Source organism: Cupriavidus sp. AU9028, assembly GCF_019795295.1.
GTDB lineage: Bacteria > Pseudomonadota > Gammaproteobacteria > Burkholderiales > Burkholderiaceae > Cupriavidus.
Genome location: NZ_JAIMCG010000005.1, coordinates 55887 through 113046, shown reverse-complemented (window position 1 = coordinate 113046; position 57160 = coordinate 55887). Strand labels below are relative to the sequence as shown.

General features: G+C 67.3%; 46 protein-coding genes (2 of these 46 only partly in view). 25 read left to right on the top strand and 21 right to left on the bottom strand.

From position 1 onward, the window contains the following. From K6V06_RS07720 to K6V06_RS07690, 7 genes are all read right to left on the bottom strand, one after another. Positions 1–477, bottom strand: the 5' portion of a protein-coding gene (locus K6V06_RS07720; RefSeq protein ID WP_222241765.1) for a mechanosensitive ion channel family protein. 408 nt of this gene lie to the left of the window's left edge; only the first 477 of its 885 coding nucleotides appear in the window; the start codon lies at positions 475–477; its stop codon lies beyond the left edge, outside the window. Positions 478–573: 96 nt separating this feature from the next. Further along, positions 574–1791, bottom strand: coding sequence for an osmoprotectant NAGGN system M42 family peptidase (locus K6V06_RS07715; protein WP_222241763.1), 1218 nt, complete (start codon positions 1789–1791; stop codon positions 574–576). A gap of 31 nt (positions 1792–1822) precedes the next feature. Further along, complete coding sequence (gene ngg / locus K6V06_RS07710; protein ID WP_255581685.1) at positions 1823–3721, bottom strand: N-acetylglutaminylglutamine synthetase; 1899 nt, start codon at positions 3719–3721, stop codon at positions 1823–1825. A gap of 135 nt (positions 3722–3856) precedes the next feature. After that, a complete protein-coding gene (locus K6V06_RS07705) occupies positions 3857–5638 on the bottom strand; it encodes an N-acetylglutaminylglutamine amidotransferase (RefSeq protein WP_222241761.1) in 1782 nt (593 codons plus the stop codon). Between the two features lie 375 nt (positions 5639–6013). Further along, positions 6014–7294, bottom strand: a complete 1281-nt coding sequence (locus K6V06_RS07700) for an MFS transporter (protein WP_255581684.1) — start codon at positions 7292–7294, stop codon at positions 6014–6016. A gap of 128 nt (positions 7295–7422) precedes the next feature. After that, positions 7423–8997, bottom strand: a complete 1575-nt coding sequence (locus tag K6V06_RS07695; protein WP_222241757.1) for a peptide chain release factor 3 — start codon at positions 8995–8997, stop codon at positions 7423–7425. Between the two features lie 141 nt (positions 8998–9138). Beyond that, entirely contained in the window at positions 9139–10197 is a 1059-nt protein-coding gene (locus tag K6V06_RS07690; RefSeq protein ID WP_222241755.1) for a YihY/virulence factor BrkB family protein, read from the bottom strand. Positions 10198–10400: 203 nt separating this feature from the next. Between K6V06_RS07690 and K6V06_RS07685 the strand changes: the two genes are divergently transcribed. Then, the gene (locus K6V06_RS07685) at positions 10401–10598 is read left to right on the top strand and encodes a hypothetical protein (protein ID WP_222241753.1); all 198 of its coding nucleotides are present in this window, start codon (positions 10401–10403) and stop codon (positions 10596–10598) included. Positions 10599–11307: 709 nt separating this feature from the next. Here the strand turns inward: K6V06_RS07685 and K6V06_RS07680 are convergent. After that, entirely contained in the window at positions 11308–12681 is a 1374-nt protein-coding gene (locus tag K6V06_RS07680; protein WP_222242014.1) for a sigma-54 dependent transcriptional regulator, read from the bottom strand. A gap of 788 nt (positions 12682–13469) precedes the next feature. Continuing rightward, positions 13470–14843, bottom strand: coding sequence for an NCS2 family permease (locus K6V06_RS07675; protein ID WP_222241751.1), 1374 nt, complete (start codon positions 14841–14843; stop codon positions 13470–13472). A gap of 384 nt (positions 14844–15227) precedes the next feature. On the opposite strand from K6V06_RS07675, the gene K6V06_RS07670 reads away from it, so the two are divergent. Both K6V06_RS07670 and K6V06_RS07665 read left to right on the top strand, forming a co-directional pair. Continuing rightward, the gene (locus K6V06_RS07670) at positions 15228–15431 is read left to right on the top strand and encodes a cold-shock protein (protein ID WP_035875195.1); all 204 of its coding nucleotides are present in this window, start codon (positions 15228–15230) and stop codon (positions 15429–15431) included. A 1679-nt stretch (positions 15432–17110) separates the two neighbouring features. Then, a complete protein-coding gene (locus K6V06_RS07665; protein ID WP_222241749.1) occupies positions 17111–18205 on the top strand; it encodes a replication protein RepA in 1095 nt (364 codons plus the stop codon). A 159-nt stretch (positions 18206–18364) separates the two neighbouring features. On the opposite strand, the gene K6V06_RS07660 is transcribed toward K6V06_RS07665, so the two are convergent. Next, the gene (locus K6V06_RS07660) at positions 18365–18568 is read right to left on the bottom strand and encodes a cold-shock protein (RefSeq protein ID WP_029045138.1); all 204 of its coding nucleotides are present in this window, start codon (positions 18566–18568) and stop codon (positions 18365–18367) included. Positions 18569–18922: 354 nt separating this feature from the next. On the opposite strand from K6V06_RS07660, the gene K6V06_RS07655 reads away from it, so the two are divergent. After that, entirely contained in the window at positions 18923–19579 is a 657-nt protein-coding gene (locus K6V06_RS07655) for an AAA family ATPase (RefSeq protein WP_222241747.1), read from the top strand. Positions 19580–19582: 3 nt separating this feature from the next. Beyond that, positions 19583–20623 (top strand): ParB/RepB/Spo0J family partition protein, encoded by a 1041-nt coding sequence (locus K6V06_RS07650; RefSeq protein ID WP_222241745.1) that lies wholly within the window; start codon positions 19583–19585, stop codon positions 20621–20623. 25 nt (positions 20624–20648) lie between these two features. On the opposite strand, the gene K6V06_RS07645 is transcribed toward K6V06_RS07650, so the two are convergent. After that, entirely contained in the window at positions 20649–22427 is a 1779-nt protein-coding gene (locus K6V06_RS07645; RefSeq protein ID WP_222241743.1) for a site-specific integrase, read from the bottom strand. 532 nt (positions 22428–22959) lie between these two features. Here K6V06_RS07645 and K6V06_RS07640 point away from each other — a divergent pair. From K6V06_RS07640 to K6V06_RS07600, 9 genes are all read left to right on the top strand, one after another. After that, positions 22960–23784 (top strand): LuxR C-terminal-related transcriptional regulator, encoded by an 825-nt coding sequence (locus tag K6V06_RS07640; protein WP_222241733.1) that lies wholly within the window; start codon positions 22960–22962, stop codon positions 23782–23784. Between the two features lie 157 nt (positions 23785–23941). After that, entirely contained in the window at positions 23942–24412 is a 471-nt protein-coding gene (locus K6V06_RS07635; protein WP_222241731.1) for a DNA-binding response regulator, read from the top strand. 98 nt (positions 24413–24510) lie between these two features. After that, the gene (locus K6V06_RS07630; protein ID WP_222241729.1) at positions 24511–24786 is read left to right on the top strand and encodes a hypothetical protein; all 276 of its coding nucleotides are present in this window, start codon (positions 24511–24513) and stop codon (positions 24784–24786) included. Positions 24787–25176: 390 nt separating this feature from the next. Further along, on the top strand, positions 25177–25932 hold the full coding sequence (locus K6V06_RS07625; protein ID WP_222241719.1) for a phosphatase PAP2 family protein: 756 nt from the start codon (positions 25177–25179) through the stop codon (positions 25930–25932). 107 nt (positions 25933–26039) lie between these two features. After that, positions 26040–27449 (top strand): undecaprenyl-phosphate glucose phosphotransferase, encoded by a 1410-nt coding sequence (locus K6V06_RS07620; RefSeq protein WP_222241717.1) that lies wholly within the window; start codon positions 26040–26042, stop codon positions 27447–27449. 221 nt (positions 27450–27670) lie between these two features. After that, positions 27671–28867, top strand: coding sequence for an acyl-CoA dehydrogenase family protein (locus K6V06_RS07615; protein WP_222241715.1), 1197 nt, complete (start codon positions 27671–27673; stop codon positions 28865–28867). A 128-nt stretch (positions 28868–28995) separates the two neighbouring features. Further along, positions 28996–29988: a DUF1839 family protein gene (locus K6V06_RS07610; protein ID WP_222241713.1), complete on the top strand. Its 993-nt coding sequence runs from the start codon at positions 28996–28998 to the stop codon at positions 29986–29988. A gap of 485 nt (positions 29989–30473) precedes the next feature. Next, positions 30474–31196, top strand: a complete 723-nt coding sequence (locus K6V06_RS07605; protein WP_222242012.1) for a Crp/Fnr family transcriptional regulator — start codon at positions 30474–30476, stop codon at positions 31194–31196. Between the two features lie 40 nt (positions 31197–31236). Next, the gene (locus K6V06_RS07600) at positions 31237–33627 is read left to right on the top strand and encodes a polysaccharide biosynthesis tyrosine autokinase (protein ID WP_222242010.1); all 2391 of its coding nucleotides are present in this window, start codon (positions 31237–31239) and stop codon (positions 33625–33627) included. A gap of 281 nt (positions 33628–33908) precedes the next feature. On the opposite strand, the gene K6V06_RS07595 is transcribed toward K6V06_RS07600, so the two are convergent. From K6V06_RS07595 to K6V06_RS07575, 5 genes are all read right to left on the bottom strand, one after another. Next, entirely contained in the window at positions 33909–34520 is a 612-nt protein-coding gene (locus tag K6V06_RS07595; RefSeq protein WP_222241711.1) for a hypothetical protein, read from the bottom strand. Between the two features lie 308 nt (positions 34521–34828). Beyond that, complete coding sequence (locus K6V06_RS07590) at positions 34829–37075, bottom strand: polysaccharide biosynthesis tyrosine autokinase (protein WP_222241709.1); 2247 nt, start codon at positions 37073–37075, stop codon at positions 34829–34831. Then, the gene (locus tag K6V06_RS07585) at positions 37072–37536 is read right to left on the bottom strand and encodes a low molecular weight protein-tyrosine-phosphatase (protein ID WP_222241707.1); all 465 of its coding nucleotides are present in this window, start codon (positions 37534–37536) and stop codon (positions 37072–37074) included. The genes K6V06_RS07590 and K6V06_RS07585 overlap by 4 nt, the downstream gene beginning before the upstream one ends. Before the next feature lie 9 nt (positions 37537–37545). Further along, positions 37546–38625 (bottom strand): polysaccharide biosynthesis/export family protein, encoded by a 1080-nt coding sequence (locus K6V06_RS07580; protein ID WP_222242008.1) that lies wholly within the window; start codon positions 38623–38625, stop codon positions 37546–37548. A gap of 478 nt (positions 38626–39103) precedes the next feature. Then, positions 39104–40036: a response regulator transcription factor gene (locus K6V06_RS07575; RefSeq protein ID WP_222241705.1), complete on the bottom strand. Its 933-nt coding sequence runs from the start codon at positions 40034–40036 to the stop codon at positions 39104–39106. A gap of 883 nt (positions 40037–40919) precedes the next feature. Here K6V06_RS07575 and K6V06_RS07570 point away from each other — a divergent pair. The 6 genes from K6V06_RS07570 to K6V06_RS07545 all read left to right on the top strand — a co-directional run bounded on the left by K6V06_RS07570 (position 40920) and on the right by K6V06_RS07545 (position 47320). Then, the gene (locus tag K6V06_RS07570) at positions 40920–42131 is read left to right on the top strand and encodes a glycosyltransferase (RefSeq protein WP_222241703.1); all 1212 of its coding nucleotides are present in this window, start codon (positions 40920–40922) and stop codon (positions 42129–42131) included. Positions 42132–42144: 13 nt separating this feature from the next. Beyond that, on the top strand, positions 42145–42909 hold the full coding sequence (locus K6V06_RS07565; RefSeq protein WP_222241701.1) for a ChbG/HpnK family deacetylase: 765 nt from the start codon (positions 42145–42147) through the stop codon (positions 42907–42909). 40 nt (positions 42910–42949) lie between these two features. After that, the gene (locus K6V06_RS07560; protein ID WP_222241699.1) at positions 42950–43780 is read left to right on the top strand and encodes a glycosyltransferase family 2 protein; all 831 of its coding nucleotides are present in this window, start codon (positions 42950–42952) and stop codon (positions 43778–43780) included. Positions 43781–43804: 24 nt separating this feature from the next. Beyond that, the gene (locus K6V06_RS07555; RefSeq protein WP_255581683.1) at positions 43805–44956 is read left to right on the top strand and encodes a glycosyltransferase family 4 protein; all 1152 of its coding nucleotides are present in this window, start codon (positions 43805–43807) and stop codon (positions 44954–44956) included. Positions 44957–45168: 212 nt separating this feature from the next. After that, a complete protein-coding gene (locus K6V06_RS07550; RefSeq protein WP_222241697.1) occupies positions 45169–46128 on the top strand; it encodes an NAD(P)-dependent oxidoreductase in 960 nt (319 codons plus the stop codon). Next, positions 46121–47320, top strand: a complete 1200-nt coding sequence (locus K6V06_RS07545) for a glycosyltransferase family 1 protein (protein WP_222241695.1) — start codon at positions 46121–46123, stop codon at positions 47318–47320. Before K6V06_RS07550 ends, K6V06_RS07545 begins: the two co-directional genes overlap by 8 nt. Before the next feature lie 25 nt (positions 47321–47345). Here the strand turns inward: K6V06_RS07545 and K6V06_RS07540 are convergent, their stop codons facing one another. Further along, positions 47346–47918 (bottom strand): putative colanic acid biosynthesis acetyltransferase, encoded by a 573-nt coding sequence (locus K6V06_RS07540; RefSeq protein ID WP_222241693.1) that lies wholly within the window; start codon positions 47916–47918, stop codon positions 47346–47348. Positions 47919–48092: 174 nt separating this feature from the next. Here K6V06_RS07540 and K6V06_RS07535 point away from each other — a divergent pair, with 174 nt between their 5' ends. Both K6V06_RS07535 and K6V06_RS07530 read left to right on the top strand, forming a co-directional pair. Then, entirely contained in the window at positions 48093–48965 is an 873-nt protein-coding gene (locus K6V06_RS07535) for an MBL fold metallo-hydrolase (protein ID WP_222241691.1), read from the top strand. A gap of 284 nt (positions 48966–49249) precedes the next feature. Further along, entirely contained in the window at positions 49250–49918 is a 669-nt protein-coding gene (locus tag K6V06_RS07530) for a hypothetical protein (protein WP_222241689.1), read from the top strand. A 93-nt stretch (positions 49919–50011) separates the two neighbouring features. Here K6V06_RS07530 and K6V06_RS07525 read toward each other — a convergent pair whose 3' ends face one another. Both K6V06_RS07525 and K6V06_RS07520 read right to left on the bottom strand, forming a co-directional pair. Continuing rightward, the gene (locus K6V06_RS07525) at positions 50012–51337 is read right to left on the bottom strand and encodes a glycosyltransferase WbuB (RefSeq protein WP_222241687.1); all 1326 of its coding nucleotides are present in this window, start codon (positions 51335–51337) and stop codon (positions 50012–50014) included. 39 nt (positions 51338–51376) lie between these two features. Then, entirely contained in the window at positions 51377–52417 is a 1041-nt protein-coding gene (locus K6V06_RS07520; RefSeq protein ID WP_222241685.1) for a GDP-L-fucose synthase, read from the bottom strand. A 475-nt stretch (positions 52418–52892) separates the two neighbouring features. On the opposite strand from K6V06_RS07520, the gene K6V06_RS07515 reads away from it, so the two are divergent. From K6V06_RS07515 to K6V06_RS07505, 3 genes are read left to right on the top strand one after another with little or no spacing between them, the layout of a single operon-like run. Next, entirely contained in the window at positions 52893–54161 is a 1269-nt protein-coding gene (locus K6V06_RS07515; RefSeq protein WP_222241683.1) for a hypothetical protein, read from the top strand. After that, the gene (locus tag K6V06_RS07510; protein WP_222241681.1) at positions 54158–54961 is read left to right on the top strand and encodes a glycosyltransferase family 2 protein; all 804 of its coding nucleotides are present in this window, start codon (positions 54158–54160) and stop codon (positions 54959–54961) included. Before K6V06_RS07515 ends, K6V06_RS07510 begins: the two co-directional genes overlap by 4 nt. Continuing rightward, on the top strand, positions 54958–55632 hold the full coding sequence (locus K6V06_RS07505) for an acyltransferase (protein ID WP_222241679.1): 675 nt from the start codon (positions 54958–54960) through the stop codon (positions 55630–55632). The genes K6V06_RS07510 and K6V06_RS07505 overlap by 4 nt, the downstream gene beginning before the upstream one ends. A gap of 299 nt (positions 55633–55931) precedes the next feature. Here K6V06_RS07505 and gmd read toward each other — a convergent pair whose 3' ends face one another. Further along, on the bottom strand, positions 55932–57158 hold the full coding sequence (gene gmd / locus K6V06_RS07500; protein WP_222241677.1) for a GDP-mannose 4,6-dehydratase: 1227 nt from the start codon (positions 57156–57158) through the stop codon (positions 55932–55934). Further along, positions 57145–57160, bottom strand: the final stretch of a protein-coding gene (locus K6V06_RS07495) for a mannose-1-phosphate guanylyltransferase/mannose-6-phosphate isomerase (RefSeq protein ID WP_222241675.1). It continues 1409 nt past the right edge of the window; 16 of the gene's 1425 nt are visible here — the last part of the coding sequence; its start codon lies off the right edge, out of view — the gene reads right to left on this strand; its stop codon occupies positions 57145–57147. Before K6V06_RS07495 ends, gmd begins: the two co-directional genes overlap by 14 nt.

Here is a 57160-nt window from a genome sequence, read left to right as displayed (position 1 = left end):
AACCCCGTCGAAGGTGGTCAGCTCGGTCATGAAGAGCCCGGTCTCGCGCACGGTGCCGGCGATGCCCTGGGCATCGATGTACTGGCCGACCCGGTAGGGGCGCTGGATCACCAGCATGATGCCCGCGGCGATGTTTTGCAGCGTGCCTTGCAACGCCAGACCGACCGCCAGGCCCGCCGCGCCCAGCATCGCGATGATGCTGGCGGTCTGCACGCCGAACTGCGACAGCACCAGCACGACCGTGACGCCGCGGATAGCCCATTGCGCGGCGCTGGCCAGCATCGGACGCAGGGTCGCATCGACATGCGGGCGATCGAACGCGCTCAGCACCGCATTGCGCGCCCGCGCGCTCAGCCACCAGCCCACGAACAGAATCGCGCAGGCGGCGAGCACGTTCAGGCCCTGCCGCACGGCGAATTGCAGCAGCCAGGCCCAGGTGGCCTCCAGCTTGTCCGGGTCAATAAAAGCAAAATCCATGCGTCGGCTCTCCGTGATTCAAAAAAATGCGCACCGCGATTGCGGTGCGGGGTGATGCGTCGCCGGGGACCGGCGCGAGCCAGGCGCGCGCGGTCGCTAGGACGACGATGAGGGCGGCTTGGTATCGCGCCGCGTGTGGACCAGCTCGCCGGCGTCCGGCAGCGGGGTCTCCTTGCGCACCAGCTGGCGTGGCGCCAGTTGATGCGAGAAGCCGGCCGCGGAGCCCATGCGCCGCTGGCGGTCCTCGGGCATGGTGGGCCCGCTCTGAATATACAACGACAGCAGTTCGGCAAGATTGACCAGCACGTCGAGCCGGGTGCGCTCATAGCCATGCGACGCATCGGCGCCGAAGCATAGCAGCGCGGTGCGCACGTCGTGGCCCGCACTCACCGCCGCGCCGGCATCGGAATGGTAGAAGCGAAAGACGTCGCGGTGGCTCGGAATGCCATACTCCTCGCACAGGCGCAGCAGGCGGCGGGTCAGATGGTAGTCATGCGGCCCGGCCGAATCCATCATCGGAATGGTTACGCCCTGCTCCTTCGCGCCCTGGCCCGGCGCGACCGGACCGATGTCGATGCCGATCACCTCGCTGACATCGTCCTCGATCACCGCGCGCGCGCCAGAGCCCACCTCTTCGGTCAGCGTGAAGACCGCGTGGCAGTCCATCGGCACCGAGACACCGCTCTCGCGCACCGCCTTGAGCGCGGCCAGCACCGCCGCGACACCGGCCTTGTTGTCCAGATGCCGCGAGACGATATAGCCGTTGTCGAGGATTTCCGGATTGGCGTCGAAGGCGACGAAGTCGCCGATCTGGATGCCCAGCCTGGCCACATCCTCGCGCGTGTGTACCGGCTCGTCGATGCGCAATTCCAGCTGGTCCCAGTTGATCGGCTGGGTGTCGATCGCCTCGTTGTAAACATGACCGGAGGCTAGCAGCGGCAACACCGAGCCCCGGTAGCGGCCGCGCTCGGTGAACAGCGTGACGCGACCGCCCTCGGCCCAGCGGCTGGACCAGGTGCCGATCGAGGACAGCGACAGCCGCCCATTTGGCTTGATCTCACGGACCATTGCCCCCAGCGTGTCCAGGTGCGCGACGATCGCGCAGTCCGGGCCCATGCCGCTATGTGCGCTGTCGCCGCGCAGCGTCGCGCGGATGGTGCCGCGGCGGGTCAGCTGATAGGGAATATCGAGGCTTTCCAGCACATGCGCGGTGTAGTGAACGATCTCGTCAGTCAGACCGGCCGGGCTGGGGATCGCCAGCAGCTCCAGCAGGACCGTCTGCAAATAGCGGGCGTCGATGTCCAGCTTCTCCATTCATTTCCTCCTCGGTTGTCGCGGCGCCCTGTCACGCGGTGAAGGGGAACAGCAGGTCGACGAAGCGCTCCGCGGTCGGCTGCGGCTCGTGATTGGCCAGGCCCGGCCGCTCGTTGGCTTCGATGATGACGTACTCCGGCTGGTCCGGCGCCGGCACCAGGAAGTCCAGTCCCACCACCGGGATGCGCAGCGCCTTGGCCGCAGCCTGCGCCGCTTCGCGCAGCACCGGATGCAGCTGGTCGGTGACATCATGCAGCGTGCCGCCCGTATGCAGATTGGCGGTCTTGCGCACCGGCACGCGCTGCCCGGCCTCGGGGACCGAGCTGAAGTCCAGCCCTTGCGCGGCAAGGCAACGCTCGGTCTCGGCGTCCATCGGGATGCGGCTCTCGCCGCCGGTGGCCGCGCTGCGGCGCGCGCTGTGGCGCTCGATCAGGGTCTTCAGGTCGCTCTGGCCATCGCCGACCACTTCGGCCGGCTTGCGCAGCGCGGCGGCGACCACCTCGTAGCCGATCACCACGATGCGCAGATCATGCCCCTGGCAGAACTGTTCCAGCAGCACCGCCCCGCCTTCACGATGCGCGGTCTCGATCGCGCTGCGCATATGGTCCTCGGTGCGCACGTCCACGCTGATGCCCTTGCCTTGCTCGCCGTTGGCGGGCTTGACCACGATGGACCCATGGCGCGCGAGGAACTCGGCGTTCTCCGTGTCGCCCGCGGCCGGCTGTTGCTCCGGCACCTTCAGGCCGACCTGCGCCAGCCGCTTGAGCGTCAGCGCCTTGTCCTGGCACCAGGTCATCGCCACGGCGCCGGTCAGCTCGGACAGCGACTCGCGGCAGACGATTTCCCGTCCGCCGAAGCGCAGCGTAAAGATGCCGCACTCCGCATCGATGATCTCCACGCCGATGCCCCGGCGCCGCGCTTCCTTGACGATCAGCGCGGCGTACGGATTCAGATGGTCGCACTCGCTGGCGCCGGTAAACAGCGGCTCGTTGATGGCGTTCTTGTGCTTGATGACGAAGCCGTCCAGCTGCACGAAGCCGAGCTTGTGGTACAGGGCGATCGCATGCTGGTTGTCGTGCAGCACGGACAGGTCCAGGTGACGTCGTCCGCGCTGCGCGAACAAGCCGATCAGCTCGCGCACGAGCGCCTGACCGACGCCGGCGACATGGGTCTGCGGATCCACCACCAGGCACCACAGGCTGCTGCCACCGCTTTCGTCGCCGAAAGCGAGCACGTGATCGACGCCCATGGCCGAGCCGATGATCTCGCCGCTATGGCTGTCCTCGGCCACCAGATAGACCACGGCGTCATGATTGCGCTGTGCCCAGACCGTCGCCGGATCGAGCGGCACCATGTGACGGGCCGAGTAGAGGCGGTTGATCGCGGCGATATCGGCGCGCGTGCTGAGCCGGCGGATCACGGCCGATACCGGGGGCGCCGCGGGGTCGGTGGCCACCTGCCCGTCCTGCTGCGGGTCCAGGGTGCGCCGGAACAGCAGCGACGGGTCGAGAAAGAGCGTCTGCGGGGCCTCGGCCAGCACCAGTTGCGGCGTCTCGACATACAGCGCGATATCGCGACGGCCCGGCGTTTCGTGCTGCAGTTCCGCGGCGAGCCGTGCCGGGGATTCGAACGAGGGGCCGAACATCAGCCGGCCCCATCCGCAATCGAGCGTCGCATTGGGGCGCGCGGACTGCGGCGCGGGTGCCGGCGCGGCGGTAACCGCGGCGGCAGCGGGCCGGCCTTCCTGCGGATCGCCCAACGTCGGGCCCGCCGCATGATCGGTGGCGGCCGCGAGCGACTCGGGCGACGCCGCGTCCGATGGAGCGCCCGGATCGCCGGCAGGCGGCTCGTCGGACGAAGCGGACATCAGGCTGCGCGAGGCGGCTTCGGAAATGGGGACCACGGTGGCAGTGGCTTCAGCGCTGGGCATGGGGGGTCTTCCTCCTGTGCTATCTGGTTGCGCCGGGCCCGGATGCGGGCCACGGGATCGTAGCGGTATCGGTCGGGCTCTCTGTCGTGGCTGTGGCGCTCATGCGCGGTTCATGCCGGGCTCGGATCCGCGGGCTCAGATCCCGCGCGCCTGCAGCCACGCTTCAAGCAGGGCGATCTGCCATACCTTCGAGCCCTTGAGCGGGGTGATATGGGCGTCCGGGTCCTTCAGCATGGTGTCGACCACGCCGGGCCGGTACAGCCCGCGCTGGCGCGCCGCGTCGCTGTCGATCCAGCCGCGCACGTAGTCGAGGAACGGGCCGCGCAGGTACTTCAGCGCCGGCACCGGGAAATAGCCCTTGGGACGGTCGATCACCTCGGCGGGAATCACCTGGCGCGCCGCTTCCTTCAGCACGTGCTTGCCGCCCTGCGCAATCTTGTGACGCGCCGGCATGCGCGCGGCCAGCTCCACCAGCCGGTGGTCCAGGAACGGCACGCGTGCTTCCAGCGCATGCGCCATGGTCATGTTGTCCACGCGCTTGACCGGATCGTCGACCAGCATCACGGTGGTATCCAGCCGCAGCGCCCGGTCGATGGCGTTGTCGGCGCCCGGCATGGCGAAATGCTCGGCGACGAAGCGGCCAGCGGGATCGTCGGCCAGCCACTGCGGCGCCAGCAGTTCCGCCATCTCCGAGTGGCTGCGGTCGAAGAACACCGAGCGGTAGGCGGCGACGCCGCCGTCCGCATCGCGGTTCTCGGCCAGCGCCGGATACCAGTGGTAGCCGCCGAACACCTCGTCGGCGCCCTGACCGCTCTGCACCACGCGGCTGTGGCGCGCAACCGCGGCGGACAGCAGGTAGAACGCCACGCAGTCGTGGCTGACCATCGGTTCGCTCATTGCGTCGATGGCGGCGGGCAGCGACGCCAGCAGATCGCCCGCGGGAATCATCATCTTCTCGTGCTGGGTGCCGAAATGGCGGGCCACCAGATCCGAGTAATGGAATTCGTCGCCCGCTTCGCCGCCGGCTGCCTCGAAGCCGATCGCATAGGTGCGCAGGTTGGGCGTACCCGTTTCTGCGAGCAATCCGGTAATCAGACTGGAATCGACACCGCCGGACAGCAGCACGCCGACCGGCACGTCGGCCACGGTGCGCAGGCGCACCGCGTCGCGCAGCGAGGCCAGCGTCATGTCGCGCCACTCCTCGAAGCTGCGGGCCTCGTCGGCGGCGTCGTGCGGGAAGGTCAGCTGCCACCAGGTGCGGGTTTCGGTGCGTCCGTCCGGGTGCACGGTCATGTGCGAGGCCGGCGGCAGCTTGCGCACGCCCTTGAGCATCGTGTGCGGCGCCGGCACGACCGCATGCAGGCTCATGTAGAAGTGCAGGGCGACCGGATCCAGCGTCTTGTCGATATCGCCGCCGACCAGCAGCGCCGGCAGCGTCGAGGCAAAGCGCAGGCGCCGCGCGTCCAGGCTGTAGTAGAGCGGCTTGATGCCGAGCCGGTCGCGCACCAGGTGCGTGATGCCGCTGTCGCGCTCCCACAGTGCAAAGGCGAACATGCCCATCAGGCGGTCCAGCGCGGCCGGACCCCAGGCATGCCAGGCCTTGAGTATCACCTCGGTGTCGCCGGTGGACGAGAAGACATAGCCCTTGGCGCTCAGTTCCTCGCGCAACTCGTGGTGGTTGTACACCGCGCCGTTGAAGACGATGCCCAGGCCCAGCACGTTGTCGACGAAGGGCTGGTGGGCCCGCTCGGACAGATCCATGATCCGCAGCCGGCGATGGCCGAAGGCGCGGCGTCCGGACGCGTAGAGTCCTTCGCCGTCCGGGCCCCGGCCCGACTGGGCGCTGGCCATATCGAAAACGGCGTGGACATTGGCCGACGCCTGGTCAAACCGTATTTCTCCTGCAATACCGCACATTGATGTTTTGCTCCTTCCCGCGAGCCGCGGGCATTCCCCGTTATGGCACGCTGGCGTGGCGGGGTCTGCCCGAGAAGCACCGACGTCTTGTCGGAGCCTGGCCTACAGAATCAAATGTCCCAATACATTCAGGACCTGCCATCGAAGCAAAGGTTTCAACGTTTTAGGTGGGGGATGCGAGAAGAAGGTCGCAAAATGATGTGACCTTGGCATGAAATAGCGGAAATCCGGGGGGACAACCAAGGCGTCGCGGATCTCCCCTGGCACGCGGCCGGCACGCAGAAACGGGTACGCCCCCGCCTGGACGGCGCGCGCGACGGCGTTGCCGAGAGCGGCGAGCGATGTCGACACGCTCGCCGCGTTGCCAGCGGGCGCTCAGTGCCGCGGCGTGTCGAGCAGGCGGTCGCGGCCGGCCAGCGCCGGGAACAGGCGCATCCAGGCCAGCACCACCAGCAGCGTGCCGACGCCACCGATCATCACGGCCCCCACGGGCCCGAACCAGGCCGCCGTGACGCCGGACTCGAACTCGCCGAGCTGGTTGGACGCACCGATGAAGACCGAGTTGACGGCGCCCACGCGGCCACGCATGTCATCAGGGGTATCGAGCTGCACCAGCGTCGAGCGCACCACCACGCTGATCATGTCCGAGGCACCGAGCACGACCAGTGCGGCCATCGACAGCGGCAACCACGAGGACAGGCCGAAGGTGATGGTAGCCAGGCCGAACACCGCCACCGCGCCAAACATGACGCGGCCCACCCGCTTGTTCAGCGGGTGTCGCGCCAGCCAGATGGCGGTGGCCAGCGCGCCGATGGCGGGCGAGGAACGCAGCAGGCCGAGTCCCCACGGGCCGGTATGCAGGATGTCGCGGGCATAGATGGGCAGCAGCGCGGTCGCGCCGCCAAGCAGCACGGCGAACAGGTCCAGCGAGATGGCACCGAGCAGCACCGGCCGGCTGCGGATGTAGGCAAACCCGGCGAACAGCGTCTGAACGCTGACCGGCGCGGTCAGGCGCTGCTGCGCCTGGCGCAGCTTCAGCGCCGTGACCAGCGCCGCTGCGGCCAGGAACAGCGTGGCCCCGATGCCATAGACCACGCCCGGACCGGCGACGTAGGCGAAGCCGCCCAGCGCCGGCCCGACAATGATGGCCGCCTGCGTCGCCGAGCTGGACAACGCCACCGCCCGTGCCAATTGGCGTGGCCCGACCACGCCGGGCAGCAGCGCCTGCAGCGTCGGCGTCTCGAAGGCGCGGCTCGCACCGATCAGCGCCACGAAGGCGAAGATCAGCGTGCTGGACACCCAGCCGGCCAGCGTCGCCGCGGCCATCGAGGCCGCGATGATGCCCTCGGCGATCTGGCACAGGCGCACGATGCGGCGGCGATCGAAACGATCCGCCACATGGCCGGACATCAGCAGCAGCACCACCGATGGCAGGAACTGCACCAGCCCCACCAGCCCGAGCATCAGCGGATCGCCGGTCAGGTCGTACATCTGCCAGCCGACCGCCACCGTGATGATCTGGTAGCCGATGGTGGAGCAAAGCCGGGCGCTCCAGAACAGCCGGAAGCCGGTATCGCGAAAGACGGATTCGGAAGCGCTATCCGCGGGCGGGGTGCCGGCGTCGGTGCGGGAGGATGCGTGGGGATCGGAGGACATGAGAAGGGCGGTGGGACGACATGCCGCCCTTGCCATGACGATCGCCATCGAGCGGGCGGCGCGGGCAGCGGAAACGGCTGCACGGGAATGCCGCACCGGCCTGGCACCGGCGCGGCATCGGGGCAGAATCAGACGATCTCCCGCGTTTCCAGGAACTGCAGATCCGGGAAGCGCTCCTGCGTCAGCCGCAGGTTGACCATGCTGGGCGCGAGATAGACATGGTCGCCCGCGCCATCGAGGGCGACATTGTGGCCTGCCTTGGCAATCAGCTTTTCCACTTCCGCCGGGGGTCCCTTGATCCAGCGCGCGGTGGCACACTCGTGCGATTCGAAGATGGCGTCCACCCCGTACTCGTGCTCGAGGCGGTGGGCCACCACGTCGAACTGCAGGATACCGACCGCGCCGAGCACCAGTTCGTTGGAAGCGAGCGGCCGGAACATCTGCGTTGCGCCCTCTTCGGCCAGCTGCTGCAAGCCCTTCTGCAGCTGCTTGACCTTCAGCGGGTTATTCAGGCGCGCGCGCCGGAAGAACTCCGGTGCGAAGGACGGAATGCCGGTGAACTTGAGCGACTCGCCTTCGGTGAATACGTCGCCCAGGCGAATCGTGCCGTGGTTGGGCACGCCGATGATGTCGCCGGCGTAGGCTTCCTCCGTGGTATTGCGGTCCTGCGCCATGAACGTGATGGCGTTGTTGATCGCCACCGTCTTGCCCGCCGCCACGTGCAGCAGCTTCATGCCGCGCTCGAAACGGCCGGAGCACACCCGCACGAACGCGATGCGGTCGCGGTGGCGCGGGTCCATGTTGGCCTGGATCTTGAAGACAAAGCCGGTGAACTTGCCCTCCTGCGGATCCACCAGGCGGCTGTCGGTATTGCGCGGCTGCGGCGGCGGCGACAGGTCGCACAGCGCGTCCAGCAGCGATTGCACGCCGAAGTTGTTGATCGCCGAGCCGAAGTACACCGGCGTCTGCTTGCCCGCCAGGAACGCTTCCTTGTCGAAGGCGTGGGAAGCGCCGCGCACCAGTTCGATCTCGATGCGCAGCTCCTCGGCCTGCGAGCCCAGGATGCGGTCGAGTTCCGGATTGTCCAGGCCGTCCACCATGGCGGCGGTGCCCTTCTCGCCGTGCGGATCGAACAGCTGCACGCGGTCGTCGATCAGGTGATACACGCCCCGGAAGGCCTTGCCCATGCCGATCGGCCAGGTCATCGGCGCGCACTGGATCTGCAGCACGTCCTCGATTTCGTCCAGCAGCTCGATCGGCGAGCGGCCCTCGCGGTCCAGCTTGTTGATGAAGGTCAGGATCGGCGTATCGCGCAGGCGGCAGACATTGAGCAGCTTGATGGTCTGCGCCTCGACGCCATTGACCGAGTCGATCACCATCACCGCCGAGTCGACCGCCGTCAGGGTGCGGTAGGTATCTTCCGAGAAGTCCTCGTGCCCCGGCGTGTCCAGCAGGTTGACGATGTGCTCGCGGTACGGGAACTGCATCACCGACGAAGTCACCGAGATGCCGCGCTGCTTTTCCAGCTCCATCCAGTCGGAGGTCGCGTGGCGGTCCGCCTTGCGGGCGCGCACCTCGCCGGCGACCTGGATGGCGCCGCCGAACCACAGCAGCTTTTCGGTCAGCGTCGTCTTGCCGGCATCGGGGTGGGAAATGATGGCGAAGGTGCGACGGCGCGCAATTTCGGATACGAGCGAACTCACGGTAGGATCGGAACGGCTGGCGGATGACAGGGCCCGCAATGGGCAACACCGCGCTGCCGCGCAAGGCGGGCGGCCGGGGGTCGCCTGAGGGGAATGGGCCGCTATTCTACCGGTTAGCGGCCCGTCGCGTGGTCCGGCCTGTCATTCGGCCTGTCTTTCGCCCTGTCTTTCGCCCTGTCTTTCGCCCTGTCCTTCGACCGGCCTGCCGGCCATGCGATCGCGCAGACTGCCGAACTGCAGCGCGTACTGATGGGTCAGCTCCGCGCCGAAAAAGAAGATCTGGGCCGAGTAGTAGACCCACAGCATCAGCGCCACCACCGAGCCGGCCGCCCCGTAGGACGAGGCAACCGCGCTGTTGCCCAGATAGACGCCGATCAGCCGCTTGCCTACCGAGAACAGTACGGCGGTAATGATGGCGCCCATCGCCACATCCCGCCATGCGACCTTGACCCGCGGCAGCATCTTGAAGACGACGGCGAACAGCGCGGTGACCACGGCAAACGAGAAGACGCTGGACAGGGCCGAGGCAAGCGGGGCAAGCCAGGAATGGTTCCAGACTTCTCCCCAGAAGCGCTCCACCGCCGCCAGCGCCGCGTTGACGACCAGCGAGACCAGCAGCATCAGCGCCAGCACCAGCACCAGGCTGAACGACAGCAGCCGCGTGCGCAGCAGCCGGCGCCAACCTGCGGCTTCGGGCTGGTCCGCTTCCCAGATTTCGTCCAGGCTCGTCTTCAGTTCCGCGAAGGCCGTGGTGGCGCCCACGATCAGGATGCCGGTGGCGATCAGCGCTGCCGTGCCGCTGCCGCCCGCGCGGTGCGTTGCCGCCAGCAGCTGCTGGATGGCATTGGCGCCCTGTGCGCCGACCAGGCCTTCGAGCTGGGCGAAAATCTCGCCGCGCGCCGCTTCCGCGCCGAAAAACAGGCCGGCGATGGCAATCACCAGTACCAGGATCGGCGCAAGCGAAAACAGCATATAGAACGACAGCGCGGCACCCTTGCTCGCGGCGCGGTGGAAGAACCAGCAGCTGAGCGCGGCGGCCAGCACCTTGTAGGTCCGATGCAGCGTGTGGCGGTCGGGCAGCAACCGGGCAAGCCGCGACGGTGCCGCGGACGATGCGGCGGCCGATGCGGCGGCAGAGGAAGAGGCGGGGCCCGGCCTGGCGCGGTCCGCAGGCGAGCCTCCGGGGGATTCTCGGGTCATCGGCATCAGGCGCCGCGCCGGCCGTTGGCTGCATTGCGCCAGGACCGGAAGCAGCGGCGCTACAGTGGCGGAGCGTCAAGCATACCCCGCCAGGGCGCCCGCCCCAAGCCGAACCGGCGCAAAAACGAGGGAACACTGCGCGCGTCGGGCGGCCCAATCAGAACCCGCCGTTGCTCGGCATTCCAACCGCCTCAGGAGGCATCGTGCACTCGACTTCACTATTTCGTCTGGCCGCCCTCGCCTGCAGCGGGGCCATGATGCTGGCCGCCGCCGGCTGCGACCGCAGCCAGCCCGGTCCCAAGCCCATCTCCGGCGATGCCGGCACCAGCAGCGCGGCCCAGCCGGCGCTCTCGGGCGGGGGCGCCACCGCCCCGAACGCCTCGGAAGCGCCGGCGCGGTAGGCGTACCCGTTTCTGCGCCCGGGCGGCAGGCGGCGATCACCGCTGTTTCGCTGCTGTAATCGCCGGGCCGGCATCCGTTCAGGGTGCCAACGCAGCGGTCAGGATGCACCCCGTGATCGGTTGCGTTACGCGCCCCCCGCGTGGCCCTCGACAGGGCGCCGGGTGCACCACACCGCCTGCTGCTGCACGGCCGATTCCCGCGCTTTCCGGCACCGATCGTGCGCAGCCTCGGAGTGCCGCCACCTGTGCGTTACCTGACGCGATCGCGCCGAGGGCCGCCGCGCATTCGCAGCGTTCCGATCGCGCGTAACAACGCTGCGACAGATCCGGGCAGCACAGCAGGCGGAATTGCGAGCCTGCTTCCAGAAGCGGGCGCAACCCGCTCTTTTCAAAGGCGATTTCCGCGCTGGCACGGACTCTGCGGACATGGCTGGACAGCCGTGCGCCGCTCGCGCCCGGCAATCCGTCCGCCAGCGAAGGAGGCATCATGCGTCAACCCGCGGCCCGCATGACGGCGCGCCGGCGCGCCCAGCGTCTGATCCGGCCACCCGGCACCGTCGCCCTGCTGCTATCCCCGCCGTTGCTCGCCATGCAGAAACGGACGGCTCGTGCGCAGACGACGAGCGCCAGGCAGCACTGGTGCGCAACCCTGTTTCAGTGGCTCGCTCCCGCGACCTGCCGGCCGCGGCGCCAGTGAGATCCCCCGCGACTACTTGCTGCGCGCGGGCTGGGCTTCCACGCGGATATTGTGCTTGTGCATCAGCCGGTAGAGGGTGACTCGCGACACGTTCAGCTCGCGCGCGGCCGGCACGACGTGAAAGCCGTGGCTGGCCATCACCGAGCGGATCGCCTCGCGCTCGGCCTCTTCGCGGATGGCATCGAGCGTCTTGCGGGGTCCTTCCACACTCCCGTGCAATTGCAGGTCCTCTGCGGTGATCTTGCGATTGTCCGTCATCACGATCGCCCGCCGCACCCGGTTGATCAACTCGCGGACGTTGCCCGGCCAGGCGTACTGCATCATGGCCTGGGTGGCACAGGAGGAGAAGCCGCGAATGCGCCGATGTGCCTCGTGCGCGTGCTCCCTGAGCACTGCATTGGCCAGCAGCAGAATGTCCTCGCCCCGCTCGCGCAGCGCCGGTATCGACAGCGTCAGCACGCAGAGCCGGTGGTACAGGTCCGAACGGAAGCGGCCCTCGGCCTGGGCGGCGAGCAGATCCACATGGGTCGCCGAGATGATGCGCAGATCCAGCGGAATCGGCTGGTGTCCGCCCAGCCGGGTGATCGAGCCCTGCTGCAGGAAGCGCAGCAGCGCAACCTGGCTCTCCAGCGGCAGGTCACCGATCTCGTCGAGAAACAGCGTGCCGCCTTGTGCCTGCTCGATCCAGCCGATCTTGCGCTGGTGCGCGCCGGTGAACGCCCCCTTCTCGTAGCCGAACAATTCGGACTGGATCAGGTGCGGCGGAATCGCCCCGCAGTTGATCGCGACGAACGGGCCCTTGCCGCGACTGGACGCCTCGTGGATGGCCTGCGCCGCCAGTTCCTTTCCGGTACCCGACTCGCCCGAGATAAAGACCGGCGCATCGTTGGTCGCGACCTTGCCCAGCGATCGGAACATGGCACGCATGGCCTCGCACTCGCCAATCATGGGACCGCGCTCGCGCACCCGCAGGCCCGGCTCGGCGTGCAGGGCGGCCATGCCTCTGGCGTGGGACAGCGTGTACATGAGATCGGACTGGGCGAAGGGAGCGCGCAGGTAGTCGACGCAGTAGTCGCGGATCAGGCGCCGCACGCGCTCGTCATCGCGCAGCCGCGTGGCGCTCGTCACCGCCACCCAGACCATGTGCGGCAACTGCAGCGCCTGCTCCAGCACCGCATATTCCGCGTCCGTGTAGTCGGTCTGCAGGTCCAGTAGCGCCGCTCCGGGGCCGGCGTTGCGCAGCACGCGGGGAAGGTCGCGCAACTGTTGAACGTGGCGCACGTCCCATTCCGGGCCGAGCTGCGCGCAGTCCAGCGCCAGCTGCTGGTGCCGCGCCACGATGGTCACCTGGGCCGCCTGCGGCAGCGGCTTGCTCGGTCGCTCCATCCCGTTCTCCCGGACGTGATGCCCGCTGGGCGGCTTGCTTGCCGCGCGCTCGTGCGCTTCCCGCAGCAAGGTGGGGTCGATCTGTATCGGCTGGGAATCGCCTCCAGGTCGCAGCGCCGGCATCATGGGTGCCTCGCCACTGGAAGGTGGATTGGAGCGGCGGCCACGGGCGCGGCCGGCAGGTCAAACATGCAAAGGGCGCCAGTCTCCGTTGCCGGCATCGCTGCCGGGGCCCGGACTTCTCCTGAGATCATGAGTTTTCCCCGTTGTACAACACCCCCGGCACTACACTTTCGCGCTACGTCTACTGTTCTTTTTCCGCCTGTCGGTGGCACGCCTTGGTGCGTGCTCTTCTTGTCGTCGCTCGCCGCCTGGTGGCGGTCTATGCGGGCGTTCCGGCCAATGCAGGACGGACGCGCTCGTTATCGTTGGGGGACCGTTGTCGGCCCAGAGTCAAGAAAGGGCGCTCTGCAGCGCCCTTGTCCTCTAGTTCAGTGCATTTGACCCGGTTTGTCTACCCCCTGCCTCGGGGATGCGCGCAAATTCATCCTTCTGTATGGCTTCGGGGCAACGTCATAGCGCTGCGGTGGGCCTGAATCTTAGTAAATAAATGCTTACCGCACTCGCAGAAACGGGTACGGCGGAGCGGCTCACGCAGCGGCGCCTTGCCACCGGCCCGATCCCGCTTTTCGCAGAAACGGGTACGCTCGCCGCCAGGGCGAAAAGAAAGAAGGCGGCCAGCAGGCCGCCCCCGTCTCGCCCGGCCTCATGCCGGCTGGATCCGCGCCTCAGTGTCCCGGCAAGTAGTAGAACTTGAAGATGAACACCGCTGCGATGATCCAGACCATCCAGGGCACGTCGCGCGCGCGGCCCGTCAGCAGCTTCAGGCCGGCATAAGTGATGAAGCCAAACGCCACCCCGTTGGCAATCGAGTAGGTGAACGGCATTCCCAGCGCGGTCAGCATGGCCGGCACCACCTCGGTCACGTCGTTCCATTCGATCTCGACCAGCTCGCGCAGCATCAGGCATGAAACATAGAGGAGCGCGGGCGCCGTGGCATAGGCGGGGACCGCTCCGGCCAGCGGTGCGATGAACAGGCAGGCGAGGAACAGCACCGCGACGGTGACCGCGGTCAGGCCGGTGCGGCCTCCGGCCTGCACGCCCGAGGCGCTCTCGATGAAGGCGGTGGTCGAGGACGTGCCCAGGAAAGAGCCGGCCATGATCGCCGTGCTGTCCGCCATCAGCGCCTTGTTCAGGCGGTCCATCTTGCCTTCGCGCAGCAGTCCGGCCCGGTTCGCCACGCCCATCAGGGTGCCGGTGGCGTCGAACAGCTCGACCAGGAAGAACACCAGCACCACGTTGAGAATGCCGACCGACAGGGCGCCGGAGATGTCCAGCTTGAACAGCGTCGGGTCGATCGAGGGCGGCGGAGACACGATGCCCTGGAACGTGTTGCCGCCGACGACGAAACCGAGGGCGGTCACCAGCAGGATGCCGATCAGGATGGCGCCTTTTACCTTGAGCCGATCCAGAGCCACGATGACGAGAAAGCCGACGATGGCCAGCACCGCCGGCGTCTGGTGCAGGTCGCCCAGCGTGACCAGGGTGGCCGGGCTGGCAGCGACGATACCGGCGTTCTTCAGCGCAATGATGGCCAGGAACAGTCCGATCCCGGCCGTGATCGCCACGCGGATGCTGTACGGAATGCCCTTGACGATCAGCTCCCGGATACGGAACAGCGTGACGATCAGGAACAGGCAGCCCGAGACGAAGACAGCGCCCAGCGCGATCTGCCAGGTGTACCCCATGCCCTGCACCACGGTGTAGGCGAAATAGGCGTTCAGCCCCATGCCGGGCGCCATCGCGATCGGATAGTTCGCGTACAGCCCCATGATCAGCGTACCCAGTGCCGCTGCCACGCAGGTGGCGACGAATACCGCGTCCTTCGGCATGCCGGCATCCGCGAGGATGGTCGGGTTGACGAAGATGATGTACGCCATGGTCAGGAACGTCGTCAACCCGGCAAGCAGTTCGGTGCGGACATTGGTCTCGTGTTCACGCAGCCTGAACAGGCGCTCCAGGATACCGCTCTGGGATGCGCTGGCGGCGGCCGGCGAGGAGTTGGGATCGGTGGGGTCGGACATGGGCTCGCGAATTGACATGGTGTCTCCGTATCGTTCTTGTCCCCGATGTGCCGACAGGTGCACGGCAACCGGGCGGCCGCCGGCGTTGCGCCGGGCCAGGCGTAATGTCTAACACTTTTGTTAACGCTTGCGCCGATACGGACAAATAGGCTCTATGCCAAATCGATGATGATCTCACAAGGATCACCGCATGGACCAGCGCGCACTATGGCGCCACGACGCTTGACGCCGGGCCGGAACACCCGTATAAAGCCCACTAGAGTTCAAGCGACGAGGCAACAGCACATTCGTTAGCCACCGTCATGGTACTTCGGTTGTCCATGGTGTCCTTTCCTTGAGTAGCTCTGTCGGGACGCGCGTGCGCGATCCGTTTCTTTTTATTTTTTTAGGAAAAGCAATACCATGCAAACCGGTATCGTCAAATGGTTCAACGACGCCAAAGGTTTCGGCTTCATCAAGCCGGACGCCGGCGGTGATGACCTGTTCGCCCACTTCTCGGAAATCCGCTCCGAGGGTTTCAAGTCGCTGCAGGAAAACCAGCGCGTGTCGTTCGAAGTGAAGAACGGCCCGAAGGGCCTGCAAGCAGCGAACATCACCCCGCTGTAAGCCTTCGCGACGGACGTCGGCAGCACTGCCTGACGTCCGCACCCTGAAAAGGGTGACCGCAAAGCCCCGCCCATGCGGGGCTTTTTGCATTGGCGGCCGGTGATGACCAGCCCGCGCGTGTCCGCAGAAACGGGTACGGATGCCCTTTCCAGTGGGGCGCGCTGGTTGCCGGCTCGGTTGGCCTGACTCGCCCGGCGCTTCCTCGCTGGCTCCCCGCCTCCTCCCCGCCTCCTCCCCGCCTCCTCGCTGGCTCCTTGCTTCCTGGTCGCTTCCTTCCGGCCTCTTCCTCTTCATGCTGTCCGGCGCGGCCGTGGGCCGACCCGGTGGCCGACCCCTTCCCTTCTGCCCGGCCGACCCGACGCGATCTCGCAGAAACGGGTTCGGCTGGCCGAGCTGACCGCCCCTTGCTCCTCGCGGGCCACGCAGAAACGGGTACGCTCACACGGGTTCGGACGTTTCCGTGCCGCAGAAACGGGTACGCATCGCTCCACGGGGCTGGCTATCCCTTGCGACATATGGCCAGCGAGGTCCGCAGAATCGGGTACGCGCTCGATCCGCAGAAACAGGTACACGGTGGAATGCGGGCCGCAGGCGTGCCTTGCTGCGGGCGCAGAAAAGGGTACGGATCTGACAAACTGTCCCGGTTACGCCGGCGCAGAAATGGGTACGGCGCCGGGATGGAGCCGTTGCGGCCCGCTTGCGTGGGTCCCTACTTCGGGCGCGCAGAAACGGGTACGTTCCGTTCGGTTGGTGCATACTAACTTAGCGAGTTGTAAGTGGGTACCCGCTCCTGCTGTAGCTGTTTTACTACGCCAGCCCCGCGCTTCCCTTCTGGTTTTCTGTCCAGATTTTTGCTCGCAGATGTAGGTACGCCCGGCGCGACAGCTCGCATCGGGCAAGCGCAGAAACGGGTACGGCGGGCGCACCCCGAGGTACCGCCGCAGGTTTGACTCGGGACCATCTGTGTACGCAGAAACGGGTACGGTCGTTCAATGATGCACCGCGATGGAAGTGGCCCGCCCGCGGTGACGGGGCGCACGCAGAAACGAGTACGGAGCCAGATTTCAGGGAGCACAAGCAGCTTTAAGCGGCGGCCAAGCTGCGCAGGGGACGGGAAGCTTGCGAGGTGGGCCGGCCCCCGAGCCCCGGATAGGCGCAGAAACGGGTACGCTGCGGCACGGGCCGGGCGGGTTTTGCCTGTGGACAAGTCTGTGCATTGGGAGAGTTGTCCCCGCAGAAAGCGGTTCGGGGTATACGCTGAAACAGGTTCGCTTCACCGCAGATACAGGTACGCAGTTGCGCAGAATCGGGTACGAAGGGGCGCAGAATCGGGTTCGCGAAAGAGAGGTTTTCCCTTTCGGGACAAGCGGTTAGGAGCGCCGTATACGTATACCGGTAGTTAACCGTAGAGGTATCGTTTACTTGTAGCTGATGCACGCGCCGAAGTGGACAACCCTGCAGGTTGCCCACTGCGGCACGGCATGGCGCCAGCAATCGAGAATCCCCGGGGCAACACCCAACGCTCCCCTGGCAGCCGGGGGAGGTCACCGTCAAGCCACACCGCGGATGTCCAGTCGTTGCCCCGAGCGCAGAAGCGAGCAGACGTATACGTACCCGTTTCTGCGTGACAAGCCCGGCTCCATCAAGTAAAAAGGCGGGTAATTCGAAGCACCGCCCTTATGCCCATCAAACGCTCCCAGGCCACCACGGGGGACCGGACCGTCACGGACGTCGAAACCGGCCCTTCGCGCATCATCCTTCCCGGCAACGAAGGATCGCTTGTGCCGTCCGAAAAATTCCAGCGGCTGTTCGACGAAGCGCAGGCGATGGAAAGGGAGGACGCCTGGCAAAGCGGAGAAGTGGGCTTCCTGAGCCGGGCCAGCGTGCAGGTCACGCTCCCCTACCGGGCGCCCAAGGGCGCGCCGCCGGTGTGGACACGTACCAGCGGCAACATCTCGCTGATGATCCAGCCCGGCTACTTCACCCAGCAGCGTTCCGAGCGAGCCAGCAATGGCCGGCAAAAGCTGGTGTCGGAGACGGTGTCGCTCGGATATCCCTATGGCTCGTACCCGCGTCTGATGCTTGCCTGGATTGGCAAGGAGATCATGGCGAAGAAGAAGCGCGGCGAATTCACGGGCACCGTGGAAGACCGGCGCATCTCCCTCGGCAATTCCCTGTCCGAGTTCATGTACAACCTGGGCATCCCCATGGCCACCGGCGGCAAGCGGGGGACTATGACGCTGGTGCGCCAGCAGATGATCCGGCTGTTCTCGGCGACGATTGCCATCGTGCAGAACAAATCCGCGCCGACGCCCAACCAGACCAGCAACCATGAGCCAATGTCGATCGACCGTGTCGGCTATCTGCTGGCCGACCAGCTGTCGACGTGGTGGGATCCGATGCAGCCTGGTCAGGGCTCGATGTTCGAGAGCTTTGTGGTGCTGTCCGAGCCGTTCTTCAACGAGCTGGTCAACCGTCCGGTGCCGGTCGATATGCGGGCGCTGAAAGCGCTCAAGCAGTCGCCCTTTGCGCTCGACGTCTATTCCTGGCTCACCTACCGCTTTTTCACCATCCAGCGCCGCACGGAGATCCCCTGGGAAGCGCTGCAGATGCAGTTCGGTACCGAGACCGAGAGCGAGCGGAAATTCCGCGCACTCTTCCGCAAGGCGCTGAAGGATGTGCTGGTGGTCTATCCGGACGCCAAGGTGGATGCGGATTCGTCCAAGGCGCTGATCCTGCAGCCTTCGCGCACCAGCGTACGCAAGCTGGCCTGAGCCGTCGCATTGCGCGCGTCGGCTGCAGAAGCCGTCGGCTGCGCCGCGCAGTGGCGATGTGAACAAGAAAAAAGGCAAGTGCCATGGACACTTGCCTTTTTCTTTACCGCTTTCCGGCTGTCCGACGTTGCCGGGCAGCCATCGATCTTCAGCCTGAAATCAAGCCGGCTTGATGCCGGAAGCCTGCAGACCCTTCGGGCCCTGCTTGACTTCGAAGGTCACACGCTGACCGTCTTTCAGAGTCTTGAAGCCGGAGCCCTGGATCTCCGAGAAGTGCGCAAACAGATCCGCGCCACCATCGTCCGGAGTAATAAAGCCGAACCCCTTGGTTTCGTTAAACCATTTAACCGTACCGGTTGCCATGTGAGTTTCCTTTCGAAGCAAGTTCCTTGTACAACGCCAACAACCGTTCAAGCACGTTGATTTCTCGCGGGTACCGAACGGACGGTGACGAGGTTGACACGACTTGACTCGACTGTAGAAGGCATCATATCCAGTTTGGTCACGTGTGTCATGTGCGGTGTACAACGCACAACCTCTAATTTAGGCCGATCCCCGCGAAAAATTCAAGCTCCATTTTGGTGGAATTGCGCTTTGTTACAATGGTGTGACCAAGATAATTCTGATTTTGTCCAAATAGGTTGATCACACGTTCTAGTTTGACTACAGTTTCGCCTGACGTCCGAACGCGCTTTCAGCGCTGAAAGAGAGGGTGCAGTGGCAGCTAAGATCATTACAGTGTTCAACCAGAAGGGCGGGTGCGGCAAGACGACGGTCAGCATGCATCTGGCCGGCACACTCGGACTGCGCGGGGCGAGGTCCATGCTCGTGGATATGGACGAACAGGGCACGGCGACTCGATGGGCCGCCCAGGCGACCGATGAGCGCCCCTTCCCAGCCTCGGTGATCGGTCTGGCCCCCTCGGGTGGCGCCATGCACCGGGAGGTGCGCAAGTTCGTGCAGGACTACGACTACATCCTGGTCGACTGTCCGCCCGCGGTCCATTCCGCCGCACCCTCCAGCGCCCTGCTGATTTCGGATCTGGCGATTATTCCCGTCGTGCCTTCCCCACCCGATTTGTGGGCGGCGGTGGCCGCGAAGACGCTGGCACAGCACGCGCAGGTGCAAAACGAGACGCTGCAAATCCGGGTAATGGCCAATATGGTCCAGCGCCGCGTATCGATTGCACGCCAGGCCATCGAAATCCTGGGCGATGACGGCGATGTGCCGTTGCTGCAATCGATGATCGGCTCGCGCTCGGCATTCCGTGAATGCCAGGCGATCGGATGCACGGTGCACGGCGTTCCGGGGGCGCGGGAAGCGGTTCAGGAAGTCGACATGATGGTGGACGAAATCCTGTCCCTGATTGAGTAAGCGATGGCGACGAAACTGAAGAATTTACGTGCTGGCATGCTGGCCGGCATGGCGGCGGAGAAGACCCGCTCCGAAACACTGGACCGCTTCGCTCGGGCGGAAGCGGCGATTGCAAAGCATCCAAACGGCTTGCTGCAACCCAATGCCGCGGCGCCCGGGACCGACGGGGCAGACTCCCGGCGGCCAGCCGCTTTCAGCGCTGAAAGCGGCGAAGGACACGGTGAGGGCAGGGTCCTCAAACGGATCCCCTTGGCGCAACTGCACGACAATCCGCTGAACGCGCGACGGATCTATGACCCGGCGGTCGTGCAAGAGCGCGCGGCATCGATCGCGACGCATGGGCAGAAGACGCCCGGCCTGGCCGCACCGGATCCGACCCGCCCTGGCCACTACATCCTGATCGACGGCCACTACAGGAAGCGCGCCCTCGCGGCGGCCGGCAAGCACGAGATGGAGTGCTTCGTCGAGAGCGACCTGAGCGACCTGGACTTCTACCGGCTGTCGTTCCTGCTCAACGAGCAGCGGTCGGATCAGTCCGCACTGGACAACGCCATCGCCTGGCGCCAGTTGCTCGATGAAGGAAAAGTCCAGAAAGAAGAGGATATTTGCGAACTCACCGGCATGTCGGCCGGCACCGTCAACAAGACGCTGGCTCTGCTGAAACTGCCGGAGTCCGTGCTGATGGTGATGCGTGAGAGGCCCAGCGCAATCGGCATCGCGGCCGGCTATGAATTGACCCTGTACTGCAAGCACGCTGGAGAGGACCGGACTCGGGAGCTGGCGCTGCGCATCATGAACGAGGGCCTGTCCAGCCGCGAGGTGGAGTCGATCCGCAAGCAGGCTCAGGAGGGCAAGCCGCGCAAGGTCAAGGAGATCAGCCGTCAGTACAAGATCCGCACGAGCGGAGGCGAACTGTTGGGCACCATCAAGGAGTGGGATTCCGGACGTGTGGTGCTGGACGTGCAGTTGAGCGATCGGGACACCCGGGAGGCACTGCTTGAATCGCTGAAGAGCCGGTTCGGCCTGGACAAGTCGCTGGTCTGATCGCTGTCCCTGCCGTCGGACGCCGTTACGCTGCGGTCCCCCCGACCGCGCAGCCGTCAGCGTCGGCAGACGCTTCGCGTTCCGCCTGCTGCCCTGCCGGAGGGGCGACGCGCGGTGCGCCGCCAGCTTGCGCCAGCTTGCGCGGTGTGAACCGCCAACCCACCGGCACCGGGTGCTCGGGCTGCGCGGCGAAGGCCTCCCACGCGCGCCGCAGCAGCGCCTCCATCCCGCCGCGCGAGTACCGGGCAAGGCGGGCGTCCCCAAGCTCGGCGAGCTTGGCCTTCGCCCGCGGCGTGGGCGGCAAACGCTCCGGCCCGAGCACGGGATAGTCCGCAGGCAACGCGCCAGCAACGCCACGGTCCTCCCAGTGCATCTGCAGCGCGTGGCGAAGCGCGTCTAGCGCCGTCGCGCCAGAAGGCCCCTCGTCTGCCGCCGGATCCGGTGGCGAAAGCAATGATGGCAGGTCGCTACCGCGCAGCGACACCAGTTCCTCGGCACCGAGGCCGAAACGGGCCGCAAGCTGCACGGCGGCGTTGGCCGCCCGAAGCCGGCCGGCTCGTGCTTCGTGGCGTAGCCAGTCGGCAAAGCGCCCCAGCAACACCGAATCCGCCGCCGCCATCAACGTATCGTGCTGGCCGTCGCCCGGCCCCCCTTGTTGCCCCGAAGGGTGCCGCTGGAGCAGGGCGGATTCGGCCGAGCTGCGGCGGACTCTGCCCAGACAAGGGTTCGAGGCGATCCACCCGCACCGGTGCAGGGCGTTGAACAGCACGTGCAAGACTCGGCGCGCTGCCTGCCGTGAACTCGGGCTCAGGCCGCCCTGGAAGGGGCGCCAGTGCACGCGGTCCCGGGCCCCCGACGGCCCCTGCCAGAAGGCGGCTGGCTGCGGATCGGCCAGGAACCGCAGATAGGCATCGATATCGGCGGGTCGCAGAGACCGCAGCGACCGGCGCGACACCGCGCTCCACAGCAGCAGGCGCTCCGCCTCCCGCCGGTAGCTGGCCCACGTATTGGGTTTGCCGCGCACCGTTTCCAGCCATTGCGCGACAAGCCGCAGCTCTTCAGCCAGCGCACCGGCGTAGTCCGCGCTTCCCGCCGGCATGCCGGGCCGGTCCCCGGCGGCAAGGCGGGACGGCACCATTTGTTCCAACGGGACCGGGCAAGGCAGCCGGTGGTCCAGCGGCATGGCATGCAGCCTGGGCCAGTCGCCTGGCCGCAACGGCGCGCCGATGAGGGAGTCGAGCCGCAGCCCGGGGTCTGCTTGTTGCTGGCCGGACGGCTGACGCCGGTGCAGTCCGGGACGGTGATCCCGCAACCAGCCTGCCACCACTGCCGCGGACTTGCGGCCAAGCCGGGGCACCTCGCGCCACCAGGCAGTGCCGCGCCGGTTGATCAGGCGTACCAGGTCTTCGATGCGGGGCAGACCGGCGGACGAGAGGCGCAGGGCAAGGCTCGGCCGAAACCATAGCGATACCGCATGTTCCAACGCGGGCTGGGCCGGTGCCAGCCGTTCCAGCGAAGAAAGCGCATCGACGCGGCGATCCATCGCCACATTGGAGCGCCCCTTCAGGCTGTCGAACATCGCGGCGATGTCGGGCCGGTCGTTCTGCAGCGCGAATTGCACCAGGCGGTCGCGCAGCGTCAGGATGCGCTGTACCGCCTGGTGCTCCGTCAGCACCTCGTCATCGTCCGGGTCGAGCAGGTACCGGTTGGCGATCTCGACTGCCGGCATGCCCTGCGCGTAGGCCCGGACCACGGCAAATTCGGTGCGCGTCAGCTTGCCTGCTGCGATGGTGTCGTCCCGCATAGACAGCCTCACCCCAATGCTAAGTGCTTGATTCGTAATGGGAAGCAGAAGCGGTGTACTTCAGCCTGCCCAAATTGCAGGGCGAAGTGTAATGGAAATTATTTTCGCCGGCCAGCGTCGATCCCGTTTCACCGCTGGCAGCGCCGGGCGACCGAGGCGAATGAAGGTACCCGGGACGGTTCAGTACCGGCATTAGAGGGATTCGCCCAGCCTTCCGCTGCATGTAAGGTATTGACCACATCTGCCGAAATACGATATGCCGCAGTCACACACTGCGCCTTGCCTTCGGCGGGGACAGTGCCTATGCTGGTCCCCAGTATAAGAGGAAGTAAAGTCTGGCTTTCGGCATATTCCACGAGTATGTCGAGTTGCACGGGGGCGGCAAGACCGGCTTGGCACGATCGTAAAAACGCACCGCGGACAGGGGCGGCGAACGGCAACCGGCCTGGCCATGGAAGCGGCCGCGTGGCAAAGGCCGGTTCCGATCATGCGCGGATCGCGGAGCGCGCATCGCAAGAACAACGAGAACGGCATGGCCACCATTCTTCTGATCGAGCCACATCCATTGTTGCGTCTCGGGCTGCGCCAGCTGCTGGCCATGCCCGACCTGGCGGGACCGGTGATCGATATCGACCCGGGGGATCTGCCTCCGGACGATGCCTGCCTGCGCGACGCCGAGTTGATGATCTTCGGCTGGCACCCGCATGGCCCGGCGGACTGGCGTGGCATGGAGAAGCTCTGCCGCTGGCTCGCGCCACAGCGGGTACTGGTGCTGGCAGACGGTCTGACTGCAGCACCGTCCCAATTGCCCGGCGCGGTATGCGGTCTGTTGTCCAAGACCTGCAACGCCGACGTGCTGCGCGCGGCGATCCGTCTGGTGCTGGCCGGCGGAGAGTGTTTCCCCGCGCCGCTGCCGGCCAGCCTGCAGCGCGACAGCGGCAGCGAAGGCGCGCAGAATCCGCCCGCCAGCCATGGACCTGCCCAGGCGTCAGCCAAACGTCCTGCCGGCGGCAACGCCGGCGATCCGTTCGGCGCGGTGGGCGCCGACATCGAAACCCCATCGCTTGGCTCTCACCTGCTGAATATCACGGAGCGGCAGTACGAAGTGCTGGCCTTGCTGGCACGGGGATATCCGATCAAGACGGTCAGCCGGATGCTGAATATCTCGGTCGCCACGGCCAAGACGCATGCGTGCACGCTGTACCAGCGGCTGCAGGTGCGCAACAAGGGGGAGGCGGTCTACGAAGCGCTGCGGCGCGGCGCGAGGCTGAACTGGCCCGGTCCGGCGACGCCCCTCGCCATCGCCGGAAAGCCAGGCGCTGTCCACGTTGCCGCTCAGATCTGTCAGGCGGCATGAGGCATCGCCATGTCGTTCGCCGGCGGCTACCGGCGAGTCGCCTCATCCTTTCGGCGGATATGGCTCCATCCCTTGGGCGAGGCACGTCATCCCGCCGGTTGCTAGGCTTAGGGATATGCGTGGAGGAAGGTCCGCGCCCTCCTGACCCGCCCAGTCGATGATGACCCTTCTTCTGGCCAACAACGCAATCCTGCTTCGCGCGCTGTCTCGACATCTGGGGCGGCGCAACCCTCCCGACAACACGGAACTGCACCCACCCGAGTGGCTCTTGACGGCGCCAGCGGCGCAGATGCAACGGCCGCGCGCAGAGTTCGCCCTGCTCGATTGCAGCAGCACCGAAGCCGACCCGGTCGCCCTCATCGACGCGCTGTGCGCACGGATCAGTCCCAGACGCTGGCTGCTGATCGCGCCGCCGGGCGCCACCGAACTGACCCGGATCGCTGCGTTCGTCGGTGCGAGCGGATGCCTGTTCTCACCCGTTCCGCCCGAATTGTTGTCCGCCGCCGTGGCGATGGTCTGCGCGGGAGGACACTGTTTTCCCAAGGCCGGCCTGGGCTGGCAACTGAGTACGCGGTCTCCAACCAGTTTCTCCAACTTTCTGCTGCCAGGTTCTACGGCAAGCGGATGATGTCGCCTGTCGTTCTCTCGCCCTATGCTCACGGTACGCTGCCGGCATGGCGCGGCCCCCGAGGTGCCGGCCGCCGGAGTTCGGGCGCTGGGGGAAACATGGCGGCAGGTGCTGGCATTCTGGTAGTTCACGGCTTTGCCGTGCGGGAGGGGCGGAACAAGTGGGCCTGCTGCTTCGAGCTGCGGTTGCGGCTGGAGCGCAGCGAAGCGCTGCTGTACCGCGGCGAGGTGCATGGCTGCTCCTTCGTCAGCGAGCACGCCGCGCGGCTCGCGGCATGCGAGGCAGGCGAGCGCGAAGCCCGCCGCCGGGTTGCGGCAGGCCTGGCGCAAAGCTATACCTCCGCGTGCGGCGAACCGGGATTGCACAAGCAGTGAAGGGGGGATCAGCACGCGCGTTCGGGGGAGCCGGCACTGCCGGTCACGCATGTCTGGGCATGCGTGCGTGCGTGTCCCGGTCGCGGCCAGGCGACCGGATCTGCGCGACCGCGGCGATGGTGTCGGCAACGATGCCGGCGCCGCGGTCCGTTCTTTTCCCCCTTGTGCGCTGGCGGGCCGTCGAACGCCGGGCGAGCGCCGCGCCAGAAAAAAAGGAAGCCCGCAGACCGGGGGACCATGCGGGCTCCAAAATGTGGCAGGCCGATTCCGCCTGACCCACCACAGAAGCGACGATAGCGAATCGACTCGCTCGCATCCATCAACCAAAAGAACAAGAGTGCCGATATCGGGCCTGCCATGGCCCGATGTCCGCGCGCGGTCTCCCTGCTCATGAACTGGCATTCGCTGTCCCTCTCCGATCGGTTCCTGCGTTGGTCCATGGACTGGACGCTGATCACGCGTCTGGGCGAGGCTGCACTGCTGCTGCCCTGCGCGGTGCTGCTGTGCCTGTGGATGTGGAACGCAGGGCAGAGGGACAGCGCTGCGCGCTGGGTTCGGATCTGTCTTGCGTCGTCGCTGCTGACCCTGCTGTCCAAGCTCGCCTTCCTCGGCTGGGGCCTCGGCGTACCCGAACTCGCCTTCACCGGTGTTTCGGGCCACAGCATGCTGGCGGCGCTGGTGCTGCCCGCCCTGATGCACCATTTGGCCAGGGCCAGCGCTCCCCTGGCGCCAGCGGCGCGGCCCGGCGCGAGCATGCTCCCGCTCAAGGGGATGGCCGGCGCGGCCGTCGGCATCGTGCTTGCCGTGCTGGTTGGCATGTCGCGCCTGGCGTTGCAGGCGCATTCGGTCAGCGAAGTCGTCGCAGGGCTGGCGCTCGGCTTTGGCGCATCGTTCGTGTTTCTTGCCGGCTGCCGCGACATCGCACAGCGGCGCGCCTCGCGCACGCACCTGGCGGCGGTGGCGGTACTTGCGCTGGGCATCACCGTCAGCCGCATCGAGATACCAACGCAGCAGTGGCTGGAGCGCATTGTCGTGTACCTGTCTGCCAAGGAACGCCCGTTCCGCTGGCCTGGCTCCGCCGTGCCGGCGGGCCCTGCCCGGGCACCCGCTCAGGCACACATCGCGCGGTACACGGGAATGGTCTGAAACCCCCGTGCCAGCTGGATTTCTGTGAGAGATCCAACAGACCTCGACGGACGTGCACGCCACCATGCCTCGACGTCGCAAGGACGCTGAGACTAGGGAGATTGGCCATGGCTACGCCGAGCGCGTACGCGGTCGAGAGGCAGACCGCGCTGCAAATGCTGTACCGCGTGTCCGACGCAATGACGATCGGCATATGCGGCATCCTGGTGGGTGCCTTCTGGTTTCCCGCCGGAGGCCTGGGCAACGCCGCGCCGGTGCACGGCTTTCTCACCGCGTTCTGTGCCGTGGCGGCACTGATCGTCTTTCCGGCCTTCGGCCTGTACGAATCCTGGCGCGGCCGCAGCGGGGCCGCGCTCGCGCTGCGTACCGTCGCCGCGTGGAGCGTGGTCGCGGTGTCCGGTCTGGTGCTCGCCTACCTGATGCATCAGGTGGGGCAAGTGTCGCGCCTCTGGTCGACCAGCTGGTTCCTTTCGGTGATCGTCGCCCTGGTCGGTGCCCGGCTGGTGTTGTACCGTCTGCTGGGCAACGTGCGACGCCAGGGCATCAATGCCAAGCGCGTGCTGATCTTCGGCTATGGGCCCCTGGGCAGCGAGATGTTCCGCCGCGTGCAGCGGATTCCGGCGGCGGGCTACCAGGTAGTCGGCATCTTCTGCGACAACGAGGACGAGACGCTGCCCGAGGGGATTCCGGTGCTGCGCGCACCGCAGGAGATCTCGGCCTTCGTGCGCGAGCACGACGTGCGCGAGATCTGGCTGACGCTGCCGATGGCGGCATGCCGCGACCTGTGCGATGTCGTCTACCAGTTCCGCAATGACCTGATCGACATTCGCTGGGTGCCGGACATCATGTCGGTCGAACTGCTGGGGCACCGCTTCAGCCAGTTCCTCGGACTGCCGGTGATCGACCTGAACAGTCCGCCCGACATGCGCATCACCGGCGTGCTCAAGGAGAGTTTCGACCGCACGTTCGCGGCGATGGCGCTGCTGGGGCTGGCCCCGTTGATGTTGTCGATCGCGCTGATGGTCAAGCTCTCCTCCCCGGGGCCGGTGCTGTTCCGGCAGAAGCGCCTGGGCATCGATGGCAAGCCGTTCAACGTGTTCAAGTTCCGCACCATGGTGGTCCACCAGGACCACGTGGTGAAGCAGGCCACGCGCGACGACCCACGGGTGACGCGCATCGGCGCCTTCCTGCGCCGCACCAGCCTGGACGAGTTGCCGCAGTTCCTCAACGTGTTGCGTGGCGAGATGTCGGTAGTCGGCCCGCGCCCGCATGCACTCGAGCACAACGAGATGTACAAGGAACTGATCGACCGCTACATGCTGCGCCATCGGGTCAAGCCCGGCATTACCGGCTGGGCGCAGATCAATGGCCTGCGCGGCCAGACCGACACGGTGGAGAAGATGCGCGCGCGTATCGAGTTCGACATCTACTACATCCGCAACTGGTCCTTCCGCATGGACCTGAGCATCATCGCCCGCACCGCGCTGCATGGCTGGACCGGCAAGGCCGCCTATTGACCGGCACGGAGGGCAAGCCGGTGTCTTGCCCGTGTGTGACGGCGAACTCTGCCCGAAAAAGTGCGTGAACAAGCGCACCGTGACCGATGTGTCCGTGCCGCGTAATAGGGATTTGGCAGACCCCAGGGAGAGAAAGGGATGGCACGACACCACAATGCAGCGAAGGTTGCGCACGCCTGCCGCGACGGGTGCTGCCGGCAGCAATCGTGGGCAGCGGCACGATGACGGCGGACGCAGCGCGTGCGGCGCAATCGGTTCCGCACAGCCTTCAGCCGGAGGCGTGGCCCGGCCCTGACCTGCTGGCGGGGGCGCAAGAGGTGGCGGCGATTGCCGCGGCCGAGGCGGACCGGATCGATCGGCAGGCGTGTTTTCCGCAGGCGGCGGTGGACGCCATGCGCGAGTACGGACTGCTGGGCGCGATGGTTCCCCCCGATCTGGGCGGCCCCGGGGCCTCGCTGGATACCGTTGCCGCCATCTGCCGCACGCTGGGCGCGGCCTGCTCATCGACCGGCATGATCTTCGCCATGCATCAGATCCAGGTCGCCTGCCTGATCGAGCATGCTCGCGGCAGCCTGTGGCATGAGTCGCTGCTGGCCCGGGTTGCCGCGGGTCAGTGGCTGCTGGCCTCGGCGACGTCCGAGCAGGCAGCCGATTCCGAACCCTGCGCCCTGGAGTCCGAGGGCGCGCGCTTCCGGCTGCGCAAGATGGCGCCGGCGATATCGCACGGCGCCCATGCCGATGCGCTGCTGGTGGCGGCGCGCCGCGATGCCGCCGCCGGGCGCGAGGACCAGGTGCTGGTTTGCCTGATGCGCGGCGACTATACGCTGCAGCAGGCCGGCGCCTGGGACACGCTGGGCATGCGCGGCACCTGCAGCCAGGGCTTTCGGCTGGAGGCCACCTGTACCGCCGAGCAGATCGTACCGGTCGCGTTCGGCGAGATCGCCGACGCGACCATGATGCCGGTGTCGCACATCCTGTGGGCCGCGCTATGGACGGGCATCGCCGCCGATGCCGTGCAACGGGCCCGGGCCTTTCTGCGCGGGCAGGCGCGCACGCAGGCGGATGCGCTGCCGCCGTCGGCCGCTCGGGTAGCAGAAGCGCTGTCCATCCTGCAGACGATGGAGGGCCGGCTGCAGGCGGCGATCCAGCGGCTGTCGCGATGCGAGGCCGCGATGCCGGTCAGCGCGCTGTTCGCGCTTGCCGCGGAGATGAACGGGCTGAAGACCGCCATGTCGCGGCTCGCGCTGGACGCGGTCCAGCTGGCGCTGCTTGCATGCGGCATGGCGGGCTACAAGTACGGCACGCCGTTCAGCCTCGGCCGTCATCTGCGCGATCTGTGGTCCGCGCCGCTGATGATCAACAACGACCGCATCCTGACCAATACCGCCAGCCTGCTGCTGGCCGAACGATCGAACTGAGGAGTGCCGAATGAATACCGGGAGCAACGCCGCGCTGGAGTCGGCAGGGTATGCGGCCTGCGTTGCGCCCAGGGCCCGGCCCGAACCGTGCGGGACGCCCGTGACGCGTCATGGCCCGGGGACCCGGCATGTTTGACGATCGGCCGCAGCGCTACCACATCGTGCATAACCCGCATTACCTGCATACGGAACAGGCCGTCTGGCCACAGACGAATTGCCATATCGATCTCTGGGTCGAGCTGCTGCACGGCTGGGAGCTGGATCCGCTTGCCGGCCTGGCCTTCACCGTCGCCCAGGACTTTGAGGGCGACCAGTTCACCTTTTTCAAGTATCCCGCTACCGATGTCGAGCGGCTGTACGGCATCGTCACGCAGGAACTGGCGCTGTACGATGGCCTCGAACACCATGTCGCGACGCAGACCGCGCGCGGCAATGTGGTGCTGCTCGAAGTGGACGGCTACTACCTGCCCGACAATGGCGCGATCAGCTATCGGTGCCGGCACGAGCGCACCGTCATCGGTATCGACGTGCTGATGCCGGAGGCGCGCGGCGTAGGGTACTACCACAACGACGGCTATCACGTCGCGCGCGGAGACGACTACGACGGGTTGTTCCGTTTGCTGCCCGAACTGGCCGGTGACGAGCGGCTGCTGATGCCGCATGCGGAGCTGGTGCGCCGGCGCTTTCCGCCGCTGCAAGGGCCACTGCAGCTGCGCGAATCGCTGGCGCTGCTGCGGTACCACCTGAGCAGGCGTCCGCGCCAGAATCCGGTGACTGCCTACCGGCGTGTCTTTCCCCAGCATATGGAAGGGTTGGCCGACCGCGGCGAGGCAGCGTTCCATCCCTACGCCTTCCATGTGTTGCGGCAGCTGGGCGCGAACTTCGAATTGCTCGGCAAGTACCTGCGCTGGCTTGCGGCGCAGGGACAGCCGCTGCCGTCCTCGATTGCCGCCGCATGCCAGCGCATCGCCTCGGAGGCGATGGTGATGCAGTTCAGGCTGATCCGCTCGGTGCTCAATCGCCGCCCGGACTTCTGCCACGACTGCTTCGACCAGCTCGAAGCCAGCTATGACGCCGCTGTCCCCGCGCTCGCCGCGCACATGGGCGAAGCCGACAGTTAGGCCACCTGCTTTTCCGCATTTCCATGCGCATGGGCGCCTACGCAACGGACCCTGCCACCGTGCCCTTCCCCCTGTTGGATGGCCCGGCGCTGCAATGGTCTACACCCTGCGGATCGACTCCCCTCCGGATGGTTGAGACCGCGTGCACGGCAGCGCGCATCGGCCCAGGCGCGCGCATGTTGCGAAGCAGCGCACGGGCATCCGCAAACGCGTTGGCCAGCAAGGGCGAAGCGCACGGCGCGCTGCGCGCCGAGGTGGCTGTGAAGGCCATTGCGGCGCGCGCTGGTTGCAGCGGCGAAACAGCCCATCCCCTCCTCTCCCACCGCCCGAAGGATGAACAGGTTTCAGCCGTGCGGCTACTGTTTGGCGCCTCACAGATGGAACTTAATGTGAACCACGCAAGCCGCACGGCGTGCCCTGGAAAAGCAGGCGAAAAAGGTCAGGGCATGCAGGCGGCGGAAGCGGGGAAAATCGGGAGAAAATCAATGATCGGTCAACGTTCGGATCTGCACGTCAACCAGTTGCTGGCAGCGCTGCCACGCAAGGATTGGGAAGCACTGTCGGGGCACCTGGAACTGGTGCGCATGCGCGCCGGGCAATTGCTCACGGATTCGGGTCAACGCATTCATCACGTCTACTTTCCGACCACGGCGATCGTGTCGATGCTGTCGCTGCTGGAGAACGGTGCGACAGCAGAAATCGCCGCGATCGGCAACGAAGGGCTGGTGGGGATCCCGGTGCTGACCGGTGGCGACACCATGCCGTGCCGGGTCGAAGTGCGCACGCCCGGCTTCGCCTATCGCCTCTCGGCAGGCACGCTGCGCCAGGAGTTCCAGCGCTCGCCGGCAATGCAGCGCGTCACGCTGCTGTACGTGCAGGCGGTGCTGACGCAGATCGCGCAGACGGCCGTCTGCAATCGCCACCATTCGCTGAACAAGCAGCTGTGCCGCTGGCTGCTGCTGGCGCTGGACCGCATGGCCAGCAACGAACTGGTCATCACGCAGCAGGTCATCGCCAACATGCTCGGCGTACGCCGCGAGGGCGTGACCGAGGCGGCCGGCAAGCTGGAGGATCTCGGTCTGATCCACCACAGCCGTGGCCATATCACCGTACTCGACCGCACAGGCCTGGAGAAGCATTCCTGCGAATGCTACAAGCTGGTCAAACGCGAATTCGATCGGCTGCTGCCAGCCCTCACCGAAGCATGAACCGCGCTTGCCGCATCACCAGGAGGTTGCCGTGGACAGGATGTCTTTCGCCGCTCAGATTCCAGTCTCCAGCCTGGCGCCGCCGCGGCGGCCCGGCTATGCACGGGCGCTGCAGGACCGGGCAGGATGGATCGCCGCAGCGGCGCTCGCCGGCGCTGCGATCGGGGGTATCGCCGCACTTGCCGTGCCCCCGCGTTACGAGGCTGCCGCGCTGATCGAGGTCGGCGCCGCCGACGCGGCGGCGCGGGGGCTGGCGCCGGACGCCACGGCAGCACAGACCGGATTCGACGCCAGCATATTGAAAAGCCGTGCCGTGGCGGCGCCCGTGATCGAAAGCCTGCATCTGGGCATCAGCGCGGAGCCCGTGCGTGCTCCGTTGATCGGTGCGCTGGTTGCGCGGCTGTCCGATCCTGGCGTTCCCCGGGGCGTCTGGCCCGCGCAGCTCGGCTATGCCTGGGGCGGGGAGCGCGTCGTGCTCGGCTCGCTGGCCGTGCCCGAGCGCCTGCTCAATGTGCCGCTGACGATGGAGGTGTTGTCCGGTGGCGCCTATCGTGTCACCCATGCGGGGCGCACGCTGCTCGAAGGCAGGGCTGGCGAGGCGGCGGCCGGCGAAGGGGTGGAGCTGACCGTCACGTCGATCGATGCGCAGCCCGGCACGCGCTTCACGCTGCTGCGGCGCGACCCGGTCGCGGTGGTGGACGACATCACCGCGCAGCTGCGCGTGACCGAGACGGCGGCGGGCACGGTCCGGCTGGCCTGGCAGGCCGAGGACCGCAAGGCGGCCGCCAATCTGGTCAACGGCATCGCGCAGGCCTATATCCGCGGCCGCACCGACGCGCGCCAGGACGATGCCGCCGGCACGCTGGCGTTCCTCAACACCGAGCTGCCGCGGGTGCAGTCCGAACTGGAACGCGCGGAAGCCGCGCTGACGCGATACCGCTCGCGGGCGGGGACGCTGCAGCCGACGCAGGACGTGCAGTCGTACCTGAGCGGCAGCATGGAGTACCAGCGGCAGATCGCCGCCTTGCGGCTCGAGCGTACCAAGCTGCTGCAGCGCTTCACCACCGACGCGAACGAGGTGAAGACCGTCGACAATCAGATCCGCGAGCTGATGCGCGAGCGCCGCGATCTGGATGCCCGCATGCAGAACCTGTCGTTGTCTGAGCGGGAGTCGGTGGCGCTCACGCGCGACGTCAAGGTGGCCGAGGACATGTACATGTCGCTGCGCCGCCGGATCGAGCAGCTGTCGATCGCGCAGGCCGATCGCTCCAGCTCGGTCCGCATTGTCGACGCCGCGCTGGCCTCCACCATTCCGGTCGGCCCGGGCCCCTGGCCCTCGGCGGTCGCCGGCGGTCTGCTCGGTCTGCTGCTGTCGGTCGGCGCGGTGATGCTGCATCGGCGCGTACGTCCGGGAGTGGCCGACGCGAATGAAGCCGAATTGCGGCTGGGCATGACGATGCTGGGCGATGTCGCCTACAGCGACGAGCAGGCGGAGCTGGAGCGGCAGGCCGAGCTCGAGCGGCGCTTCGGTGCGCTGGGCGCGTTCTCGCCGTCGCGGGAAAAGCGCCTGGCCGCGCCCGAAAAGGGCGCGGCGCTGACGCAGCCCGAGGCCGAGCGCGAGCGTGGAGAGGGAACCGATGGCCATGGGACTGGCGCGCACGGCACGGCCGGACTGCACGATCGTTTCCTGCTGGCGCGGCGCTCGCCGCATGCGCTGGCGGTGGAAGGACTGCGCAGCGTCCGCGCTTCGCTGCACTTCGGCCTGCGCGACGCTCCTGACCGGGTGCTGGCGATCACCAGCCCCGCGCCGGGTGCGGGCAAGACCTTCACGGCGGTCAACCTGGCGGTGCTGTTTGCCGAGGCTGGGCAACGGGTGCTGCTGATCGACGCCGACATGCGGCGCGGCAAGGTGGCGAGCTGGTTCGGCCAGGCCTCGCAGCCGGGGCTGGCCGACGTGCTGGCCAGCCGCGTGCCGATCCAGGCGGCGGTGCAGCCCTCGGTGGTGGCGCGCCTGAGCATCCTGCCCGCGGGCTCGGTGCCGGCCAACCCGTCGGAACTGCTGATGCTGCCCACGCTGTCGGAGAGCCTGCACCTGGCCCGGCAACGCTTCGACCTGGTCATCATCGACACGCCGCCCGTGCTGTCGGTCGCGGACGCCTTGCTGATCGCCAGCCTGGCCGGCTCGACGATGCTGGTGATGCGCGCCGACGTGACGGTGCCGGGGCAGATCGACGAGGCGCTCAAGCGGCTGGCGCGCGCCAATGCGCGCATGGCCGGCGGCATGATCAACGGCGTGGCACAGCGGCGCAGCAACCGGGCGGGCTTCAACACCATCAACCCGTACCTGGGCTTGCCGCTGCCGCCGGCGACCCCGGCTACCCGCGCGCTCGAGCGGCCCGTCGAGCCGGTGGCGGCCGCAAGCAAGGTGTGAAGGCGCGCAGCGCTATAGCGCAAGGCCGCTGCCCTTTGGGGGCAGCGGCCTTGCCTTTTTCCCATTCGCGCCAGCAGATCGAAGGGCGTACCTGATTCTGCGTGGATTTCGGCCGCGCGATGGCATCCGCGCGCTCGCTCTCAGCGGGCTACGCCACCGCTTGCAACCAAGGCGCGGACTGATGCGCATGAACGAAAACGCCGCGCCGGCCTGCGTCGCCTTCCGACGCAGGCCGGCGCGGCGTACCGGCTGACGGGCCGGGAGCCGCCGGAGCGGCTCCCTTAACGTGCCGGCGCGGTCAGTTCGCGCTTGGCCTCCTCGTTGGCATCGCGCATCTCCGCCTTGCGTTCCTGCTTGGCGGCCTTCACTTCCTGCTTGTATTCCTGCCTGGCGTCGGCCTTGCGGGCGCGATACTCGCCGCGCGCTTCGGCGCGGGCCTCACGGCGCTCGACCAGCGGGTCCTTCGGCGGGTGGATCTGCACCACCCCCGGGCCGACCGGCGTCACGGTCCATCCCTGCGGCACGGCGCTGCGCGGCACGATGCCGACGCTGGTGACGATGCCGTCCTGTGGCGTCCCGGTGGCGGCGGTGCTGCCCGCTGCCATGCCGGCGCTGCCGGTGTCCATGGTGGCACCACCCTGCGTGCCCATGGTCGCCCCGCCCTGGGTGCCCATCGAGCCGGTGCCACGCGCTGGCGCCGGTGGCGCGGCAGTGCCGGCGGCGCCCGGCGTGGCCATGCGGTTCTGGCCGGCGGCCGGGCTGGCCGGCGAGCCGCCGTCGCCGGCACCGGTGGGCGTGCCGGTTTGCGTCTGGGCCAGCGCGGCGGTGCTCAGCAGACCTGCCGCCAGCGCGGCAATCAGCGAATGAGTGCGAACAGTATTGCGACGAGACATAGCGGACCTCCATTAGTGTTGTTCGGCCGATCTGCCGGCGCGTCCAGCGGTCCGGCAAGCTGTGGATCGGTATCCTGGGCCCTGACGCCGGCATGACGACATGCGGCGTGCCCTTGCCGATTTTCGACGGCTGCCCGTGCCTCCCGTTTCCCGCTTTAAACAAGTCCTTACAATTGGCGCCAGCGCCGACGGCGGCATCCGACGGTGGCTGCCGGTGCAGTCCTACATCCCCTTGCGCCGCCAATGAAAAACCCCCGCGCGAGGCGGGGGTCGGCTGAGGCAACGAAGGCGAGGCGAAGGCCAGGCGCTCAGGCCTGCTTGGCCGGGCGCGTGGCGCCGTACTGGTTCAGGTAGCGATACTTGCCGAAGTGATAATGCGAGCGGTACCAGCGCCCCTCGACGTGCAGGCCGTTGAACAGCACGCCCTTGACGTCTCCGCCGGCATGGCGGATGGCCTTGTCGGTGGCCTGCAGTTCGCTTGCCGTGGTGAGGTCGGCGCGTGCCACCAGGAAGACCGCGCCAGCCTTGCCCGCGAGGATGCCGGCGTCGGAAGCCGCCAGTACCGGCGGGGAGTCGATCAGCACGACGTCGTACTGCGTCTTCAGCGTGTCCAGCAGCGCTTCCATGCCGGCGCTTTGCAGCATGTCGGCCGGCTGCGGCGCTTCCGAACCCGTCGGGATGAAGTCCAGCCCCGGCGAGACCTGACGTTGCAGCACCTTCTCCAGCGGGGCACCGAGCAGCAGGTCGCTCAGGCCCGGGGTGCGGCGCGATCCGAAGCGGTGGTTCAGCCCGCCGCGCCGCATGTCGGCATCCACCAGCACCACGCGCTTGCCGCCCGCGGCGAGGATGGCCGCGAAGTTGGCGCAGACGAAGGACTTGCCCACGCCCGGCGAGGGGCCGGTGATCACGACGATGCGGTTGCGGCTGCCAACCAGCGCGAACTGCAGCGCGGTACGGAAGCTGCGCAGCGCCTCCACGGACGGGTCCTCCGGATCCTGCAGCGCGAGCAGGCCCGGGCGCGGCCGGGTGCCGCCATACTTGCGCTCCTGCTGCTGGCTCAGCGGGATCGTCGCGTAGACGGTCAGGCCGGTCTGCTGCTCGACCTCGTCCGCATCGGTCAGGCCGCCGTCCAGCGAACGGCGCAGCACCACCATCAGCAGGCCGGCAAGCACGCCAAGGCCGAGCGCCATGCCGACGATCAGCGGACGGTTCGGCCGCACCGGCTTGAGCGGAACCTGGGCCGGATCGACCAGGCGCGCCGAGCCGACCTTGCTGGCCTTCATCAGCCTCAGCTGCTGCACGTCATTGAGCAGCGCCTGGTACAGCTCGGTGCTGACCTTGACGTCGCGCATCAGCCGCAGCACGTTCTGCTCGACGTCCGGCAGCCGCTGGATGCGCGAGGTCACCGCGTTCAATTGCGTGGTCAGGCCGTTGATCTGGCTGTCGATCGCCGTGATGCTGGGGTGATCGCCGACGAAGCGCGTGACCAGTTCCTGGCGCTTTTGCCGCAGTTCCTGCAGCTTGGTCTGGATGCTGACCGACTGATTCAGCACCAGCTTCGATTCCTCGCTCAGATCGACGGTGCCACGCTGGTTGCGCAGCTGGTTGTAGCGGGTCTCCGACGCTTCCACCTGCTGCTTCAGCTGCGGCAGCTGACTCTCCAGGAACGCCAGCGACTTTTCCGCTTCCGCTGCCTTGCGCCGCAGGTTCTGGTCGACGTACTCGGTGCCGATCTCGTTGAGGATCGCCGCGGTCAGTTCCGGCGATTCGCCCTGCAGCGTGACACCCAGCACCCCGCTCTGCTTGCCGCGCTCCATGATGTGCAGCTTCTGCTGCAGGCGTGCGATGGCAGTGGCGCGCGGCAGGTGCCGCACGTTGAACTGCGTGCCCGCACGCCCGTCCAGGCCGGCAATCGTCATGTTGACCGGACCGTAGGCGGTCTTGATGGTGAGCGGCTCGCCGACGCGTCCTTCCGCACGCGCCTTGTCGCTGTCGAAGGCGACGCTGTAGCGCCCATCGCCGCGCGCGGTCACGCTGATGTTGCGCTCCTCCATCTCGGGCGGTACGACCAGCTCGGTGACCCTGATGGACTCGCTGCCCCACGCGAAGCCGCCCCAGCCGAACAGCCCCGGTCGCGACAGCTCCGGATTGGCGCTGGCGATGGCGCGGCCGACGATGGGGAAGTAGCGCGGCGATGCCTCGATATCCAGATTGAGGTTGTCGACGGCACGGCCGACCACCATGCGCGACTGCAGCAGCTCGACTTCGGCCGAGGCAGCCGGCTTGACCTCGATGATCGGCGACAGCGATGCGGCCAGCGCGCGGTTGGCCACGTTCTGGTTGGTGTTTTCCTCCACCTGCACCATGATGTCGGCCTGGTAGACCGGCCGTGTGACCATGGCATAGGCGACGCCAGCGACGATCACCGCACTGGCTGTTGCGGCGAAGGTCCATCGGTAGCGCGCGAGCACATCGAACCAGGAGGTCAGGTCGACCATCCCTTCGCGGTCGTCGCTACGGTCGGAGTGGTGGCTCCGGGTAATACTGTTGTTCATGATGCCTCCCCGTGACATTCGGCCGGCGCAATGGATCGTATGCGGTCCGACCACGAATCGATGCCCTTCTTGATCAAGCCGAGCGCGATAGTGAACATGCTGTGCGAGCACCCGAACGGGTCGGGTACATCGGTCTGGATGAATTCGCCGATGCGCCAGACTTTCCCTCGTGCGGCAGGAAAGCGGCGCTCGACTTCCTCGCGCTGGTCGGTCTCCATCACGAGGATGAGATCTGCCCAGTCGATCAGTGCGTCATCGACGGTGCGTGCGCGATGCGCATGCAACTCGATGCCCTCGGCGTGCATCAGCGAGATGACACGAGGATGCGCCGCGGCGCCGACCGGCGGCGCCAGTCCTGCCGAGCACACCTTGCAGTCCGGCAGCGCGCGGCGCAGCAGCGCCTCCGCCATCGGACTGCGGCAGGTGTTGCCCAGGCAGACGATCAGAATGTTGTTGACCATGTCGATCGCCTAGCGCACCACCCCGGCAGTGCCGATGACCGGCTGCGTCGCGGGGATCAAGAGGTTGACCACGCGGCTCCAGCGCACCAGCTCGCGGGCATCCACATAGACCACGTCCTTCGGCTCCAGCTCGAAGCCTTCCGCGATGGCCAGCGCCACCGGCGAGCTGCCGTCCAGATGGAATACCTTGGGCTCCTGGCCGGTCTCGGTCTTGCGAATCACATAAATCTGGTCCGGGCTTGCGGAGTTCGGATTGACGCCGCCCGCGTCGCCCAGCGCCTCGTTCAGCGTCATGCGGCCGTTGCGCATCAGCAGCGCGCTGGGGCGCAGCACTTCGCCGGTGACGAACACCTTGCTGTCCTCGCGCTGCTCGACACGGACGATATCGCCGCTGCGCAGCAGGATGCGCGACGGATCGATGCCTCGCTGCAGCAGCGCCGGCATGTTGATGTACCAGCTGCGGTCGCCGCGGCTGACTCGCACGCGGCTGGCGTCGCCGGTCTGCGTCAGCACGCCGCCGGCGCGGTTCAGCGCTTCGACCAGCGTCATCGGCGCGTCGTCGATCGGGAACATGCCGGGCGTCTTGACCTCGCCATCGACATAGACGCGCTGGCTGCGGAAGGCCAGCACGCGCACGGTCATCTGCGGATCCCGCACCACGCGTGACAGCGCCTGGGCGATCTGGTCGCGCACTTCGTTGGCGGTCTTGCCGGCGACCTTCATGATGCCGGCGTAGGGGAACTGGATATCGCCGTGCGGGCTGACGACGTAGCCCGGCACGTTGGCATGGCCGCCGACGGCCGGCATGTCGTAGCCCTGGCCGATGCTGTAGGTCTGCGTGGGGAACACCAGTTCGGGGTGATCCCACACCACCACGGAGATGATGTCGCCAGGCCCGACCCGATACGGCTCCGGCGTGGCGAACAGTTCTTCGACGCCTTCGTTGTCGCGCCGATTGTTGTTGCGCAGCTCGCGCACCAGATCCATGGTGATCGGGGTGACCTTGGGCATCGCGTCGGGCCCGATCGCCGACACCGGCGCCTGCTTGTCGAAATACATGCCTGGCGAACTGGCACACCCGCCCAGCATCGCCGCCACGCCCGCCGCGGCAACGGTCAACCACCACCTCTTGCGCCCGCCGCCGAAGCGGCGCGTCGACTGACCCTGTTTCATTGCTTTCATGGCAACTCTCCCTGCTACATGCAAATGGACACGCGCATCGCCATGTCCCCCGGATGGCGTCATCGTCTTTCTTCGGGGGGCGCAATTCGGTTCGCTGTCACACACTGGGGACGGTCAGCGTTGCGGGGAAATCACGGGACGGGAAGAGGGGTATTGGCGGGGGGCAATCGTGGGGGCCTGGGCGTGCTGCCCTCTCCCCCTGCCCCTCTCCCGCAAGGCGGTAGAGGGGAGAACACCGCAGCCGCTTTGAACGCTTCTGGTTTGCTCCCCTCGCCCGCTTGCGGGAGAGGGGTCGGGGGAGAGGGAATGCGCCACCAACGCTTCCCGAAGAAAACAAAATGGCCGGGCAAATTGCCCGGCCGATGACCTTCAATCGCGGATGCGGTCAGCGCATTCCGCCGCCCAGCTGCAACGGCAGGTCCGCGCGCTCGCTGCGCTCATTGGCGGCGCGCGACATGCGCGAAACCGGCGCCACCGGCGAGGTGCCATCGCCGCTGACCCATTCCAGCTTGGCACCACGCTGCAGCGCGGTATAAACCGCCTCGCCCTTGTTGCGCACCTTCAGCCGTTGATACAGCGTGCAGGCATGGCTCTTTACGGTGGCGACCGAGATATTGAGCATGCGGCTGACCGTCTTGATCGGATGACCGCGGGCCAGCAATACCAGCACTTCATACTGGCGCGGGGTGATCTGCAGCATTTCGGCCTCGTCGTAGTAGGCCGATTCGCCATGCAGTTCGGCGCCGGGGGCAGGGCGGGGCGAGGCAGCGGGATGGGCGGCGGTCACGCCAACGCGGGCGGAAGCCGGGCTGGCGGTGTGGACCACCGCATTCTGCACGCTGGAGATCGACGCCCGCGAACTGGGCGGCGCGCTGGTCATTACCGGGCCGCCATGGCTGGCCGGGGCAAGAGAGGTGGCAAGGCCGGTACCGGCGCCGCTGCCGCGCACGAAGTACCCACCCACCATGGCCAGGCGGATCGCCGCTTCCAGTACCGCCAGGGAGGCCGACTTGGGCAGGCAGCCGCAGACGCCTTGCGCCATGGCAGCGGCGGGCACTTGCAGCGGAACCGTATCGGAGAGCAACAGCACCCGTTGGGCGTTGAGCACGCGCCGGACCTGCGTCAGCAGCGTCCAGCCGGCGTCGGCATCCTGCGGCATGCCGAACACCATCAGGTCAGTATCGTTGTCGGTGCCGTCCAGCAGCGAGACATCGGCAGGATCGATGGCAATGACGTGGTCGATCCCCTCGATCCGCTCCAGCATCTGATGCAATCCCAGCCGCAGCAATGGATGGGCTTCAATCAACAGTGCGTTCATCTTGTTTTTTCCCCGTATCTTTTTTTTGGCGGAAAAACAGGTAAACGCACGAGCGAAAGCCATCGTCACGCGCGCCATTGCAACCGGCTTCGCAACTCAGGACGACCCCCCGTTTTTCCGGTGCCCGTCGACTCGGAATGAGCCGGCTTCGTGGATCCCGGAAATGCGACCCTGATCCCCACCCCACAACGATTTATCTTTAATCCGTTTAGGCCATGTTATGGGTTGAGTCAGGCGAAATCAAGTCAGAACCGTCTGACATTCCGCTTCTGCCTCCCCCTACTTTTTCATAATCCGGGAACCGGCCTTAGACGCCGGTTTCCGGCCCATCCATAAGTGGGAAAAGCCGGCTCCCGATTGCAGTTTCAAGGATGAAACAGCAGTAATGCCCTTCCGTTTCAGCGCTGCAACGATTAATCGGCTCCCTCCCTTTTGACCGGTTCGCCACCGTGCCCGCGCGGCCCGGCGCTCCATTATTGAAACAGAGACTGGATGACTCGAACCCCACCTTGCGGGGGCGTGTTTTCGGCGCGCGGGCTTGTTGCGTCGCGCCAAAAGGATGACTGCAGGTCTAGTCCATCTGGATGACCTTGCGGGGCTGCAGCCGTGTCCTTCCTTCCGCCCTTCAGCCGGTCGCCATGTGGTTGAGCATGCCGCACGACTCCACCTGGCATGGGTGCGCCAACGTACAGAGGCCCGCCGCGCCGGTCCCTACGCTCTGGGCATCCGATGGCCGTGGCCGTCGCGGCTGACGCTGTCAGCGCGATGCCCGTGCACGCGGATCGTCGCAGCCGTGGCGCGGCGGGCGGTGCTGCCGGGCAGCCCGCTGCCGCCGCCGGGGATGCGGTTGGACAACCGGCACTAGCCGACAACGACTTCAGTCATGAAGCTTCTACACATCATCGCGACCATCAATCCAGCGGGCGGGGGCCCGATCGAAGGCCTGCGACAGTTGCGCATTCCGCTGGCCGAGCGCGGCGTACAGGTGGACGTCTGCTGCGGCGACGACCCCAACGCCCCCTGGGTCCGGGAGAGCGAACTGAATGTCATCGCACTGGGTCCGTCACGAGGCATCTATACCTATAACCGCCGGCTGGTGCCGTGGCTGAAGGCCAATGCGGCCCGCTACGACGCGGTGATCATCGAAGGCATCTGGCAGTTCCATAGCCTCGCGGCCCTGCGGACGCTGCGCGGCAAGGTGCCGTACTTCGTCTTTACCCACGGGATGCTCGACCCGTGGTTCCGCAGCCGCTATCCGCTGAAGCACCTGAAGAAGCTGCTGTACTGGATGCTGGTGGAGCGGCGCGTGCTGCGGCATGCCAGCGCCGTACTGTTCACCTGCGATGAGGAGCGCCTGCGTGCCAGGCTGTCCTTCCCGCTGTACCGCTGCCACGAGCGCATTGCGTCCTACGGCACCGCGCAGCCGCCGCAGCAACGCGAGCCGCTGCGCGAGGCGTTTTTCCAGGCGTTTCCCCAGACCCGCGGCAAGCGCCTGGTGCTGTTCTTCGGCCGCATCCACGAGAAGAAGGGCTGCGACCTGCTGATCGATGCTTTCGCCCGCGTCGCCCCGTCGGATCCCGATCTTCAGCTGGTGATCGCCGGGCCCGGTGCGCCCGCCCTGCGCGAGCGTCTGCAGGAGCAGGCCGTGCGCGCCGGCATCGCGCCGCGCGTGGTGTGGACCGGCATGCTGTCGGGCGAGCAGAAGTGGGGCGCCTTCCATGCCGCGGAAGTGTTCTGCCTGCCGTCGCACCAGGAGAACTTCGGCGTGGCAGTGGCCGAAGCGCTCGGATGCGGCGTCCCCGTGCTGATCTCGGACAAGGTCAACATCTGGCGCGAGATCGAGGCCGATGGCGCGGGACTGGTGCGCACCGACACGGTTGCCGGTACCGAGGCCGCGCTGCGCGACTGGCTCGCGCTGCACGAGGCAGAGAAGCAGGTGATGCGCAACGCCGCCCAGGACTGCTTCTCGCGCCGCTTCCAGAGCCGGCAGGTGGGCGACCGCCTGCTCAACATTATCCAGGGCTGCGCCGACGGTGCGCCGCCCGCCGATCCGGACGCCGGCACGGCGTACCAGAGCGCCGCCACTTCCCGGTAGACCGGAGACTGCCATGCGAGAACTGATCCTGAACGCCGACGACTTCGGCTGGGATACCGATACCTATCAGGCAACCGTCGCCTGTTTCGAAGCCGGTCTGCTGACCAGCGCCACCATCATGACCGGGCGGCCGGCCTCGCGGGAGGCCTACGACTACGCGCGCAGCAATCGCCATCGCTTCTCGTTCGGTTTGCACTTCAACATGGTCGATGGCCATGAGCCGCATGCGGGCAAGCCCTCGTCGCTGTGCATCCGCGATGGCGGTTTCCGCCCGAGCCACCGCCAGCGCGTGCGGGCGCTGGCCTGGATGCTCAGGGAGCACGATATCGCCCGCGAGTTCCGCGTGCAGCTGGAAGAGTTGCGCGACAACGGCGTGCATGTCACGCATGTGGACAGCCACGGCCACCTGCACAAGTTCCCTGTCGTCATCACGGCCTTGCGCCGCGAACTGGACCGCGCAGGGCTGCAATGGGTGCGCCGGCCGCAGAACCTGTACTTCGCCGCCAACGCCCGCCAGTCGGTGATGAACAACTACTGCCAGCGCTACTTCGGCGGGCTGCGCCACACCCACTACTACGGTGCCATCAACCACGACGACACGGCGTGGTCCAGCCGGCTGCCGCAGTTGCTGCCCAACGGCCTGACCGAGATCTCGGTCCACCCCGGCTATGCCGAGGGATGGCGGCGTTGCGAGACCGAGCCGCTGGTCAATGCGAACGAGCTGCGCGCGTCCCTGGCGCGCGCCGGCATCGTGCTGCGCCGCTACGGCGAGGCCTGAAGCCGTTCCTTTCCTTGCCAGACAGCCTGCAGTCAATACCATGGTTTCGATCCTGATCCTCACCCTGAACGAAGAGAAGAACCTCGCACGCTGCCTGGAGTCGGTGGCGTGGTCCGACGACGTCGTCGTGCTCGACTCGTTCAGCACCGATCGCACGCTGGAGATCGCCCGGCAGTACGGCGCGCGCGTCTACCAGCGCAAGTTCGACAACTGGTCGGCCCACCAGAACTGGGCCAACGAGAACATTCCGTTCAAGCACAAGTGGGTGTACTACTCCGACGCCGATGAGGTGGTCAGTCCCGAACTGGCGACCGAACTGCAGCAGATCGCCGCCGATCCCTCCAACCGCAACGTCGCCTACCGGGTGCGCTACAAGAACTTCTTCCTGGGCAAGTGGATCCGCTACGCGGGCGGCTATCCGATCTGGGTGCTGCGCTTCTTCCAGCCGGACAGGGTGCGCTGGGAGCGGCTGGTCAATCCCGCGCCGGTGGTGGACGGGCCCTGCGGCTTCCTGCGCAATCACTTCCTGCACTACAGCTTCAACAAGGGCTTCGACGCCTGGTTCGACAAGCACAACAAGTACTCGATGGGCGAGGCGCTGGAGACGATCCGCAGCCTCGAGGAAGACAAGTTCCGCATCAGTTCGCTGTTCACGGGCGACCCCGCCTCGCGGCGGCGCGCGCTGAAGGAGCTGTCGTTCCGCCTGCCGATGCGGCCGGTTGCACGCTTCGTCCATCTTTACCTGCTCCGGCTCGGCTTCATCGACGGCAAGGCGGGTTTCCATTACTGCGTGCTGGTTTCCATCTACGAATACATGGTGGTCATGAAGGTGCAAGAGCAGCGCCGCCGCGCGATGCAGCTGCCGCTCTGACACGGACCGCCTCGGGAGAGCGCGATGAAGTTGGCGTATGTGACGACCTACGATGCCTACGACCCGCATGCGTGGTCGGGTTCGGCCAGCCATATGTTGCGGGCCTTGCGCTATAGCGCGATCGAAACCGAGGTGATCGACAACGTCGAGAGCGGTGCGATGCTCGACTGCCTGCAGAAGGCCAAGACGCTGGCCTACCGCAAGCTGCTGGCGCGCGACTACCAGCGCGCCCGCTCTCCCGCGGTGGCGCGGCACTATGCCGAGCGGATCCAGCAGCGCCTGGCCGGCAGCAAGTACGATGCGGTGCTGAGCCCGGGCACGCTGGCGGTCTCCTGCCTGGAGACCGACCGGCCCATCGCGATCTGGACGGACGCCACCTTCGGCGCCATGCTGGACTTCTATCCGGACTTCAGCAATTTCTGCAGCGAGACCATCCGCAACGGGCATCGGCTCGAGCAGCAGGCGCTGTCGCGTTGCAGCCTGGCCATCTTCAGTTCCGACTGGGCCGCGGCCACCGCGCAGCGCCATTACGACATCGATCCGGCAAAGATCAAGGTGGTGCCCTTCGGCGCCAACATCGAGAGCCAGCGCAGCTCCGCCGACATCGCCCGCATCTCGCTGAGCAAGGACAATTCGGTCTGCCGGCTGCTGCTGGTTGGCGTGGACTGGGAGCGCAAGGGCGGCGATACCGCCGTCGCCGTGGCCTCGCTGCTGAACCGGCGCGGCATCCCGACCGAGCTGCATGTGGTGGGCTGCCAGCCGCCCACCACGCCGCCGTCGTTCGTCAAGCTGCACGGCTTCCTGTCGAAGGCGACACCGAGCGGCCGTGCCGCGCTGGAGCGGCTGATGGAGGAGGCCCATTTCATGGTGCTGCCGTCCATTGCCGAGTGCTGCGCCGTGGTGCTGGCCGAAGCCAGTTCGTTCGGCCTGCCGTCGCTGGCTACCCGCGTTGGCGGCATCCAGACCGCCGTGCGCGACCACCGCAACGGCATGACGTTCGAACTCGATGCGTCGCCGCAGCAGTGGTGCGACTACATCGAGTGGGTATTGCGCTCTCCCGCGCAGTATGGGTGCCTGGTTCGCTCGACCTTCCGCGAGTACGTCGAGCGGCTGAACTGGCGTGTTGCCGGCGCCCAGGTCAGGGACCTGCTGCAGGCGTGCTGCACGCAACGGTAAGCGACCCTCTGCCTTCCGGCGTGCCTTGCAGCAAGACCTGACGGTCATGCCGGTCCTGCAAGCGCCCCGTCATTGCATGCAAACCATGGCGCCGGCTGTTCCTGGCGGCCGGCGCCAGTCCCCCGCCGTGCCCGCCAGGAGCGGCCTCCATCCATCGCCGGTCGTTCGCCCTGGGCGCGAGATCGGCGCAGCAGAGACAACAGACGCAAGCGATGACAGCGCTATCGAAGACGGTGCTGGTGACCGGCGCCAAAGGGTTTCTCGGCCGGTATGTTGCGCGCCACTACGCCGCCGCGGGTTGGCGGGTCGTCGGCGTGGGGCACGAGCCGCGGGCGTCCAGCGGCGTGGGTCCTGCTTTCGGTCATGGCCAGGCCGATCCCCGGCAACTGGAATGGCATTGCTGCGACATCAGCCTGGATGCGCTGGAGGGGCTGCGTCCGCGGCCTGACCTGGTGGTGCATTGTGCCGGCAGCGGATCGGTTGCAGCGTCGATGCAGGATCCGTTCGGCGATCACGCCCGCACCGTCGGCAGCCTCGCCGGCGTGCTCGAATACGTTCGCCGCCATTGCCCCGAGGCGGTGGTGATCTATCCCTCCAGCGCCGCGGTGTATGGCAATGGCGCACGCGATCCGGCCAGCGAGCAGGCGGTCGAGCAGCAGGCCGCGGCCTCGCCGTATGGCGCGCACAAGCGCATGGCCGAACAGCTGTGCTATTCCTATGCCGAGCACTTCGGCATGCGCGTCGCGGTGGTGCGCTTCTTCTCCATCTATGGCGAGGGACTGCGCAAGCAGCTGCTGTGGGACGCCTGCTGGAAGATTCGGCGGGGCGACGACGTCTACTACGGCACCGGCGAAGAAAGCCGCGACTGGCTGCACGCCGAAGACGCCGCGCGGCTGGTCGCTGCCGTGGCGCAGCGCGCCGGTGCCGGCTGTCCGATCTACAACGGCGCAAGCGGCAAGCCGGCGACGGTGCGGCAGGCGCTCTCGCTGTTGTATGGGGCACTGGCCCCCGGGCGCTCGCCCCGATTCTCGCAACAGCCCCGCCGCGGCGACCCTGCCGACCTTCGCGCCGACATTGGGCGCAGCCTGTCGCTGGGGTGGTCTCCCGCGGTACCGATGGCGGCCGGCATTGCCCGCTATGCGCGGTGGTTTGCCGGAGCAGTCCATGATTAAGGTCGGCTTTGTCTTCGGGTTCCAGGACCGCGGCTGGATGGGCGGCATCAACTATTTCCGCAACCTGTTGTGGGCGATCAACCTGCTGCCGCGCCGGTCGATCGAACCGGTGATCTTCACCGGCCGGCGCACGCCGCAGGCGCTGCTTGACGGTCTGCCGCCGATCAGCGTGGTGCGGACTGCGCTGCTGGACCGCAAGCATCCGTTGTGGATGGCGCGCAAGGCGTGGCAGGCGGCCAGCGGGCGCGACCTGGCATTCGAGCGCTACCTGTTGGCGCGCGGGATCAGCGTGCTGTCCCATCACGGTCCGCTCGGCGCCGGCGCCCGCTTGCCAACGGTCGGATGGATTCCCGACTTCCAGCACCTGCATCTGCCACAGCTGTTTCCGCAGCAGGAGATCGTCATGCGCGAGCGCCTGTTCGGCGCGCTGTGCGCCGGGTCCGCGCGGGTGCTGGTCAGCAGCCGCCACGCGCTGCGCGACCTGCAGCGCGCCTATCCGCAGCACGCCGAACGGGCGCGGGTGCTGCAGTTCGTTGCCAACATGAGCCCGCTGACGGCGGTGCCGCCGGTGGCGGAGCTAGAGCGGCGGTACCGCTTTCGCGGGCCGTACTTTCATCTGCCGAACCAGCTGTGGCAGCACAAGAACCATGGCGTGGTAGTGCAGGCGCTGCGAGTGCTGAAGGACAGCGGGCGCCATGCCACCGTGGTGTGCACCGGCGAGACGGTGGACCATCGCAACCCGGGCTATCGCGATGCGATGCTGGCGGCGATCCGAGAGGCTGGCGTCGAGGACCGCATGCTGCTGCTCGGGGTGGTGCCTTATGCCGATCTGTCGGGGCTGATGCGCGGCGCGGTGGCGATGATCAACCCGTCGCGCTTCGAGGGCTGGAGCACCACGGTCGAGGAAGCGAAATCGACTGGCAAGCGCATCCTGCTGTCCGATATCGAGGTGCATCGCGAGCAGGCGCCGGCCCGTGGCGTGTACTTTGCGCCGGACGATGCGCGGGCGCTGGCGGGCGCCATGGCGGACGTGCTCGACGAGCGCATCGAGCCGGCGGCGCAAGCCGCCTTCGCCCGTGCCGCGCGGGACGACCTGGAGCGCAGGCGCCATGCCTTTGCGCGGACCTATCAGGAAATCGTGCTGGAACTGGTGCAGCCCGCCGCCTCGGCCCAGGCCGTGGCGGCCCGCTAGCGCCGCCGGCTGGCGCGGCGCCTGCTCAGTCGGCCGCTCCGCGGCTCGCGCCAGGATCGCGCTTGCCAACCGGCCGCGCCGGGGTGCCGGCGTAGACGGTCCAGGCTTGCGGCAGCGCGCGAGTCACGACCGAGCGCGGCGCGACCACGGCGCCCTCGGGGACCGAGACGCCCGGGGACAGAAAGCTCTCCGCACAGATCCAGGCTTGCGCGGCGACCGTGATCGGAAAGGCGATCAGCTTGAAGTTCGGGCTGTTGTAGTCGTGGGAACCGGTGCACAGGTGGCAGCCTTGGGAGACCACCGCATAGTCGCCGATCTCGATCCGCTCGATGTTGTACAGCGTGACGCCATCGGCCACGCCGACGTTGTTGCCGATGGTCAGGTTCCACGGCGCCCAGATCTTCACCGCCGGATAGACATGGACGTGGCGACCCAGCCGGGCGCCGAACAGCCGCAGCAACGCCGCTCGCCACGCATGCGCCGGACGCGGGCTGGGGCGGAACAGCAGCAGCCAGGTCCAGTTCCATAGCTGGCGCTGCACGCGGTTGCCCAGCGAGAAGGAAGGGCCGAGGGTGGGGTCGTCTTGGGTAATCAGCATCGGAGTTCCTCATGCCCGGCATGGCGCCGGCGCCGGCGGGTGCCGGCCGTGGCCATGGTGGCCCCGGCAGCGGGGGCGTTCAGTACGGGGGGCCACACTCGTCCCAGGGGACGGTCCCCGCCGCGGCGCTGCATCGGCATGCCTCTTGCGAACGGCACAGGCAGGAGGGTCATCATGCGAATCCACCATCTGAATTGCATCTCGTCCTGCCCCCTCGGCGGGCGCCTGATGGACGGGCGCAGCCGCTCGATCCTGGAGCGCGGGGAACTGGCCTGCCATTGCCTGCTGGTCGAACTGCCCGATTGCCTGGTGCTGGTCGACACCGGCATGGGGCGGCGCGATGTGCAGGACCCGCATTCGCGCCTGAGCGGCTTCTTCCTCGCCCTGCTCAAGCCCGACTTTCGCGACGAGATGACCGCGTTCCGCCAGGTCGAGGCGCTCGGGTTCGACCCCAGGGATGTACGGCATATCGTGCTGACGCATCTGGACTTCGACCATGCCGGCGGGCTCGACGACTTCCCCTGGGCGACCGTCCATCTGATGGCGGCCGAGCGCGACTATGCGGTGCTGCAACGCACCTGGCTGGACCGGCAGCGCTTTCGTCCGCAGCAGTGGTCCACCGCGCAGACCTGGCGCTGCTACGAGCCGGCCGGGGGCGAGCGCTGGTTTGGCTTCCAGCGGGTACGCCAGCTCGACGGGCTGCCGCCAGAGATCGCCATGATCCCGCTGCCGGGCCATACCTTCGGCCATGCCGGCATTGCGGTGCAGGGAGAGAACGGCTGGCTGCTGCAGGCGGGCGATGCGTACTTCTATCGCGAGGAGATGCATGCGCAGCGGCCGCATTGCACCCCGGGGCTGCGCTTCTATCAATGGATGATGGAGAAGGATCGCGCCGCGCGCCTGGCAACGCAGCAGAACCTGCGGGCGCTGAAGCAGGACCAGGCGCACCAGTTGACCGTTTGCTGCGGCCATGACCCGGTCGAGTTCGAGCAGCTGTCGGGCCGCTCGGCGCGGCTGCCGGCCAGCGGGTTTGTCTCCGTGTCGTGACGGCCGGGCAAAAGTGCAAGCCCCGCGGAAATTCTGCACGGTGGGCAGCGTGTGGCGGGCGATGGCAGCGGCTGGCGCCGCACATTCTTGCGTGTGCGGGTGTCAGGCGGGGCGTGCAGGGCGCCAGCATTTCCCGGCATGCGGCTTGCGTTGATCGGACACGGCTGCGGCCGCAAGCGCCGGTCCCGGCGGACCCCGGCTTGCGCACGTCGATAGCCACCACGGCAGGGCCACGATCTCCCCCGGCGCGGCGCTGCGGTAACCGACCCCTTTGGAGAGCAATGATGAAACCCAGGATTCTGGTAGTGGCCGCGGCTTGCATCGCGCTGGCAAGCGGCATGTCGCTGGCGCAGACCCGATCGTCCGGCGGCAGTGGATCGGCGGGCTCGACCGGCATGAGCGACGGCAGCACGATGGGCGGCACGGGTGGCGGCACCAGCGGTGGCACCACTGGAGCGGGCGCGAGCGGCGGCAGCGGCGGCGGCACGGCTGGCAGCACCGGTTCGATGAGCGGCGGCACCGGCAGCGGCAGCAGTGGCGGTACGAGCGGCAGCACCAGCGGCGGCTCCCAGGGTGCGGTGGGTTCGGGTCAGTCGAGCGCGGGCGACATGCACCAGGGCGGCCGCAGCTCCACGGCATCGCCGTCCGGCGGCCGCTCCACGCCGTCGACGAACAAGAGCTCGGGCTCGAGCAGTCGCTCCGGCAGCGGCTCGGGCGGCAGCACCTCCGGCAGCAGTGGCGGCACCGGTAGCGGCACCGGTGGCGGCTCCAGCAGCATGGGCAGCGGTGGCATGGGCAGCGGCGGCAGCGGCGGCGGCACCAGCGGCATGGGTAGCGGCGGCAGCGGAAGCAGCGGGGGCATGGGCGGCGGCACCGGCAGTGGTGGCGGTGTCGGCAGCGGCGGCGCGACTGGCGGTGCTGGCGGCTCCGGCGGTGGCAGCGGCGGGCGCTGATGGTCGCGCTGTCGCGCGAACCTTGTCATTGAACCCGTCTTTGCGCCGCAAGTCCGGCGCGGCCCGGCGCGCAGCGCGGTGGTTCGAGTTTCCTTAGTCCGCTCCGTCCCGCAGATTCGCGGGACGGCTCGCGGGCCAGTCCGCTTCGCCGGCCAGGTCTGCCGCATGGGCCGGCGTCACCCCTGACGCAACCCCCTCGCGATTGCGGCACAGCGCCAGCATGGCCGCTTCCCACGCGCTCAGTACGGCGTCGCGGTCCAGGTGTCGTTCGGCCCAGCTGCGGCCCGCCGCGCCAAGGCGCCGGCGAGCATCCGGGTCAGCGGCCAGGTCCGCGATCGCCGCAGCGAGCGCATCGCCATCGCCCGGCGCCACCACGCGGCCGCAGTGCGACAGCAGGCGACCAAGTTCGGTATCGGCGTGAGCCGTGGCAATGACCGGACGCCCGCTGGCCAGCATGCCGGCCAGCTTGGACGGCAGCACAAGGTCGGCCGCGTCGGCGCGTTGCGGCAACAGATGGATGTCCGCGTTGGCCAGCAGCGCGGGGAAGCGCGCCGCCGGCTGCAATGGCAGGAAATGAACCTGGCGCAGGCCCGCGCACGCCTGCTGCAGCGCCTTGCGGCCGGCTCCCTCGCCGCAGTAGATGAAATGGATGTCCGGGCGGTGCGCCAGCGCGCCCGCCGCTTCCGCCAGCGTCTCCAGCCCCTGCTTGGCGCCCATGTTGCCCGAGTACAGCGCGACCGTGGCGTTGGCGGGAATGCCCAGGCGCCGCCGGTAGCCGCGCAGCGGCGCCTGCCGGCATGGCCCCAGCGTGGTCCAGTTCGGCAGCAGCAGGCTTCTCGCCGCCGGTACGCCCTTGTCCCGCGCAAGCCGCAACATCGCCTCGGAAATGGTCGATACCCGGTCGAAGCCGCGCATCAGCAGCCGTTCGCCGGCCAGCGCCAGCCGACGCAACGCGGGCTGCCGCAGCAGACCCAGCGCGAACGCGGCATCGACCTCGTAGTCCTGCACGTGCAACCAGGTGCGGGCGCCGGTCAGCCGCCCCAACAGCAGCGCCGCGGGGCTGCAGAACAGCGGCGGTTCGACCACGAGCACCACGTCCGGCTTCCAGCGCCACTGCGCCAGCAGCCAGGGCAGGCTCGATGCCGCGAAACTCGCAAGATGCACCAGGCGCTTGAGGCCGGAAGGCTGCGCCGGCACCCACAGCGGGGCGCGCAGCACGTCGACGTCCCCGTCCTGCTCGCGGCGGTACTGCCAGGCACGATACCCGCGGCCGATGCGCCAGGCCGGGTAGTAGGGCGGGGCGGTCAGCACGCGCACCTGATGGCCGCGCGCCGCCAGCCAGCGGGCCTGCTCTCCGGTGTACTTGCCGATGCCGGTCAGCTCGGGCGAATAGTTCAGGCAGTAGAGCAGGATCTTCATGGTGACGGGGCTCGGGGCGCAGGAAGCGCGACGCGGTGCTTAGCCAACAGCAGGGGCGAGGCTGGCGTTGGAGGAGACGCAGACCGCGCCGCGGGCGCCGGTGGCCGGCGCCGCTGCCGGCGCGCCGAGCCTGCCGCTGGCGAGGGCATCGCGATAGGCCATGGCCAGTCCTTCGCGCAACCCGATGGTCGGTGCCCAGCCGCTTGCACCGATCGCCGTCGAATCCAGCCGCTTGCGCGGGGTGCCGTCCGGCTTGCTCGGATCGAAGCGGATCTCGCCGCGGAAGCCGACGGTTTCCGCGATCAGCTGCGCCAGCGTACCGATGCTCACTTCGTCGTCGCTGCCCACATTGAAGAACCCGGCGCTGCCCGCGTGTTCGCGATAGGCCTGCGGCGACAGGCCCATCACGTGTACGCAAGCCCGGCCCATGTCGTCCGCGTGCAGGAACTCGCGCAGCGGCCTGCCAGTGCCCCACACCACCACTTCGCTGGCCCCGGTCTGCGCCGCTTCATGGAAGCGCCGCAGCAGGCCGGGAATCACGTGACTGTTGTCGGGATGGTAGTTGTCGCCCGGACCATAGAGATTGGTCGGCATGACGCAGCGATAGTCGGTGCCGTATTGCCGGTTGTAGCTCTCGCACAGCTTGATGCCGGCGATCTTGGCGATCGCGTAGGGCGCGTTGGTCGGCTCCAGGGGCCCGGTCAGCAGCGCGTCTTCGGTGATCGGCTGCGCGGCATACGCCGGATAGATGCAGCTGGAGCCGAGGAACAGCAGGCGCTGCACCCCCGAGCGCCAAGCCTCGTGAATCACGTTGCTGGCGATCAGCAGGTTCTGGTGAATGAACTCGGCGGGATAGGTGTTGTTGGCATGGATGCCGCCAACCTTGGCCGCTGCCAGGTAGACCGCGTCGATCAGCTCGTTGTCGAAGAAGTCGCGCACGCGTTGCTGATCGCACAGGTCCAGCTCGTCGTGGCTGCGGGTGATCACCGTGGCGCCGGAGCCGGCCAGGGCGCGCACGATGGCGCTGCCGACCATGCCGCGATGCCCGGCGACGAAGATACGAGGAGAAGAGGGATTCATGGCTGTGGCAATTCCTGTTGATGGCATCCCTGCCAGCGTCGGTTACGGCCATTGCCGGAGCGGGCCGCGGTCGCTTTCTTGGCGGAGCGTTCGAGCCGAACTCTAGCGCGCCTCGAATGCCCGGACTGTGGGGTGGGCCACAATGCGCCGGCCACTTTCGCCGGGGATGGACGGCCCGCGCACGCCATGTGCGCTGTCAGCGGCGTGTGACACCGCTTTCCGCGCCGCGGAGGCAAGCAGCATGTGCGCAAGCGAACTGATTGCAGGCGGCCCCGGCGGCATCTTGCGTCCATACGGCGAAGCCCTATGCCTTGCGACAGCCAACTCGCCGGCGGGCGGCGCCGTCTTGCCCCGGGGACGGGCAGGTCGGACGGCCAGCGGCGCCAGGCGTTGCTGTCGCGCCGCCGTGCTGCGCGCGTCCGCTGTCATTGTCCGCCGCCGGGGACACGCCCAACCGTGAGAAGGCGGTCACAACATGCAATCCATCACCACGCTCGTCGGCGGCTCCCGCGTCGGTCACGCCGGTCCCCTGTACTTCGGTCTCGGCGCGATTTGCGCGATCAAGATCACGCTGATCGGCGACGTCTATATCGGCGAGTTCATCGCCGCCGCCTACGCGTTGACGCTGCTGTCCACGCTACGCATCCAGCGCGAATACGTCTCGCTGCTGATCCTCACGCTGATGTGGGCGTTCGCGCAGGCGCTGTCCGACATTGCCAACAGCACGCCGATGATCGTCTCCCTCAAGGGGGTGCTGGCACCGGGCGTGTTCTTCCTGACTGTGTTCGCGGTCGGCAGCCACTTCAGCCGGGGCAATCCGCAGCGCATGTGGTACTTCCTGATCGGCGTCGCGGTCAGCGATATCTTCAACACCAGCCGCATGCCGACCGAGGAGTTTCTCTACAACCCGTGGAAATGGGGTTACGCGGCGCCGGCGATGCTGCTGCTGCTGAGCTGGCTGGCGATGACGCGCGCCGGTGCGCTGCGCGTCGCGGTGGCCATCCTGATCTACTGCGGGGTATCGGCACTGTTCGATTTCCGCAGCGCGGCGGGGCTGCCGCTGCTCGCGCTGGTGCTCTATCTGCTGCGCGGCTCGCGCCTGGGCGTGCAGGCGTACCGGCTGACCAGGGCGCGCGGCGGCGTACTGCTGCTGTTCGGCATCATGGCCTTCACCATTGCGCTGCTGAACATGGTGTTCTCGGCCATCTTCGCCCATGCCGGGGACTTCGGCTTCCTGTCGCCGGAATCGGTCAACAAGTACACCGTGCAGGCAACCAGCGAGCTGGGGATCCTGTTCGGCGGCCGCTCGGAAATCCTGATCTCGCTGCGCGCGTTCCTCGATGCCCCGGTGCTGGGTCACGGCTCGTGGGCAGTGGATCGCAACGGCTATCAGGACGCGCTCAGCGTGATGGTCTACCAGATGGGGGCGTCGCTGAGCGACAACCTCGAGAACTTCGACAACGACCTGATCCCCGCGCACTCGTTCCTGATGGGGGGCCTGGTCTGGAGCGGATTCCTCGGCGGCGTCTACTGGATCGGCGTGCTGGCGCGCGCGGTCTGGCTGTACGCGCGCAACATGCCCGCGCTGCCCATCTATTTCCATGTCGGCACGGCCCAGCTGTTGTGGGACGTGTTCTTCTCGCCGTTCTCGGCGGATCACCGCTGGGCGACCGGGCTGTTCCTCGGCACGCTGCTCGCCTGGCATCACTTGCTGGCGCAACAGGGCGCGAGGAGCGCGCGATGAAATTCAGTGTGGTCACCATTTCGTTCAATCAGGCCAGGTACCTGGAGCAGGCCATTCGCTCGGTGCTCGAGCAGCAGGGCTGCGAGCTCGAGTACATCGTGGTGGACCCCGGTTCCACCGACGGCAGCCGCGACATCATCGCGCGCTACCGGCATGACATCGACCACTGCGTGCTGGAGCCGGACAAGGGCGCGGCCGACGGGCTCAACAAGGGCTTCGAGCGGGCCACCGGCGACATCTTCTGCTATCTGAATTCCGACGACCTGTTCCTGCCCGGGGCCTTCGCCCGCGTAGCCAGGGTCTTCGAGCGGCATCCGCGCTGCGAAGTGGTCTGCGGCAACGGCTACGTGGTCGATGGCGACGGCAACATCGTGCGGCGGGTCTATTCGGACCGCTTCGGCCTGCGCTCGGCGGCGTACGGTGCGGCCATCGCCATCCAGCCCTCGACGTTCTTCCGCGCGCGCGCGTTTCACGCCACCGGCGGATTCAACGTCAACAACCGCTCGAACTGGGACGGTGAACTGGTGATCGACATGGCGCTGGCCGGCGCCACCTTCCGCAACGTGCCCGACTTCCTCAGCTGCTACCGGGTCTATGCGGATTCCATCACCGGCTCGGCACGGCTCGCCGACGCGCATGCGCGCTACGAGGAGCGCATGTTCCGCAAGATCGTCGGGCGCGAGCGCCGGCCGGTGGACGAGCTGGCGTCGGCCTTCTTCCGCGTGACCAAACATCTGTCCAACCCGCTGGCCACCTGGGAGCGCGTGGTGCGCGGGCCGGTGTTCGGGAGGCAGTCATGATGCGGCGTCTGCTGGCCACCGTGTCGGTGGCGCTGCCCTGGCGCCTGCGCCGGCAGGTGCTGAACCGCTTCTGCGGCGCGCGCATCGACCCGACCGCGCGCATTGGGTGGTCGCTGGTGCTGTGCGACGAGCTGGAGATGGGGCCGCACTCGGTCATCTCGCATCTGACCGTGGTCAAGGGACTGCGGCGCGTCAGCCTGGGCGACCATGCCATCCTCGGCAGCCTGAACTGGGTATCGGGGTTTCCGCAGGGACTGGCCGATTCGCCGCACTTCCGCGATATCGCCACGCGCGATCCGGCGCTGATCATCGGGCGGCATGCGGCGGTGACCTCGCGGCATATCATCGATTGCACCGACACGGTGACGATCGGACCGTACTCGACCTTCGCCGGCTATCGCAGCCAGATCCTCACGCACAGCGTGTCGATCAAGGAGTCGCGGCAGCGCTGCGCGCCGGTGACCATCGGCGCGTACTGCTTCGTCGGCACCGGCTCGATCCTGCTGCCGGGCGCGGCGCTGCCGGATTATTCGGTCCTGGCGGCCGGTGCCGTGCTCAATCGCAGCATGGCGGCGCCGCACATGCTGTACGGCGGTTGTCCGGCCAGGGCGCTGCAGGAGCTGCCGGAGGATCTGGCGTATTTCACCCGGGAAGAAGGGTATATCGTCTGACGTTGTTCCGAGCGGTGGCGGCGTGGCTGGCGGCTCGCTGGCCCTCTCCCCCGGCCCCTCTCCCGCAGGCGGGAGAGGGGAGCAAACCAGCAGCCCGCCCCTCGCCTGCGGGGAGAGGGGCGCGAACCCCGGTGCTTCCAATGCTGTCGGTGTTCCCCCTCTCCCCTTCAAGGGGAGAGGGCCGGGGAGAGGGGTTGGTCTCGCCTTTCCGCGCGTCCCGTTCTCCCGGCCTTCTCCTTCCATCGCCCAAAACGACAACGCCCCGGCATCCGCCGGGGCGTCGTGCTTTCAGCCCTGCCTTACTCGTGATGATCGTAGGCGCGGAAGCCGGCCAGCTTGCACAGCGCGTCGCGGCGGGCGGCGCTGTAGTCGGCGGTGATCATCTCGCGCACCAGCTCGTCGAACGAGGTGGTCGGGGCCCAGCCCAGGCGCTCGCGGGCGCGGGTCGGGTCGCCCAGCAGCGTATCGACTTCGGTGGGGCGGAAGTAACGCGGATCCACCCGCACGATCACGTCGCCGGTCTTCAGGCCCTGCGTCAGCTGCTGCTTGCTGTGGTCGATCGCGTCGACGATGCCCACCTCGTCCACGCCCTTGCCCTTGAAGCGCACGGTGATGCCAAGTTCGGCCGCGGCGCGCTGCACGAACTCGCGCACGCTGTGCTGCTCGCCGGTGGCGATGACGAAGTCCTCGGCCTTGTCCTGCTGCAGCATCAGCCACTGCATCTCGACATAGTCGCGTGCATGGCCCCAGTCCCGCAGGGACGACAGGTTGCCCAGGTGCAGCGTTTCCTGCAGGCCCAGCGCGATACGGGCGATGGCGCGCGTGATCTTGCGGGTGACGAAGGTCTCGCCGCGCAGCGGGCTCTCGTGGTTGAACAGGATGCCGTTGCAGGCGTACATGTCGTACGCCTCGCGGTAGTTGACCGTGATCCAGTAGGCGTACAGCTTGGCCGCGGCATACGGGCTGCGCGGGTAGAAGGGCGTGGTCTCCTTCTGCGGGATCTCCTGCACCAGACCGTAGAGCTCCGACGTCGAGGCCTGATAGAAGCGCGTGGTCTTCTCCAGTCCCAGGATCCGGATCGCTTCCAGCATCCGTAGCGTGCCCAGCGCATCGGTGTTCGCCGTGTACTCGGGCTCTTCGAAGGACACCTGCACGTGGCTCTGCGCGGCCAGGTTGTAGATCTCGTCCGGCTGCGATTGCTGCACCACGCGCACGATGCTCGCGGTATCCGTCATGTCGCCATGGTGCAGGATCAGCCGGCGGTCGTCCGATTGCGGGTCCTGGTACAGATGGTCGATGCGGTCGGTGTTGAACAGCGAGCTGCGGCGCTTGATGCCGTGCACCTCGTAGCCCTTGGCGAGCAGCAGCTCGCAAAGGTACGCGCCGTCCTGACCGGTGATGCCGGTCACCAGCGCGCGCTTGCGGCGCTGGCCGTCACCGCGGCCGGTGCTGTCGTGCTGTTGCGGATCGAGCTTGAGATCGTCGGCCGGAATCTGGCCGAGCGACTGAAGGTCATGTGCGCCCATAA

What these genes read in the sequence shown, in the direction of transcription:
- K6V06_RS07715 (WP_222241763.1), bottom strand. Translation starts at nt 1,791, where the DNA reads ATGGAGAAGCTGGACATCGACGCCCGCTATTTGCAGACGGTCCTGCTG.
- ngg (WP_255581685.1), bottom strand. Translation starts at nt 3,721, where the DNA reads ATGCCCAGCGCTGAAGCCACTGCCACCGTGGTCCCCATTTCCGAAGCC.
- K6V06_RS07705 (WP_222241761.1), bottom strand. Translation starts at nt 5,638, where the DNA reads ATGTGCGGTATTGCAGGAGAAATACGGTTTGACCAGGCGTCGGCCAAT.
- K6V06_RS07700 (WP_255581684.1), bottom strand. Translation starts at nt 7,294, where the DNA reads ATGTCCTCCGATCCCCACGCATCCTCCCGCACCGACGCCGGCACCCCG.
- K6V06_RS07690 (WP_222241755.1), bottom strand. Translation starts at nt 10,197, where the DNA reads ATGACCCGAGAATCCCCCGGAGGCTCGCCTGCGGACCGCGCCAGGCCG.
- K6V06_RS07680 (WP_222242014.1), bottom strand. Translation starts at nt 12,681, where the DNA reads ATGGAGCGACCGAGCAAGCCGCTGCCGCAGGCGGCCCAGGTGACCATC.
- K6V06_RS07675 (WP_222241751.1), bottom strand. Translation starts at nt 14,843, where the DNA reads ATGTCAATTCGCGAGCCCATGTCCGACCCCACCGATCCCAACTCCTCG.
- K6V06_RS07670 (WP_035875195.1), top strand. Translation starts at nt 15,228, where the DNA reads ATGCAAACCGGTATCGTCAAATGGTTCAACGACGCCAAAGGTTTCGGC.
- K6V06_RS07665 (WP_222241749.1), top strand. Translation starts at nt 17,111, where the DNA reads ATGCCCATCAAACGCTCCCAGGCCACCACGGGGGACCGGACCGTCACG.
- K6V06_RS07660 (WP_029045138.1), bottom strand. Translation starts at nt 18,568, where the DNA reads ATGGCAACCGGTACGGTTAAATGGTTTAACGAAACCAAGGGGTTCGGC.
- K6V06_RS07650 (WP_222241745.1), top strand. Translation starts at nt 19,583, where the DNA reads ATGGCGACGAAACTGAAGAATTTACGTGCTGGCATGCTGGCCGGCATG.
- K6V06_RS07645 (WP_222241743.1), bottom strand. Translation starts at nt 22,427, where the DNA reads ATGCGGGACGACACCATCGCAGCAGGCAAGCTGACGCGCACCGAATTT.
- K6V06_RS07640 (WP_222241733.1), top strand. Translation starts at nt 22,960, where the DNA reads ATGGCCACCATTCTTCTGATCGAGCCACATCCATTGTTGCGTCTCGGG.
- K6V06_RS07635 (WP_222241731.1), top strand. Translation starts at nt 23,942, where the DNA reads ATGATGACCCTTCTTCTGGCCAACAACGCAATCCTGCTTCGCGCGCTG.
- K6V06_RS07630 (WP_222241729.1), top strand. Translation starts at nt 24,511, where the DNA reads ATGGCGGCAGGTGCTGGCATTCTGGTAGTTCACGGCTTTGCCGTGCGG.
- K6V06_RS07625 (WP_222241719.1), top strand. Translation starts at nt 25,177, where the DNA reads ATGAACTGGCATTCGCTGTCCCTCTCCGATCGGTTCCTGCGTTGGTCC.
- K6V06_RS07620 (WP_222241717.1), top strand. Translation starts at nt 26,040, where the DNA reads ATGGCTACGCCGAGCGCGTACGCGGTCGAGAGGCAGACCGCGCTGCAA.
- K6V06_RS07615 (WP_222241715.1), top strand. Translation starts at nt 27,671, where the DNA reads ATGACGGCGGACGCAGCGCGTGCGGCGCAATCGGTTCCGCACAGCCTT.
- K6V06_RS07610 (WP_222241713.1), top strand. Translation starts at nt 28,996, where the DNA reads ATGTTTGACGATCGGCCGCAGCGCTACCACATCGTGCATAACCCGCAT.
- K6V06_RS07605 (WP_222242012.1), top strand. Translation starts at nt 30,474, where the DNA reads ATGATCGGTCAACGTTCGGATCTGCACGTCAACCAGTTGCTGGCAGCG.
- K6V06_RS07600 (WP_222242010.1), top strand. Translation starts at nt 31,237, where the DNA reads ATGTCTTTCGCCGCTCAGATTCCAGTCTCCAGCCTGGCGCCGCCGCGG.
- K6V06_RS07595 (WP_222241711.1), bottom strand. Translation starts at nt 34,520, where the DNA reads ATGTCTCGTCGCAATACTGTTCGCACTCATTCGCTGATTGCCGCGCTG.
- K6V06_RS07590 (WP_222241709.1), bottom strand. Translation starts at nt 37,075, where the DNA reads ATGAACAACAGTATTACCCGGAGCCACCACTCCGACCGTAGCGACGAC.
- K6V06_RS07585 (WP_222241707.1), bottom strand. Translation starts at nt 37,536, where the DNA reads ATGGTCAACAACATTCTGATCGTCTGCCTGGGCAACACCTGCCGCAGT.
- K6V06_RS07580 (WP_222242008.1), bottom strand. Translation starts at nt 38,625, where the DNA reads ATGCTGGGCGGGTGTGCCAGTTCGCCAGGCATGTATTTCGACAAGCAG.
- K6V06_RS07575 (WP_222241705.1), bottom strand. Translation starts at nt 40,036, where the DNA reads ATGAACGCACTGTTGATTGAAGCCCATCCATTGCTGCGGCTGGGATTG.
- K6V06_RS07570 (WP_222241703.1), top strand. Translation starts at nt 40,920, where the DNA reads ATGAAGCTTCTACACATCATCGCGACCATCAATCCAGCGGGCGGGGGC.
- K6V06_RS07565 (WP_222241701.1), top strand. Translation starts at nt 42,145, where the DNA reads ATGCGAGAACTGATCCTGAACGCCGACGACTTCGGCTGGGATACCGAT.
- K6V06_RS07560 (WP_222241699.1), top strand. Translation starts at nt 42,950, where the DNA reads ATGGTTTCGATCCTGATCCTCACCCTGAACGAAGAGAAGAACCTCGCA.
- K6V06_RS07555 (WP_255581683.1), top strand. Translation starts at nt 43,805, where the DNA reads ATGAAGTTGGCGTATGTGACGACCTACGATGCCTACGACCCGCATGCG.
- K6V06_RS07550 (WP_222241697.1), top strand. Translation starts at nt 45,169, where the DNA reads ATGACAGCGCTATCGAAGACGGTGCTGGTGACCGGCGCCAAAGGGTTT.
- K6V06_RS07545 (WP_222241695.1), top strand. Translation starts at nt 46,121, where the DNA reads ATGATTAAGGTCGGCTTTGTCTTCGGGTTCCAGGACCGCGGCTGGATG.
- K6V06_RS07540 (WP_222241693.1), bottom strand. Translation starts at nt 47,918, where the DNA reads ATGCTGATTACCCAAGACGACCCCACCCTCGGCCCTTCCTTCTCGCTG.
- K6V06_RS07535 (WP_222241691.1), top strand. Translation starts at nt 48,093, where the DNA reads ATGCGAATCCACCATCTGAATTGCATCTCGTCCTGCCCCCTCGGCGGG.
- K6V06_RS07530 (WP_222241689.1), top strand. Translation starts at nt 49,250, where the DNA reads ATGAAACCCAGGATTCTGGTAGTGGCCGCGGCTTGCATCGCGCTGGCA.
- K6V06_RS07525 (WP_222241687.1), bottom strand. Translation starts at nt 51,337, where the DNA reads ATGAAGATCCTGCTCTACTGCCTGAACTATTCGCCCGAGCTGACCGGC.
- K6V06_RS07520 (WP_222241685.1), bottom strand. Translation starts at nt 52,417, where the DNA reads ATGAATCCCTCTTCTCCTCGTATCTTCGTCGCCGGGCATCGCGGCATG.
- K6V06_RS07515 (WP_222241683.1), top strand. Translation starts at nt 52,893, where the DNA reads ATGCAATCCATCACCACGCTCGTCGGCGGCTCCCGCGTCGGTCACGCC.
- K6V06_RS07510 (WP_222241681.1), top strand. Translation starts at nt 54,158, where the DNA reads ATGAAATTCAGTGTGGTCACCATTTCGTTCAATCAGGCCAGGTACCTG.
- K6V06_RS07505 (WP_222241679.1), top strand. Translation starts at nt 54,958, where the DNA reads ATGATGCGGCGTCTGCTGGCCACCGTGTCGGTGGCGCTGCCCTGGCGC.
- gmd (WP_222241677.1), bottom strand. Translation starts at nt 57,158, where the DNA reads ATGGGCGCACATGACCTTCAGTCGCTCGGCCAGATTCCGGCCGACGAT.